Annotated in this window: 51 protein-coding genes (2 of these 51 cut by a window edge); 26 read left to right on the top strand and 25 right to left on the bottom strand. The window is 65.5% G+C overall.

Annotated elements, in window-relative coordinates:
- The 5 genes from fliJ to AB7531_RS36520 all read left to right on the top strand — a co-directional run.
- A protein-coding gene (gene fliJ, locus AB7531_RS36540) for a flagellar export protein FliJ (RefSeq protein ID WP_008138882.1) crosses the window boundary here: on the top strand, positions 1–151 show its 3' end. 269 nt of this gene lie to the left of the window's left edge; 151 of the gene's 420 nt are visible here — the last part of the coding sequence; the start codon falls outside the window, past its left edge; it ends in the stop codon at positions 149–151.
- A 180-nt stretch (positions 152–331) separates the two neighbouring features.
- On the top strand, positions 332–877 hold the full coding sequence (locus tag AB7531_RS36535; RefSeq protein WP_063985397.1) for a sigma-70 family RNA polymerase sigma factor: 546 nt from the start codon (positions 332–334) through the stop codon (positions 875–877).
- A gap of 37 nt (positions 878–914) precedes the next feature.
- On the top strand, positions 915–1,976 hold the full coding sequence (locus AB7531_RS36530; RefSeq protein WP_063985396.1) for an anti-sigma factor: 1,062 nt from the start codon (positions 915–917) through the stop codon (positions 1,974–1,976).
- A 195-nt stretch (positions 1,977–2,171) separates the two neighbouring features.
- Positions 2,172–3,131 carry a helix-turn-helix transcriptional regulator gene (locus tag AB7531_RS36525; protein WP_063985395.1) on the top strand — a complete coding sequence of 320 codons (960 nt, stop codon included), beginning with the start codon at positions 2,172–2,174 and terminating at the stop codon, positions 3,129–3,131.
- Positions 3,132–3,246: 115 nt separating this feature from the next.
- On the top strand, positions 3,247–4,467 hold the full coding sequence (locus AB7531_RS36520; protein ID WP_231144259.1) for an NAD(P)/FAD-dependent oxidoreductase: 1,221 nt from the start codon (positions 3,247–3,249) through the stop codon (positions 4,465–4,467).
- 270 nt (positions 4,468–4,737) lie between these two features.
- Here the strand turns inward: AB7531_RS36520 and AB7531_RS36515 are convergent, their stop codons facing one another.
- The 8 genes from AB7531_RS36515 to AB7531_RS36480 all read right to left on the bottom strand — a co-directional run bounded on the left by AB7531_RS36515 (position 4,738) and on the right by AB7531_RS36480 (position 12,122).
- Entirely contained in the window at positions 4,738–4,941 is a 204-nt protein-coding gene (locus tag AB7531_RS36515) for a hypothetical protein (protein ID WP_014497685.1), read from the bottom strand.
- A gap of 295 nt (positions 4,942–5,236) precedes the next feature.
- Entirely contained in the window at positions 5,237–7,378 is a 2,142-nt protein-coding gene (gene flhA, locus AB7531_RS36510) for a flagellar biosynthesis protein FlhA (RefSeq protein WP_063985393.1), read from the bottom strand.
- Positions 7,379–7,736: 358 nt separating this feature from the next.
- Entirely contained in the window at positions 7,737–8,039 is a 303-nt protein-coding gene (locus AB7531_RS36505) for a copper-binding protein (protein WP_028158911.1), read from the bottom strand.
- Positions 8,040–8,053: 14 nt separating this feature from the next.
- Entirely contained in the window at positions 8,054–8,509 is a 456-nt protein-coding gene (locus AB7531_RS36500; RefSeq protein WP_063986677.1) for a cupredoxin domain-containing protein, read from the bottom strand.
- Positions 8,510–8,541: 32 nt separating this feature from the next.
- Positions 8,542–9,873, bottom strand: coding sequence for a copper oxidase (locus AB7531_RS36495; RefSeq protein ID WP_231144260.1), 1,332 nt, complete (start codon positions 9,871–9,873; stop codon positions 8,542–8,544).
- 13 nt (positions 9,874–9,886) lie between these two features.
- Positions 9,887–11,311: a TolC family protein gene (locus AB7531_RS36490; RefSeq protein WP_063985392.1), complete on the bottom strand. Its 1,425-nt coding sequence runs from the start codon at positions 11,309–11,311 to the stop codon at positions 9,887–9,889.
- Between the two features lie 9 nt (positions 11,312–11,320).
- Positions 11,321–11,605, bottom strand: a complete 285-nt coding sequence (locus AB7531_RS36485; protein WP_063985391.1) for a hypothetical protein — start codon at positions 11,603–11,605, stop codon at positions 11,321–11,323.
- Between the two features lie 79 nt (positions 11,606–11,684).
- Positions 11,685–12,122: a hypothetical protein gene (locus AB7531_RS36480; RefSeq protein ID WP_063985390.1), complete on the bottom strand. Its 438-nt coding sequence runs from the start codon at positions 12,120–12,122 to the stop codon at positions 11,685–11,687.
- Between the two features lie 150 nt (positions 12,123–12,272).
- On the opposite strand from AB7531_RS36480, the gene AB7531_RS36475 reads away from it, so the two are divergent.
- The gene (locus AB7531_RS36475) at positions 12,273–13,538 is read left to right on the top strand and encodes an MFS transporter (protein ID WP_063985389.1); all 1,266 of its coding nucleotides are present in this window, start codon (positions 12,273–12,275) and stop codon (positions 13,536–13,538) included.
- On the opposite strand, the gene AB7531_RS36470 is transcribed toward AB7531_RS36475, so the two are convergent.
- Together AB7531_RS36470 and AB7531_RS36465 are read right to left on the bottom strand one after the other, a co-directional pair.
- Entirely contained in the window at positions 13,535–13,942 is a 408-nt protein-coding gene (locus tag AB7531_RS36470; protein WP_063985388.1) for a DUF4864 domain-containing protein, read from the bottom strand. The genes AB7531_RS36475 and AB7531_RS36470 overlap by 4 nt on opposite strands.
- A gap of 65 nt (positions 13,943–14,007) precedes the next feature.
- The gene (locus tag AB7531_RS36465; protein WP_187388096.1) at positions 14,008–14,658 is read right to left on the bottom strand and encodes a TetR/AcrR family transcriptional regulator; all 651 of its coding nucleotides are present in this window, start codon (positions 14,656–14,658) and stop codon (positions 14,008–14,010) included.
- A gap of 239 nt (positions 14,659–14,897) precedes the next feature.
- Here AB7531_RS36465 and AB7531_RS36460 point away from each other — a divergent pair, with 239 nt between their 5' ends.
- From AB7531_RS36460 to AB7531_RS36450, 3 genes are read left to right on the top strand one after another with little or no spacing between them, the layout of a single operon-like run.
- Positions 14,898–15,395 (top strand): (2Fe-2S)-binding protein, encoded by a 498-nt coding sequence (locus tag AB7531_RS36460; protein ID WP_008140891.1) that lies wholly within the window; start codon positions 14,898–14,900, stop codon positions 15,393–15,395.
- Positions 15,392–16,447 (top strand): FAD binding domain-containing protein, encoded by a 1,056-nt coding sequence (locus AB7531_RS36455; RefSeq protein ID WP_063985386.1) that lies wholly within the window; start codon positions 15,392–15,394, stop codon positions 16,445–16,447. Before AB7531_RS36460 ends, AB7531_RS36455 begins: the two co-directional genes overlap by 4 nt.
- Positions 16,440–18,701, top strand: coding sequence for a xanthine dehydrogenase family protein molybdopterin-binding subunit (locus tag AB7531_RS36450; protein WP_063985385.1), 2,262 nt, complete (start codon positions 16,440–16,442; stop codon positions 18,699–18,701). The genes AB7531_RS36455 and AB7531_RS36450 overlap by 8 nt, the downstream gene beginning before the upstream one ends.
- Positions 18,702–18,744: 43 nt before the next feature.
- Here AB7531_RS36450 and AB7531_RS36445 read toward each other — a convergent pair whose 3' ends face one another.
- Together AB7531_RS36445 and AB7531_RS36440 are read right to left on the bottom strand one after the other, a co-directional pair.
- On the bottom strand, positions 18,745–18,897 hold the full coding sequence (locus AB7531_RS36445; protein ID WP_166082130.1) for a hypothetical protein: 153 nt from the start codon (positions 18,895–18,897) through the stop codon (positions 18,745–18,747).
- A gap of 146 nt (positions 18,898–19,043) precedes the next feature.
- Positions 19,044–19,592, bottom strand: a complete 549-nt coding sequence (locus AB7531_RS36440) for a cupin domain-containing protein (RefSeq protein ID WP_063985384.1) — start codon at positions 19,590–19,592, stop codon at positions 19,044–19,046.
- A gap of 149 nt (positions 19,593–19,741) precedes the next feature.
- On the opposite strand from AB7531_RS36440, the gene AB7531_RS36435 reads away from it, so the two are divergent.
- Both AB7531_RS36435 and AB7531_RS36430 read left to right on the top strand, forming a co-directional pair.
- Entirely contained in the window at positions 19,742–21,070 is a 1,329-nt protein-coding gene (locus AB7531_RS36435; RefSeq protein ID WP_063986675.1) for an aspartate aminotransferase family protein, read from the top strand.
- Positions 21,071–21,140: 70 nt separating this feature from the next.
- Positions 21,141–22,406 (top strand): D-amino acid dehydrogenase, encoded by a 1,266-nt coding sequence (locus AB7531_RS36430; protein WP_063985383.1) that lies wholly within the window; start codon positions 21,141–21,143, stop codon positions 22,404–22,406.
- Between the two features lie 159 nt (positions 22,407–22,565).
- Here AB7531_RS36430 and AB7531_RS36425 read toward each other — a convergent pair whose 3' ends face one another.
- The gene (locus AB7531_RS36425) at positions 22,566–23,207 is read right to left on the bottom strand and encodes a helix-turn-helix domain-containing protein (protein ID WP_063985382.1); all 642 of its coding nucleotides are present in this window, start codon (positions 23,205–23,207) and stop codon (positions 22,566–22,568) included.
- 179 nt (positions 23,208–23,386) lie between these two features.
- On the opposite strand from AB7531_RS36425, the gene AB7531_RS36420 reads away from it, so the two are divergent.
- The 4 genes from AB7531_RS36420 to AB7531_RS36405 are packed head-to-tail and all read left to right on the top strand — an operon-like array spanning position 23,387 to position 26,852.
- On the top strand, positions 23,387–24,145 hold the full coding sequence (locus AB7531_RS36420) for an ABC transporter substrate-binding protein (RefSeq protein ID WP_063985381.1): 759 nt from the start codon (positions 23,387–23,389) through the stop codon (positions 24,143–24,145).
- A gap of 26 nt (positions 24,146–24,171) precedes the next feature.
- Positions 24,172–24,825 carry an amino acid ABC transporter permease gene (locus AB7531_RS36415; RefSeq protein WP_014497665.1) on the top strand — a complete coding sequence of 218 codons (654 nt, stop codon included), beginning with the start codon at positions 24,172–24,174 and terminating at the stop codon, positions 24,823–24,825.
- On the top strand, positions 24,822–25,553 hold the full coding sequence (locus AB7531_RS36410; RefSeq protein ID WP_063985380.1) for an amino acid ABC transporter ATP-binding protein: 732 nt from the start codon (positions 24,822–24,824) through the stop codon (positions 25,551–25,553). Before AB7531_RS36415 ends, AB7531_RS36410 begins: the two co-directional genes overlap by 4 nt.
- A 12-nt stretch (positions 25,554–25,565) precedes the next feature.
- Positions 25,566–26,852: an NAD(P)/FAD-dependent oxidoreductase gene (locus AB7531_RS36405; protein WP_063985379.1), complete on the top strand. Its 1,287-nt coding sequence runs from the start codon at positions 25,566–25,568 to the stop codon at positions 26,850–26,852.
- A gap of 56 nt (positions 26,853–26,908) precedes the next feature.
- On the opposite strand, the gene AB7531_RS36400 is transcribed toward AB7531_RS36405, so the two are convergent.
- Entirely contained in the window at positions 26,909–27,145 is a 237-nt protein-coding gene (locus AB7531_RS36400; protein ID WP_063985378.1) for a hypothetical protein, read from the bottom strand.
- 91 nt (positions 27,146–27,236) lie between these two features.
- A complete protein-coding gene (locus AB7531_RS36395; RefSeq protein WP_283018468.1) occupies positions 27,237–28,826 on the bottom strand; it encodes a gamma-glutamyltransferase family protein in 1,590 nt (529 codons plus the stop codon).
- 119 nt (positions 28,827–28,945) lie between these two features.
- Here AB7531_RS36395 and AB7531_RS36390 point away from each other — a divergent pair, with 119 nt between their 5' ends.
- Complete coding sequence (locus AB7531_RS36390) at positions 28,946–29,719, top strand: enoyl-CoA hydratase-related protein (RefSeq protein ID WP_063985377.1); 774 nt, start codon at positions 28,946–28,948, stop codon at positions 29,717–29,719.
- 21 nt (positions 29,720–29,740) lie between these two features.
- On the opposite strand, the gene AB7531_RS36385 is transcribed toward AB7531_RS36390, so the two are convergent.
- Both AB7531_RS36385 and AB7531_RS36380 read right to left on the bottom strand, forming a co-directional pair.
- Complete coding sequence (locus AB7531_RS36385; protein WP_187387812.1) at positions 29,741–29,917, bottom strand: hypothetical protein; 177 nt, start codon at positions 29,915–29,917, stop codon at positions 29,741–29,743.
- Between the two features lie 9 nt (positions 29,918–29,926).
- A complete protein-coding gene (locus AB7531_RS36380; RefSeq protein ID WP_014497658.1) occupies positions 29,927–30,160 on the bottom strand; it encodes a DUF6894 family protein in 234 nt (77 codons plus the stop codon).
- Between the two features lie 207 nt (positions 30,161–30,367).
- Here AB7531_RS36380 and AB7531_RS36375 point away from each other — a divergent pair, with 207 nt between their 5' ends.
- The 3 genes from AB7531_RS36375 (at position 30,368) to AB7531_RS36365 (ending at position 34,486) form a co-directional block, all read left to right on the top strand.
- On the top strand, positions 30,368–32,434 hold the full coding sequence (locus AB7531_RS36375; RefSeq protein ID WP_063986673.1) for a PQQ-dependent sugar dehydrogenase: 2,067 nt from the start codon (positions 30,368–30,370) through the stop codon (positions 32,432–32,434).
- Positions 32,391–33,332, top strand: a complete 942-nt coding sequence (locus AB7531_RS36370) for an SMP-30/gluconolactonase/LRE family protein (protein ID WP_063985376.1) — start codon at positions 32,391–32,393, stop codon at positions 33,330–33,332. The genes AB7531_RS36375 and AB7531_RS36370 overlap by 44 nt, the downstream gene beginning before the upstream one ends.
- 128 nt (positions 33,333–33,460) lie before the next feature.
- Positions 33,461–34,486, top strand: coding sequence for a histone deacetylase family protein (locus AB7531_RS36365; protein WP_063985375.1), 1,026 nt, complete (start codon positions 33,461–33,463; stop codon positions 34,484–34,486).
- A gap of 116 nt (positions 34,487–34,602) precedes the next feature.
- Here AB7531_RS36365 and AB7531_RS36360 read toward each other — a convergent pair whose 3' ends face one another.
- Both AB7531_RS36360 and AB7531_RS36355 read right to left on the bottom strand, forming a co-directional pair.
- On the bottom strand, positions 34,603–35,442 hold the full coding sequence (locus AB7531_RS36360) for a Crp/Fnr family transcriptional regulator (RefSeq protein ID WP_371496430.1): 840 nt from the start codon (positions 35,440–35,442) through the stop codon (positions 34,603–34,605).
- A gap of 87 nt (positions 35,443–35,529) precedes the next feature.
- Positions 35,530–35,784, bottom strand: coding sequence for a hypothetical protein (locus tag AB7531_RS36355; protein WP_187387811.1), 255 nt, complete (start codon positions 35,782–35,784; stop codon positions 35,530–35,532).
- A gap of 19 nt (positions 35,785–35,803) precedes the next feature.
- On the opposite strand from AB7531_RS36355, the gene AB7531_RS36350 reads away from it, so the two are divergent.
- The 3 genes from AB7531_RS36350 to AB7531_RS36340 are packed head-to-tail and all read left to right on the top strand — an operon-like array spanning position 35,804 to position 38,809.
- Positions 35,804–37,168 carry an ABC transporter substrate-binding protein gene (locus AB7531_RS36350; protein WP_187388095.1) on the top strand — a complete coding sequence of 455 codons (1,365 nt, stop codon included), beginning with the start codon at positions 35,804–35,806 and terminating at the stop codon, positions 37,166–37,168.
- Positions 37,169–37,172: 4 nt separating this feature from the next.
- A complete protein-coding gene (locus AB7531_RS36345) occupies positions 37,173–37,973 on the top strand; it encodes an ABC transporter permease (RefSeq protein WP_063985374.1) in 801 nt (266 codons plus the stop codon).
- The gene (locus AB7531_RS36340) at positions 37,970–38,809 is read left to right on the top strand and encodes an ABC transporter ATP-binding protein (protein ID WP_063985373.1); all 840 of its coding nucleotides are present in this window, start codon (positions 37,970–37,972) and stop codon (positions 38,807–38,809) included. The genes AB7531_RS36345 and AB7531_RS36340 overlap by 4 nt, the downstream gene beginning before the upstream one ends.
- Here the strand turns inward: AB7531_RS36340 and AB7531_RS36335 are convergent.
- The 4 genes from AB7531_RS36335 to AB7531_RS36320 form a co-directional block, all read right to left on the bottom strand.
- Positions 38,806–39,786 carry an LLM class flavin-dependent oxidoreductase gene (locus tag AB7531_RS36335; RefSeq protein ID WP_063985372.1) on the bottom strand — a complete coding sequence of 327 codons (981 nt, stop codon included), beginning with the start codon at positions 39,784–39,786 and terminating at the stop codon, positions 38,806–38,808. The genes AB7531_RS36340 and AB7531_RS36335 overlap by 4 nt on opposite strands.
- On the bottom strand, positions 39,783–40,514 hold the full coding sequence (locus AB7531_RS36330) for a 4'-phosphopantetheinyl transferase family protein (RefSeq protein ID WP_014497649.1): 732 nt from the start codon (positions 40,512–40,514) through the stop codon (positions 39,783–39,785). The genes AB7531_RS36335 and AB7531_RS36330 overlap by 4 nt, the downstream gene beginning before the upstream one ends.
- A 233-nt stretch (positions 40,515–40,747) precedes the next feature.
- Positions 40,748–40,918 carry a hypothetical protein gene (locus AB7531_RS36325; protein ID WP_014497648.1) on the bottom strand — a complete coding sequence of 57 codons (171 nt, stop codon included), beginning with the start codon at positions 40,916–40,918 and terminating at the stop codon, positions 40,748–40,750.
- 142 nt (positions 40,919–41,060) lie between these two features.
- Positions 41,061–47,504, bottom strand: a complete 6,444-nt coding sequence (locus tag AB7531_RS36320; RefSeq protein ID WP_063985371.1) for a non-ribosomal peptide synthetase — start codon at positions 47,502–47,504, stop codon at positions 41,061–41,063.
- Positions 47,505–47,639: 135 nt separating this feature from the next.
- Between AB7531_RS36320 and AB7531_RS36315 the strand changes: the two genes are divergently transcribed.
- The 3 genes from AB7531_RS36315 (at position 47,640) to AB7531_RS36305 (ending at position 52,950) form a co-directional block, all read left to right on the top strand.
- Positions 47,640–51,110, top strand: a complete 3,471-nt coding sequence (locus AB7531_RS36315; RefSeq protein ID WP_063985370.1) for an ATP-binding protein — start codon at positions 47,640–47,642, stop codon at positions 51,108–51,110.
- Positions 51,107–51,901, top strand: coding sequence for a protein-L-isoaspartate O-methyltransferase family protein (locus AB7531_RS36310; protein ID WP_063985369.1), 795 nt, complete (start codon positions 51,107–51,109; stop codon positions 51,899–51,901). The genes AB7531_RS36315 and AB7531_RS36310 overlap by 4 nt, the downstream gene beginning before the upstream one ends.
- Before the next feature lie 95 nt (positions 51,902–51,996).
- Positions 51,997–52,950: a DUF6492 family protein gene (locus tag AB7531_RS36305; RefSeq protein WP_063986670.1), complete on the top strand. Its 954-nt coding sequence runs from the start codon at positions 51,997–51,999 to the stop codon at positions 52,948–52,950.
- Positions 52,951–52,959: 9 nt separating this feature from the next.
- Here AB7531_RS36305 and AB7531_RS36300 read toward each other — a convergent pair whose 3' ends face one another.
- Positions 52,960–54,027 carry an endo-1,4-beta-xylanase gene (locus AB7531_RS36300; RefSeq protein WP_063985368.1) on the bottom strand — a complete coding sequence of 356 codons (1,068 nt, stop codon included), beginning with the start codon at positions 54,025–54,027 and terminating at the stop codon, positions 52,960–52,962.
- A gap of 353 nt (positions 54,028–54,380) precedes the next feature.
- On the opposite strand from AB7531_RS36300, the gene AB7531_RS36295 reads away from it, so the two are divergent.
- On the top strand, positions 54,381–55,817 hold the full coding sequence (locus AB7531_RS36295) for a lipopolysaccharide biosynthesis protein (protein WP_063985367.1): 1,437 nt from the start codon (positions 54,381–54,383) through the stop codon (positions 55,815–55,817).
- An 8-nt stretch (positions 55,818–55,825) separates the two neighbouring features.
- Here the strand turns inward: AB7531_RS36295 and AB7531_RS36290 are convergent, their stop codons facing one another.
- Positions 55,826–56,229, bottom strand: partial view of an SDR family NAD(P)-dependent oxidoreductase gene (locus AB7531_RS36290; protein WP_063985366.1) — the 3' portion only. It continues 331 nt past the right edge of the window; only the last 404 of its 735 coding nucleotides appear in the window; its start codon lies off the right edge, out of view — the gene reads right to left on this strand; the stop codon is at positions 55,826–55,828.

Below are 56,229 nucleotides of genomic sequence, written 5' to 3'. Positions count from 1 at the left end.
CGCGCTGGCCGAAGCCTTCGAGGAACTGAAGAAGGTCGAGCTCCTCGACGAGCGTGACCAGGCCCGCGAGCGCGCCGAAGAAAACGCCCGCGAGCAGGCCGACCTCGACAGCATCGGCCTGATGCGCGCCCGCATCGGCGCCGTCGCCTGACGACGCAGCCAGCGGTCCAACAGCCGAGAATTCGTCGAACCCGGACCCGCAAGGTCCGGGTTTCGCGTTTGCTATCCACAGTGTGGCGCGCCGCCCCTTGGTGATGGGCTTTGCCGCGCGCTATGGTAGCGGAGTGCCAGGGCCTGCGCCGAACGCGACAGGCCGTGTGTGGGGGGCTGAATGCTGACGCCAGCAGAGCTGGTCGGGCTGATTGAGGCGGTCGCCAGGGGCGATCAGGCCGCGTTCGAGCGCCTCTACGTCGCCACGCGCGCGAAACTCTACGGCGTTGTGCTCCGTATCTTGCGCCGACAGGATCTCGCAGAGGAGGTCATTCAGGAGACCTACGTCAAGATCTGGAACGGCGCCGGCCAGTTCAATCCGGCCTTGTCGTCACCGATCACATGGATGGCATCGATCGCGCGCAACCGCGCCATCGACATCGTGCGCAAGAAGACGGAAGTCTCTATCGAGGAAGAGCCGCAGGCAATGGAAGTCGCTGCCGACAGCCCCGATCCGCTGGCGCGGAGGGAGATGACCGAGGAGTTGAAGCGGCTCCTGGAATGCATCGGCCGGCTCGAGCCGGATCGTCAGAGGCTCGTGCTTCTCGCCTATTACAACGGCTGGAGCCGCGAGCAATTGGCGGAAAAATTCGCCGCGCCCGTCAACACGGTGAAGACGTGGCTCCGGCGCAGCATGTTGGATATCCGCGAGTGCCTCGGACTATGAGGGCTCGCATTGTGAGGGTGGTTCTGGACTGGAAGTGATGGCCTACACGGAGGACCATATCGCGCTCGCCGCGGAATATGCGCTCGGTACGCTCGACGCCGATGAGCGCGCGCAGGTCGAGACCATGATGGCCGTGGACAAGGCGTTCGCCGATGTCGTGCAGGCCTGGGCTTACCGGCTCGGCGTCCTCAACCAGATGGTCGGCTCGGTCGAGCCGCGTCCGATCGTGTGGGAGAACATCCGGTCCGAGCTTGCGCGGACGGACTTTGCGCAGGAGACGCCTGCGCCGGAAGCTTCGCCGCCGCCGCCACCTGTGCCCGAGTCCTCCTCGATCGAAGCTGCACCGCCTGAGCTGGCGCCGGACGCCGTGCCGCAATCGGAGCTGCAGCCTTCCGAAGCAGAGCAGCCCGGGACGGCGCGGCCGGCACCCGATGCGCTTCCCGACATCGCGCCGATATTCATGCCGCAGGTCCATGCACCCGATCCTGACGTCGCGCGCGCGCCGCCGGCGCCGGTCGCCGACAACAGCAATGTCATCCGGCTCGAGGGCCGCGTGAAACGCTGGCGCACGATCGCCTCCGCGGTGGGCGCGCTTGCGGCTGCACTGCTGGTGACGCTGTCGCTTCAGATCTTCCAGCCCGATGCGCTGCCGGGCGGCTTGCGCCCGGCGCCGCGCATCCAGACGGTGGAAGTGAAGACGCCGGCGGCGCCGCTCACGGCTGCTGCGCAATATGTCGCGCTGTTGCAGGGCCAGGGCGGCGGTCCCGCCTTCATCCTCACCGTCGACGGCGCGACGCGGAATTTCACCGTGCGCAAGGTGGGCGCGACTCCGGAGGCCGGCAAGAGCTTCGAGCTCTGGCTGATCTCCGACAAGCTGCCGCGTCCGCGCTCGCTCGGCGTGATCGGCGCGGGCGATTTCACCGCGCGCCCGGTGCTCGGCTCCTTCGATCCCGAGGTCGTCAACGGTGCGACCTACGCCGTCACCGTCGAGCAGGCCGGCGGCTCGCCCAACGGCCAGCCGACCTCGGCTCCGGTGTTTTCCGGCAAGCTGATCGAGACCGTGCCGCCGTCTCAGCCGCAGGCGCCCGCGAAGAAGTAGGTGTCGTGGCGCCGTAGCCCGGATGGAGCGCACACGGCGCTCGACCGTCGCCAAGGTCCGTCCAGCCGTCGCACCCCGACAAGTCCCGCCGAATCCACTCCCGCGTTGAACCTCCCCGCAATCCACGGCGTCAAATGCCCGGAATTTGCAGTCGGCGCCGCACATCATGGCGCCGGAAAAGGGGCTAGAAGTCAGATGGATGCAGCTAAGACGCCGGGCATCTTCGTCCACCAATATGCGGGCCTTCCGCATGGTCCGGCCTTCGAACATTGGCGCGAGCGGGCCTTCGGTCCCTGCGGTCTCGACGTCGGGCCGAGCCATGGCGACAGCATCGATTGCCGGCTCCAGGTCAGCGTGGTCGACAATATCGCGTTGGCAATTCCCGAAGGTGCCTCCGCGCAATATTCGCGCACGCAGAGCCATCTTGCCGACGGCAGCGACGATCTGGTCCTGATCGCCGCGCATGCGGGTCTTGTCCGCGTCGGGCAGAACGGCCACACCGTCGAGCTTGCGCCCGCGCAGATGGTGCTCATCGACATGGGCGTCACCGGCACCGTCGGCCACACCCAGGAAGATCGCTTCACCAGCATCCGCATGCCGCGCCGCGCGCTGCTCGACATCAATCCGCGTGCCGAGGACAAGCTGTCGCAAGTGCTCTCGGATGGCGCGGTGGCCGAGACGATCTTCCGCTACCACGCACTCGCCGCCAATCACGCGCCGCATCTCGACGCCGTCGGCCAGCGCCTGACCGCGCAGCACGTGATCGATCTCGTCGGTCTGCTGCTCGGCACCGATGCGGAGCATGCAAGCCTCGCGCGCGGTCGCGGACATGCGGCGGCCCGTCTCGATCTCATGCGTGCCGACGTGATGGCCGCGCTCGGCCGCAACGATCTCTGCCTGTCCGAGATCGCGACGCGCTCAGGGCTCAGCCCGCGCCAGGCGCAACGCTTGTTCGAGCAGGCCGGCACGACCTTCACCGAATTCGTGCTGGAGCAGCGCCTGGTGCTGGCGCGCAAGCTGCTCGGCGATCCCCGCGCGAGGGCGCGCAAGATCAGTGACATCGCGCATTCCTCGGGTTTCTCCGACCTGTCCTATTTCAACCGCGCCTTCCGCAAGCGTTTCGGCGCGACGCCATCGGAGCTGCGCGAGACCTGAGCCGCGATTTTATGCAGCGGAGCGGCGCCGCCGCAGTTGGTCGATCCGGTCGAATGAGCTATATCTGCCTGCGCGGGCAGGCCGCCGGAATTCTTGGACAAAGCAGTAAACGGACATGGCGCGTATCGTCGTGCTCGGCGCGGGGTTTGCGGGTCTATGGGCGGCCATCGGCGCCGCGCGCAAGCGCGACGAGATCGGCGCGGCCGGCCGTGACGTCGAGATCCGTGTCGTCGATCGCAATCCCTATCACAACATCCGGGTGCGCAATTACGAGGCCGACCTTAGCGAGGTCGCACTGCCGTTGCCGCAACTGCTCGATCCGATCGGCGTCACTCATGGCATTGGCGAGGTCGAAGCCATCGACCCGGCACGGCGCGAGATTTCTCTCGTCACGAGCGGGGGCGAGGAGACGCTGAGCTACGACCGCCTGGTGCTGGCGCTCGGCAGCGAAGTGATGCGTCCCGCCATCCCCGGCCTTGCCGAGCATGCTTTCGATGTCGATACCTATGCCGCCGCGCTCATCCTCGAAAATCATCTCGTCTCGCTCGGACACAGCGCGCCCTCGCCGGGGCGCTCGACTGTCGTGGTGGTCGGCGCCGGATTCACCGGCATCGAGGTGGCGGCCGAGATGCCGGACAGGCTGGCGCGCGTCGGCATCACCGGCAGCCGCCGCATCGTCCTGGTCGATCCCAACCCTGCGGTCGGCGCCACCATCGGCGCGCATGCGCGTCCCGTCATCGAGACGGCATTGGCCTCGCTCGACGTCGAGACGCGGCTTGGCGTGCGCGTCGTGTCCGTCGAGGCCGCCGGCATGCACCTGAGCTCGGGCGAGTTCATCCCGGCGCAAACCGTGATCTGGTGCGCCGGGATGCGCGCGAGCCGGCTGGCCGAGAGCTTCGCGGGCGCGCGCGATCGCCTCGGCCGCCTGCTGGTCGATCCTTTCATGCGGGTGGCCGATGTGCCGGGCGTGTTCGCCGCCGGCGACGTCGCCTCGAGCGTGGTCGATGGACTGCACCCGACGGTGATGTCCTGCCAGTTCGCCCGTCCCATGGGCCGCTTCGCCGGTCACAACGTCGTAGCCGATCTGGCGGGCCTGCCGATGCTGCCGCTGCGCATCGATTGTTACGTGACCGTGCTCGACCTCGGCGGCTGGGGCGCGCTCTATACCGAAGGGTGGGATCGCGAGGTTCGCACCACTGGCGCGGCCGCAAAGGCGACCAAGCAGACCATCAACTGCAAGCGCATCTACCCGCCGCTCACCGGTAGCAAGGCCGAGCTCTTCGCTGCGGCAGCACCGACGGTCCAGGCGCCGCCGCCGACTTATGGGGCGCGGTAGATTTTGATCGGGGCTGGTTGGAGGATCGCGGCTGTGCCAATTGCTCCGTCATTGCGAGCGTAGCGAAGCAATCCAGAATCTTTCCGCGGCGACAGTCTGGATTGCTTCGCTACGCTCGCAATGACGAGGTACCCCAGACATGAGAAAGCGCCCGTGGGGGGCGGGCGCTTTCCGTAGTCGACTTGGGGTTGGGGTCGTCTACATATCCACGTGGCGACTTTGGGGGGCTGGTAAAGAGCCGCGTGAATTCACAAAACTCGTCAAATCTCCTTATCGAACGAGGGATGCGTTCGAGCTGGTGATAACAACCGGCTTGCCGGCCTTGATGACGCGGGCGGTCTGGGTCAGACCTTCGTCCGAACCCGTGCGCGCCGCCGTGATGCCGAAGCCTGCCACCGCGATGCCGGCGACGAGGGCTACGACCACGATTTTCAAGTGGGTCGAGCGATCGGCGCTGTAAATCGAGTGGTTCATGGAAGGCTCCTGCCGCCATCTACCCGAAGTAGTCGCTACCCTGTTGGGGGAGGTTCATGCTTCCGGTCCCCAACAACCTAGTATTGGGGGGATTCGTTCCCAAGGGGCGATCACAAGAGCGTGACAGGACGTGAAAGATCGCGATCGAAAGCGACCCCGCAATCGTGCGATTATATAATTATTTCAAAGGTGTAATGTGCTTGCGAGGCGCCTTGTTTGCATTTGGTCGACAAGGCGCCAGGAACTCAAAAACCATTTGCCTGTGGCCCAAAAACATACGGCTTCTTAAGGCAAATCAGATGCTTCCGACCGTTTTCAATCTCGCCCTGGGGTGGATTTCAGCCTGCGACAGCACCGTCGTCTGGGCCCGGAACCGCTCGACGAGGGAGCGTACGAAGGGACGAATTGCCGCAGACGTGACCAGCACCGGCGCCTCGCCTTCGCGCGCGGCGCGCTCGAAGGCCTCGCGCACGCCGGTCATGAATTCCGACAGCTTCGAGGGCTGCATCGCGAGGCTGCGTTCCTCGCCCTGGCCGATGATGGATTCGGCGAAGGCCTGTTCCCACCGCGCCGACAGCGCGATCAGCGGCAGATAGCCGCTGTAGGAGGTGTTCTGCGCGCAGATCTGCCGCGCGAGGCGGGCGCGGACATGCTCGACCATGGTCGCGGGATTGCGCGAGAAGGCGAGCGAGTCGGCGATGCCTTCCAGGATGGTCGAGAGGTCGCGGATCGAGATGCGCTCGGCGAGCAGCAGCTGCAGCACGCGCTGGATGCCGGAGACCGTGACCTGGCCCGGCACGATGTCCTTGACCAGTTCGCCCTGCTCCTTCGGCAGCTCCTTGAGCAGCTTCTGCACCTCGCCATAGGAGAGCAGGTCCGACATGTTGGCCTTGAGCAGCTCGGTGAGGTGGGTCGAGAGCACGGTCGCGGCGTCGACGACGGTGTAGCCCTTGAGCGAGGCTTCTTCCTTGAGGCTGGCATCGACCCAGGTTGCGGGCAGGCCGAAGGTCGGCTCGGTGGTGTGGATGCCGGGCACCTGCACCTGGCTGCCGCCGGGGTCCATGACCATGAACTGGTTCGGCCAGATCTTGCCGGTGCCGGCGTCGACCTCCTTGATCTTGATGATGTAGGTGTTGGCTTCGAGCTGGACGTTGTCGAGGATACGCACCGCGGGCATCACAAAGCCCATCTCGATGGCGAGCGAACGGCGCAGCGCCTTGATCTGCTCAGTGAGGCGGTCGGTGCCATCAGGCCCGTTGACGAGCGGCAGTAGCGCATAGCCGAGCTCGATCTTGAGATCGTCGATCTTGAGCGCGGCGGAGATCGGCTCTTCGGCCGCAGCGGCGCCAGGTGAACCCGGCGTTCCCGGAGCGGATGCGGTCTTTGCAACTTCGTCAGCCCTGGCAGTCGCCCGGTTGCGGTTGCGGGCGTGCCAGGCGAGCGCACCGGCGCCGCCGCCGAGCGCCAGGAAGGGGATGGTCGGGATACCCGGCAGCGCCGCCAGCACCAGCATGACCGCCGCGGACATCGCCAGCGCCTGCGGATAGCCGGAGAACTGTTTCATCAGCGCCTTGTCGGCGGCGCCGGACACGCCGGCCTTGGAGACGAGCAGGCCGGCCGCGGTCGAAACGATCAGCGCCGGCACCTGGGTGACGAGGCCGTCACCAACGGTCAGCAGCGTGTAGCTGCGCCCGGCATCGGCGAAGGAGAGGCCCTGCTGCGCGACACCGATGATCATGCCGCCGACGATGTTGATGAAGACGATCAAAAGGCCCGCGATGGCATCGCCGCGGACGAATTTGGAGGCACCGTCCATGGCGCCGAAGAAGCCGCTCTCGTCCTCGAGGTCCTTGCGCCGCTGCTTGGCGACCTTCTCGTCGATCAGGCCGGCGGAGAGATCGGCGTCGATCGCCATCTGCTTGCCGGGCATGGCGTCGAGGTGGAAGCGGGCGGCGACTTCGGCGATACGGCCCGAACCCTTGGTGATGACGACGAAGTTGACGATGATCAGGATGGCGAAGACGATGATACCGATGACGAAATTGCCGCCCATCACGAAGCTGCCGAAGGCTTCGATGACGTGACCGGCGGCATCCGTGCCCTCGTGCCCGTGCGACAGGATCAGGCGGGTCGAGGCCATGTTCAGCGACAGGCGCAGCATGGTCGAGATCAGGAGGACGGTCGGGAAGGCGGAGAATTCCAGCGGCGCCTGGATGAACAGCGACGTCATCAGGATCAGGATCGAGAGCGTGATCGAGATCGCTAGGAACAGGTCGAGCACGATCGCGGGCAGCGGCAGGATCAGCACCACCAGGATGGTGAGGACGCCGAGTGCCAGCGCGATATCGCCGCGCTTGAGGATGTTGCCGATCTCGGTGAGGGTCGGGAAGCCGGCGTTCGTGCTGCCTACGCCCTGTCCCGCGGTGACGTCGACCATGGTAGCTGCTCCCCCGCGCGACTGCCGTCCGCGCGCCCCAAATGTCTGCGCGGCGGCCGAAGGGCCGCCGTTTCGAAAGTGAGGCACCGCACTGGCGTCCACGGGGGACCTCCCGTTCTACGCGGCTGACGACACTCGACTTCACCCGGCAATTCTTGCCGGGTGTATGGTTAGCAAAGGGTTAACGCAGGGTGCGGCAGGAGGTCAGACCGGGGTGTTTCGGGCACCTGGCAGGGACGAAGTCGTCATGCCCGGGCTTGTCCCGCCTGCGCGGCCGAAGCCGTGGTTGGCCGGGACGAGCCCGGCCATGACGCTGTGGAAGCGTTTGGCGCCGAAATCAGCTGCGGAGGACGTAGCCCTACTTCGCCTTCTGCATCGTCGTCACGGTATACCCCGAAGCCGCCTCCTCGGCCTCGAAGGTCACCTTGTCGCCGACCTTCACCTGCTTGAGCAAAGCGGGGTCCTTGACGCGATAGACCATGGTCATGGGCTCATCCATGCCGAGGCTTTTCGCCGGTCCGTGCTTGAGCGTGATCTTGCCGGCGCCCTCGTCGATCTTCTTGACCTCGCCGCTGATCGCGGCGCCCTGGGCCGCGAAGGCTTCGGCGGCAAGGCCGACGGTCAGCGCCAGCGCTGCGGCGATACGGATGGTGCGGTTCATGGGAGTCTTCCTTGTTACTTCACGGTGACGTGGCCGACCATGCCGTAGTCGCGGTGGTCGGGAATCAGGCAGGAGAATTCGAACGTGCCGGCCTTGCTGAACTTCCAGAGGATCTCGGCCGTCTTGTTCGGTGCGAGCCGGACACCGTTGGGATCGTCGTGCTCCATGTGCGGATGCTTCTTCATCTCCACGGCATGCGCGAGATTCTCCTTCGTCGTGGCGAGCAGGAATTCATGGTCCTCCTTGCCGACGTTGCGCAGCACGAAACGAATCTGCTCGCCGCGTTTGACCTCGATCCTGGCGGGCGCGTAGTCCATCTCGTTCAGCAGGACCTCGATCGTGCGCGCGGGCTTCCTGGGATCGCCGGGCTCGCCGGCCGAAAAGGTCCCGTGCCCGTGCTGGTCGTGGGCAAACGCCGGTGCGATCGAAAGTGCAGCCAGCGCAAGTCCGAGTTTGATCGTCTTCTTCATCTTGTTCTCCAGTTGGTGGTTCATCGAAACGCTCACATCTTCATGTTCTTCATCGGCGCGCCTTGCTGCCGCGCCGGCTCTGCGGCCGGCGGCGTGACCTCGTAGGCGACGGTGCCTTGCGGGAATTTGTAGGGGCCGGGATCGCGATAATCGTCGCGCGCGAGGTCCTCGCGGATCTTCATCACGGTGAACATGCCGCCCATCTCGATCGGCCCGAACTGACCGGTGCCGGTCATCATCGGCAGCGTGTTGTCGGGCGCGGGCATCTCCATGTTGCCCATGGCCATGCCGGTCGAGCCCATCGCCATGGCATCGGGCGCGAGCTTGCCGACCGCCCTGGCGAGATCCTTGCGCGACACGCCGATCAGGTTACGCACCTCGTGCCCCATTGCGTTCATGGTGTGATGTGACTTGTGGCAGTGGAACGCCCAGTCGCCGGGATTGTCGGCGAGCACGTCGAACACCCGTACCGCGCCCACGGGTACATCGGTGGTCGTCTCCGGATATTGCGCGCTCTCCGGAATCCAGCCGCCATCGGTGCAGGTCACCGCAAAGCTGTGGCCGTGCAGGTGGATCGGATGGTTGGTCATGCTGAGATTGCCGATGCGCACGCGCACCTTGTCGCCGAGCCTGACCGGCAAGGGATCGATGCCGGGAAACACCCGCGAATTCCAGGTCCACATGTTGAAGTCGGTCATCTCGTTGACCTGCGGCAGGTATGTGCCGGGATCGACGCGATAGGTGCTCATCACGAAGACGAAGTCGCGGTCGACCGGCCGGAAGCTTTGATCGCGCGGATGCACGACGACCATGCCCATCATGCCCATCGCCATCTGCACCATCTCGTCGGAATGCGGGTGGTACATGAAGGTCCCGCTCTTCTTCATCTCGAACTCGTAGACGAAGGTTTTTCCCGGCTGGATGTGCGGCTGCGTCAGTCCGCCGACACCGTCCATGCCGCTGGGAATGATCATGCCGTGCCAGTGCACGGTGGTGTATTCGGGCAGTCTGTTGGTGACGAAGACGCGGACCTTGTCGCCTTCGACCGTCTCGATGGTCGGACCCGGCGACTGGCCGTTATAGCCCCACAAATTCACTTTCATGCCTTCGGCGAACTCGCGCACCACGGGTTCGGCGACGAGGTGGAATTCCTTCCAGTCGCCGTTCATGCGGAACGGCAGCGACCAGCCGTTCAGCGTGACCACGGGGCGATAGTCCGGGCCGCTGATCGGATGCAGCGGCGGCTGCATCACCACCTTGTCTATGTGAGGCGCTTCCGGAATGGACGCGGCCTGCACACGGCCGCTGACGGCTGACGCGCTGGCAAGCGCGGCGGTGCCCAAAAATCCTCGGCGGGAATACATGTTGGCCTCCATCTCAGTGACCGCCATCGGCAGGCGCTGCCGCGGCGATGGTGGTTGAAGTGTCGCCGCCCGACGCAGGCGCGCCGCCGCCGTTGACGGCGGTCTGGAGGTCGGACTGGGCGAGGAAGAATTTTTGCTTGGCATCGATCGCGCCGCGCAGCGACGCCAGGCGCTGCCGCGCTTCGGTGAGCAGCGCGAAAATATCGACCTGCATGCTGGAGAAGCGCAGCTGCATCTCCTCCGTGATGATTTTTCGCAAGGGGAGGATTTCGCGCTGATAGTGGCTGGCGATGTCGTAGGTCGAGCGATAGACGCGATAAGCATCGCGCGCCTCGGAGCGGACGTTGACGGCGCGCTCGGTCAGGCGGTTGAAGGCGAGATTGTAGGTCTCCGCCGCTTGCCGCACCCGCACCTCGCCGCCGTCGAAGATCGGGATCTGGAACTGCACGTCAAAACCGCGTTCGCGGAACGGCGGGCCCTCGGGATCCTGGGTGCGGCGGGAGATGCCGGCGAGGTCGAGCAGCGTGACGAAGCGCGTCGCCTCGGTGAGGTTGAGTGACTTTGCCAGCGCCGTTAGCTCCAGCCGCGCGGTCTGAAGATCGATGCGATGGGCCACCGCATCGGCCTCGATCGAGGGCAGTGCCTGCGGCCGGCGCGGCAGCGGCGGCAGTTGATCGGGCAGACGGAAGTCGAGGCCGCCGTCCCACAGCCCCATCAGGCGCGCGAGCCTTTCGCGGACGCTCGTTGCCGCCTGCCGCGCGGTTGCGAGGTCGGCCGTGGTCTCGGCATAAAACACCTGCTCGCGGGCCTGGTCGAGCTTGTTGATCGAGCCGGTCTCGCCGAGTTTGACCGCGAGCTGCGCCGTCGATTCCGCCGTCGCCTTCGCGTCGGTGAGCAGCGCCACCATTTCGTTGCCGGCGACCGCACGGACATAGGCGCGCCGGACATCTGCGGCCAGCCGCAGCGTCGCCAACGCCGCGCGCAATTGCGCCTGACGGAAACGGTCGCGGGCGATGTCGGAGCGGAACGGCAGGGTGGCCAGCGCGAGGATGTCGCCAACTACCTGACGCTCTATCTCGCTCGCGCCATTGCCTGCGATGCGCGAGATCGAAAACACAGGATTGGGCGGCAGGCTCTGCTCGACCAACTCGGTCTCGGCCAGCGCCAGCTCGTTATAGGTCGCTTGCAGTCCCTTGTTGTTGAGCAGCGCGATCTGCACGGCCGTCTCGGTGGTCAGCGTGCGTGCCAGCAAGCGGCGGACGGCCGCGTTGACGGCCTCCGCGCCTTCGGCCGTTCGCACGAAGGCGACGTCCTTGTTGATGGTCTGGCTGGTGAGGTCCGAGACCGTCGTCATGCCTCCGTCCGGCGAGAATGCCATGCAGCCGGAGAGTCCCAGCGCAGTGAGCACGAGCAGGCCCCGCGCAAAATGATGCGTCATGGCGCGCCCCTACCGGTCTTGCTTCGGCTGCGGTGCGACAGCGTCGTTGCGGTCGCGCCATGGCCCCGGCGTCGCGGGCCGCAGGCTGGTGTAGGGCGCAATCGTCGAGCGATAGCCGACGCGTGCGACCTTTGCCGCAGGATCGGCAGGATCGGCGCCGGCAATTTGCGTCGTTGCTGGCATGCAGCCCGACAGCGCGAGTGCAAGCACGGCCAGCAGCGGCCATTTCAATGGAAAGTGTCGTCCACGCGCCGCGGATGCGGCGGCGAACTTCGCCCCGGAAAGCGTAAGCATGAGTCATCCTTGATCTGTCGTAGAGACCACAGGTTCGCGCGCGCGGATGCACGTGCGGCCCTGACGTCGTCGCGTCAGATCAGGCGATGGGAGGGCGGTAGTGCTGAGGCGGCGCCGCGCTGTGCAGGCTGACCACGATCTCGGGCGCGCAGGCGGAAATCGGCTGCAGCGGCTTGGCGACGCCGGGCAGGTCGGCCGGCAGCGCGCTCACGCACATCATCGCGCAGCACGGGCCAGCCTTGCCGTCATGGTGATGTTGGGCGGGCGCATCCTGTGCGGCAGTCTGGTGATGCGCGTGCATGCCTGCGTGGTCATGCGGCACACCGTCATGCACGTCGCCGGCCTGCATCTGGTGATGCACCGGCACGAGATCGGCGAGGAGCGCGTCGTCGAGGCACGGCGCCGGGCCGCTGCCCCAGGCGAGGGCTGCTGCCGGAGCGAGCACGCAGAACAAATAGGCGAGGGCGATGATCCGCCCCACCCTGATCCGCATCGATCGCGTTAATCGCAACAGCATTCCGCCGACAGGCTCCTCGCGCGGCAATCTTGCACACGCAGATTGCAAACTAATGGCAAAGCGCGGCTTCGCCAAGCATCTTCTTACCGCAGTGCACCGCGCATGCCCAATATCGCGGCACGATGCTTGACCGCGCGGCGATCAGCGAACATGGTCCGGCCCGTGCACGCGCCAAATCTTCCAGAACAGAGACCGGCCTCATTCACCCCTGATTCGCGTCAGGCTTGGGTGCGGCTGTTGCTTGCGCTGCTGATCGGTTCGATCGGTGGCGTCGGCATGTGGGCGGTCGTCGTGGTGATTCCCGTCGTGCAGACCGAGTTCGCCGCCACGCGAGCAGCTGTGTCGCTGGCCTTCACACTGATGATGTTCGGTTTCGGCCTTGGCGGCGTGATCGCCGGCAAGATCACCGACAAGTTCGGCATCGTGCCGGCGATGGCGATCAGCATCGCTTTCATCGGCGTTGCCAACGTGCTGGCGGGGCTCTCGACCCAGCTCTGGCAGTTCGTCGCGGCCTATTTCCTGATCGGGCTCGGCACCTCGGCGACCTTCGCGCCGCTGATGGCGGAGGCCTCGCACTGGTTCGAACGCTATCGCGGACTTGCCGTGACCATCGTCGCGAGCGGCAATTACGTCGCGGGCACGATGTGGCCGCCGCTCATCAGCGAGGGCATGCAGACGATCGGCTGGCGCACCACGCATATCGGCATCGCCCTCGTTTGCGTGGTCCTGATGACGATCCTGGTGCTGGTCCTGCGCGCACAGATCGGCGACGACAAGGTCCGCAATCACGCCAATGCGCGGCCGCCGCAAGTCGATCTCAAGCTTTCGACCAATACGCTGACCGTGCTGCTTTCGATCGCCAGCATCTCCTGCTGCGTCGCCATGGCGATGCCGCAGGTGCACATCGTCGCCTATTGCGGCGATCTCGGTTACGGCGTGGCGCGTGGCGCCGAGATGCTGTCGCTGATGATGGCCTGCGGCATCGTCAGCCGCATCGGCTCGGGCTACCTTGCCGACAAGATCGGCGGCATCCGCACGCTGCTGGTCGGATCGCTGGCGCAGGGCTTTGCACTGGTGTTCTATCTGTTCTTCGACAGCCTGACTTCGCTCTATCTGATCTCCGCGATGTTCGGCCTGTTTCAGGGCGGCATCGTGCCGAGCTACGCCATCATCGTGCGCGAGGCGATGCCGGCGAGCGAGGCGGCAACCCGCGTCGGCATCGTGATCTTCGCCTCGGTGTTCGGCATGTCCTTCGGTGGCTGGGTGTCGGGCGTCATCTTCGACGCGACGGGCTCCTACGCTGCGGCGTTCGCGAACGGCGTGGCGTGGAATGCCCTCAATGTCGGTATCGTCTTGACGCTGCTGATCCGGTCGCGAATGAACGCGGTCAAGACGGGACCGGGTTTTGCGACCTAGACTTCTCGTCCCACCTTCAGCAGCGAGCAACCGGTGATCTTGTAGCTGCCGTCCGCCTGCTGCTCGAGCGTGTACAGCGCCTCCCAGGCTTCGCCATTGGCATCGATGATGTGGACGTGCTGGGAGATCCAGTTGCCTTCGCTCCTGCTCTCGCCAAATTCAAAACTCTTGTGCCGGTAGACCGGCGCGTAGCCGTTTTGCACCATGGACATGAAGATATCAGGGGCGGGGAATATCTCTTTGATCGCCGGTGCGGCGTAGGAATAGGCCGCCGCAGCATCGTCGCGCGCGAGAGCCTGTTCCTGGGCGCTGATCACGCCTTGCGCCGCCGAGACGTCGCCGGCGCGTGCTGAGACGGAGCTGAAGATAACGCTGATAGCGACGAGCAAGGCGGCGATGCGCATGACAGGCTCTGCGTTGAAATCCCGGCGATGCCAATCCTAGCACGACCTCAGCGAAATACGGCGTGCTATCGCTTCCGTTTCACCGCGGGCTTTGCGGGCTTGGCGGCGCGCGCCTTGGTCTTGGTGCCGGACTTGCCGGCCGGCTGCACCCGCAGCCCGTCCACGAACACGTCGAGCATGCGCAGTACCGAGGATTGCCAGCCGGGCTGGTCGTGCATGTAACACATGCCGACGAGTGCCCTGAGCAGATCCTCCGGGCTGACATCGCCGCGCATCTGGCCGGCCGCGACCGCGCGGTCGAGCAGCGAGCCGATCGCCTTGGTCAGCCGGTCCATCGAGAACGCCGCGAGTTCCGACGAGCTCTGGAACGTCAGCGCCAGCGCGGCCGACATGCCCTTTTTTGTGGCAACGAATTCGACATTGGAGCGCAGCCAGCGCCGCAGCGCGTCGACCGGGTCCTTGGCATTCTTCAATTGCTCAGCGAGCTCGCTGAGCTGCTCGACCTCGCGCCGGTACACCGCCTCGAACAAATCCTCGCGAGTCGGAAAATGCCGATAGAGCGTGCCGATGCCGACGCCGGCGCGTTTGGCGACGGCTTCCAGGCTCGCCTCGGGACCGCCCGCGTTGAACACGATTTTCGCCGCCTCGAGCACGCGCTCGCGATTGCGCACGGCGTCGGCGCGGGGCTTCCGAATCTGGTCGGTCTGGTCGTCCATGGCGGTAATGTAGATCACGAATTGGTTAGATTGAACCCTAGCAAGGCTGCATCGCGTTGTATGCGCACGGGCTTTCGACGAATTCCAAATATTTTCGGGCAGCCCTTGTTAACCGGAGGGTGCCTCCGTATCTTCCTTGAGATGTTGGCCGGGTTCCGCCTGGCCAACGCATATCGACGGCGGCCACGGAGGTGGCGCGCTGGCTGATGACTCATGTCCATATCTGATCGGAGCCTTGTATGAACCACTCCATCAGCCTCACCGTGAACGGTGCGCGGCGCGATTTCGTCCTCGACGATCCGCGCGTCACGCTGCTCGATCTCCTGCGTGAGCGCCTCCATCTGACCGGAACCAAGAAGGGATGCGATCGCGGCCAGTGCGGCGCCTGCACCATTCTCGTCGACGGCAAGCGCATCAACTCCTGTCTTGCTCTCGCCATCAGCCATGATGGCGCCGACATCCTCACCATCGAAGGCGTGGCGCGCGGCGACCAGCTTCATCCCGTGCAGGCGGCCTTCATCGCCCATGACGGCTTTCAGTGCGGCTTCTGCACGCCCGGCCAGATCATGAGCGCGATCGGCATGATGCAAGAGGCGCAAGCCGGCAACGATCCCGAGCGCATCCGCGAGTGCATGAGCGGCAATCTCTGCCGCTGCGGCGCCTATGCCGGCATCGTCGATGCCGTGCTGGAAGCCCAGGCCGGCATGGATGAATCCAATCAGAGGCGCTCCGCATGAAACCGTTCGATTATATCAGGCCGGCCACAGTGGCCGAGGCCGTCGCGGCGGCCGCTCAGCCGGGTACTGCCTATCTCGCCGCCGGCACCAATCTGCTCGATCTGATGAAGGGCGGCGTCAGCCGGCCGGATCGTCTGGTCGATGTCACGCATCTCGATGGGCTCGATCAGATCGAGACTCTCGCTGACGGATCGTTGCGCATCGGCGCGCTGGTGGGCAACGCCGATCTCGCGCATGACGCAAACTTCGCGAAATCCTACCCGGCCGTCGCTGAAGCGCTGCTGTCCGGTGCGTCCGCGCAACTGCGCAATGCCGCGACCGTCGGCGGCAATCTGCTGCAACGGACGCGCTGCGCGTATTTCTACGACACCGCCAGCCACTGCAACAAGCGCGAGGCCGGCTCGGGCTGCGACGCCCGTGAGGGCGAGAACCGCACCCATGCCGTGCTCGGCTGGAGCGAGAGCTGTATCGCCACGCACCCGTCGGACTTCTGCGTACCCCTGCTTGCGCTCGATGCCGTCGTCGAGATCGAGGGCAGGAACGGCCGCCGCGAGATCGCGCTCGACGCGCTGCATCGTCTGCCGGGCAACACGCCCGAGCGTGAATCGGGGCTCGAACCCGGCGACCTCATCGTCGCGGTGCGCCTGCCGCCCGCGGCGCGCGGCTTCGCCACGCATGCGCGCTACCTCAAGGTTCGCGAGCGCACGTCTTACGCGTTCGCCGTGGTCTCGGCCGCGGCGGCGTTGCGGATCGAGAACGGCAAGATCGCGGAGGCGCGGCTGGCGCTCGGCGGCGTCGCCGCAAAGCCCTGGCGTGCCCGTGCCGCGGAAGACGTGCTCAAGGGCGTCGCGCCGACGAGCGACGCTTTTCAGGAAGCCGCCTGGCGCGCGCTTACCGACGCAAAGCCGTCCGGCGACAACGCCTTCAAGATCGAGCTCGCACGCCGCATCGTCGTGCGCGCGCTGACCCTTGCCGCTGCCGGTACGCCCGCGCGTATTCCCGCGCTGCCGGCCTCTCCCTTTGCCTCGACGTCCGGAGCCATCCATGCCTGAGCTTAATCTATCCAGCTCTCCCGCCCATCTGCGCCACGGCTCGAACATCGGTCAGCCGCTGACCCGCCGTGACGGCGTCCTCAAGGTCAAGGGGCAGGCGACCTATGCCGCCGACAACCATCCGCCCGGCATGCTGTTTGCCGTGATGGCTGTCGCCAGCATCGCGCGTGGCCGCGTCACCTCGCTCGATGTCGCCGCCGCAAAACGCCATCCCGGTGTCGTTGACGTCATGACACCAGACCACAAGCCGCAGCTCGCAATCGATCCGGAAATCAAGACCAATCCGTTCGTGTTTCGGATGGAGGTGTTGCAAAGCGACGAGGTCCGCTACGCCAACCAGCCCATCGCCGTCGTGATCGCCGAGACGCTGGAGGCAGCGACGGAAGGCGCGGTGCTGCTGGCGCCGCGCTACGAGACGCTGCCCGCGCTGGTCGGCCTCGATGCCGGCGAGAGTTACGTGCCGCCGGTCGTGGGCGTCGGCAACCCCACCGAAAATCACCTCGGCGATGTCGAGGCGGGTCTTGCCGCGGCCGAGAAGCAGATCGACGCGATTTACGAAACGCCGCCGCAATATCACAACGCGATGGAGCCGCATGCGATTGTGGCCGCATGGAATGGCGACAGTCTGCAGATCGACATGCCGACCCAGGGTCTGATGCTGTCGCTTGCGCGCGTTGCCGAATTGTTCGGCATCGCGCATGACAAGATCCACATCCGCAGCCCGTTCCTCGGCGGTGGCTTTGGCTCGAAGGGGCTGATGGCTGGTCCGCCGGTCCTCGGCATCATGGCCGCAAAGCTGGTCGGCAAGCCGGTCAAGCTCGTACTGCGCCGTGAGCAGATGTACGGCCCGGTCGGTCACCGTGCACCGACGCGTCAGCGGCTGCGCATTGGCACGGATGGCGAAGGGCGCCTGACTGCGCTCGATCATCACGCCCGGACCGTGTCGAGCACGTTCGACGATTTCTACGAGCCCGCGGCGGACGCCTCGCATACACTCTATGCCAGCCCATCAATCCGCACCTCGCATGACGCCGTGCGCGTCAACACCGGTACACCGCTGTTCATGCGTGCGCCCGGCGAGGCCACCGGCTCGATCGCGCTCGAAAGCGCGATCGACGAAATGGCTTGGGCCTGCGGCATCGATCCGCTGGCTTTCCGCCTGAAGAACTACGCCGAGGTCGAGCCGATCACTGGCAAGCCGTTTTCGTCCAAGGCGCTGCGTGCTTGCTACGAGCAGGGCGCGGCGCGCTTCGGCTGGTCGAAGCGTTCGCTCCAGCCGCGGCAGATGCGCGACGATGCTGGCCTTCTCGTCGGCTGGGGCATGGGCACCGCGACCTTCCCGGCGCTGATGTTCCAGGCCGAAGCGCGCGCGGTGCTCCGCCGCGACGGTAGTGGCGCGATGGAGATCGGCGCGCATGACATGGGGCAGGGCGCCTGGACGGCACTCGCGCAGATCGCGGCCGACGAACTCGGGCTCGACATCGACCGTGTCGAGTTCAAGGCTGGTTCATCCGACCTGCCCGACGCGGGCATCGCCGGCGGCTCGGCGCACACCGCGACCGCGGGTGCTGCGATCCACAGTGCCGGTGCGGCCGTCGTCGCAAAACTCGCCGATCTCGCCACCAACGACGAGCGCTCGCCGTTGTTTGGTGCCGGCAATGCCGGCGTGATCGCGCGCGATGGCCGGTTGATCCGGCGCGACGACGAGACCCGTGGCGAGAGCTACGTCGAGATCCTCGCGCGCGCGGGCGTTGCCGAACTCGAAGCCCGCGGCACCGGAGCGCCGAACCCTGCGGCGATGGAAGAGTATGCGATGCACGCGCATGGTGCGGTGTTTGCGGAGGTGAAGGTCGATCCCGAGCTCGGCCAGGTCCGCGTCACCCGCATGGTCGGTGCGTTCGCGGCGGGGCGCATCGTCAATCCGCATCTGGTGAAGAGCCAGCTGTTCGGCGGCATGATCTGGGGCATGTCCTTCGCGCTGCATGAGGAAGCCATCACCGACCGCCGCAGCGGCCGGATCATGAATGCCAATCTCGGCGAGTACCATATCCCCGTGAATGCCGACGTGCCGCCGCTCGACGTGATCATGGTCGAGGAGCACGATCCGCATGTGAATGCGCTCGGCATCAAGGGCGTCGGGGAGATCGGTATCACCGGCAGCGCCGGCGCGGTCGCCAACGCGGTGTGGCATGCGACCGGCGTGCGTGTCCGCCGCTTTCCGATCAAGATCGAGGAGTTGTTGACGCAGCGCTGAGGCAAAAAGGCGGGACGAGATCTTCTCGTTCCGCCGCGTCCTGCTAATGCAGTTTCTTGCGGAGCGCCTTCAGCGCTTCTCGCTGCGTCTCGATGTAGTCGGCAATAGCCTTACGCAGCTCCTGCGAATGGAGCTTGTCGGTGTCGCGCTGCACTTCATCGAGCGCGGCCTCTGCATTGGCGAGCGTGATCTTCATCTTCGAGCCCAGTTATGAAGCGGCGCCGGAATGTCTCTCGGCTTGGGTTCGCAACATATAGAGGGTCGACGCGCGGAGATTGAGATGCCTCAAGATCCGTAAGATACCGGGGCACTCCGTAAGATTCCGGATAATGTCGATGCGCCTCAAAACGTCGGCGGCGTGCAGGCCGAGATCACTTCGCACGGCTTGCCGCCGACGCAGCGGAAGCGATGCGGGCGACGGCTCTCGAAGTAGTAGGCATCGCCGGGATTGAGGATGCGGCGCTCGTCCTCGACGGTGACTTCGAGCTTGCCCGAGATTACGATGCCGCCTTCCTCGCCGTCATGGACGAGGTAAACGCGTCCGGTGTCGCTGCCGGGCTCGTATCGCTCTTTCAAGATCTGCAAGCTGCGGCCGAACAGATTGTCGCCGATCTGGCGATACGAGATCGGCTTCTTGCCGACCTCGGTCAGCTCCTCGGCGCGGTAGAAAATCTTGCGCCGTGACTCCGGCTCCAGCGCGAAAAACTCGGCGAGCCCCATCGGGATGCCGTCGAGGATGCGCTTGAGCGCGCCGACCGACGGGTTCATCTGGTTGGATTCGATCAGCGAGATCGTCGAATTGGTGACGCCGGCGCGCTTGGCGAGCTCGCGCTGCGACAGCTTGTGGTGCGCCCGGATGAATCGCAGCCGTCTACCGATGTCGACGCTCATGCCCCTGGTCCCTGTTGCAGGTGTTGCGGATCGCGCAAATATGGACCGGCAGCCCCAGTGAAATCAATGGCTTGCAGGTGACCAGAAAAGGACTTGTTGCGCTTCCGAAGCCGTGCCTCTGCTATCCCGTCAGCAAAGGAGCGTGGCCCGTGACCCTTCATCAGATTCCGAACACTATCAAGACCGACTCGTTCTGGATGCCGTTCACGGCCAACCGTCAGTTCAAGAAGGCGCCGCGCCTGTTCTCCTCGGCCGAGGGCATGCACTACACCACCGTCGACGGCCGCAAGGTGATCGACGGCTCCGCCGGCCTCTGGTGCGTCAATGCCGGTCACGGCCGCAAGCAGATCGCCGCAGCGGTCGAGCGCCAGCTGATGACGCTGGACTTCGCGCCGTCGTTCCAGATGGGCCATCCGCTGGCATTCGACTTCGCCGAGCGTCTCGCCGAGATCGCGCCGAAGGGCCTCGACCGCATCTTCTTCACTAACTCCGGCTCCGAGTCGGTCGACACCGCGCTGAAGATCGCGCTCGCCTATCACCGCGCCAACGGCCAGGCGAGCCGCACCCGTTTGATCGGCCGCGAGCGCGGCTATCACGGCGTCGGCTTCGGCGGCATGTCGGTCGGCGGCATGGTCGCCAATCGCCGCGCCTTCGCCACCCATCTTCCGGGCGTCGACCACATCCGCCACACCCACGATCTCACCCGCAACGCCTTCGCCAAGGACCAGCCTGAGCATGGCGCCGAGCTCGCCGACGATCTCGAGCGTCTGGTCGGCCTGCACGGCGCCGAGACGATCGCGGCCGTTATCGTCGAGCCGGTGCCGGGCTCGACCGCGGTGCTGCCGCCGCCGAAGGGCTATCTCAAGCGCCTGCGCGAGATCTGCGACAAGCACGGCATCCTCCTCATCTTCGACGAGGTCATCACCGGCTTCGGCCGCCTCGGCACGCCATTCGCCGCCGACTTCTTCGGCGTCACGCCGGACCTGATGACGACGGCCAAGGGCATCACCAACGGCACCATTCCCTGCGGCGCGGTGTTCGCGAGCCGCAAGGTTCACGACGGCCTGATGGTCGGCCCGGAGAACCAGATGGAGCTGTTCCACGGCTACACCTATTCGGCGCATCCGACGGCCTGCGCCGCCGGCATCGCGACGCTCGACATCTACAAGGACGAGGGCCTGCTGACGCGCGGTGCGTCGATTGCCGAATACTGGGGCGATGCGCTGCATTCGCTGAAGGGTCTGCCGAACGTCGTCGACATCCGCAATTGCGGCCTGATGGGCGCGGTAGAGCTGTCGTCGCGTGACGGTGCGGTCGGCGCGCGTGGTTACGACGTCATGGTCGATTGCTTCAATCGCGGTCTGTACTTCCGCATGAGCGGCGATAGCTTCGCGCTGTCGCCCCCGCTCATCGTCGAGAAGAGCCATATCGACGATATGGTCTCGATCCTCGGCGACGCCATCAAGCGGGTGGCCTGATAATTGCTCTCGCCGTTGCGGAGTTTGTTCTTGCAGCGGCGAGCGTGATGCCGCGGGAGTTTGACGAAGCGTGAAAGTTCTGATCCTCGGCAGCGGCGTCATCGGTGTCACCTCTGCCTACTACCTTGCGCGTGCCGGTCATGAGGTGACGGTCGTCGACCGTCAGCCCGAGCCGGCGCTGGAGACCTCTTTCGCCAACGCGGGCGAGGTGTCGCCCGGCTATTCGTCGCCCTGGGCCGGTCCCGGCGTGCCGGTGAAGGCGATCAAATGGCTGCTGATGAAGCACGGCCCGCTGGTGATCCGGCCGAAGCTCGATCCTGTCATGTGGGTCTGGCTCTCCAAGATGCTGCGCAACTGCACCAGCGCGCGTTACGCGGTCAACAAGAGCCGGATGATCCCGATCGCGGAATACAGCCGCGATTGCCTGCGCGACCTGCGCCGCGACATCGGCATCCAGTATGACGAGCGCTCGCAGGGCACGCTGCAGCTTTTCCGCCACCAGGCGCAGCTCGATGGCACCGGTGAGGACATCGCCGTGCTCAAGCAGTATGGCGTTCCTTTCGAGGTGTTGAGCCGGGAGGGCTGCATCGCGGTCGAGCCGGCGCTCGCCGCCGTGAAGGAGAAGTTCGCCGGCGGGCTTCGCTTGCCGCAGGACGAGACCGGCGACTGCCACATGTTCACGCAGGCGCTGGCCAAGCATGCCGAAGCGCTCGGTGTGCGCTTCATGTTCAACACCGGCATCGATCGCATCGTCACGGATGGCGCGCGCGTCAGTGGTGTCGTGACCAGTGCGGGCTCGTTGCAGGCCGATGCCTACGTTCTCGCGCTCGGAAGCTGGTCGTCGCGGCTCGTTGCACCGCTTGGCATCTCATTGCCGGTCTATCCGGTGAAGGGCTATTCGATCACGGTGCCGATCAAGGACGCCTCCGGCGCGCCGGAATCGACCGTGATGGACGAGAGCTACAAGGTCGCGATCACCCGCCTCGGCAATCGCATCCGCGTCGGCGGCACTGCCGAGATATCCGGCTATTCGAGCCAGCTCTACGACGCCCGCCGCGCCACGCTCGATCACTCGCTGACCGATCTGTTCCCGCGCGGCGGCGATCTCTCCAAGGCGACGTTCTGGAGCGGCCTGCGTCCGATGACGCCGGACGGCCCGCCGGTGATCGGCCCGACGCAATACGGCAACCTCCACCTCAACACCGGCCATGGCACGCTCGGCTGGACCATGTCCTGCGGCTCCGGCCGCGTGCTCGCGGACATGCTGTCGGGCAGGAAGCCGGAGGTCGATGTGAGTGCGCTGACGGTGGACCGGTACAAGTATCGGTTCGGCTAAGACTCCATCCGCCCGTCATTGCGAGGAGCGAAGCGACGAAGCAATCCAGAGTGCCTCCGCGGAGAAAGTCTGGATTGCTTCGCTTCGCTCGCAATGACGATGTGGAGACGTCGCGGCTTTTCTTACTTTCGCCGTGCGCGGTGGAAGGTGAGCACGGGCTTACCCCGCGCCCGTCACGCAATTCACCCACAGCACCACAGCCTTCGCATCATTGGCCGGATTGGAAAACCGGTGCGGCCTTCGGCTAGCGAACCGAAAACTGTCGCCCGTCTTCAGCGACCACGTCTCGCTGTCCACCGTCAGCATCATCTCGCCTTCGAGCACGAGGCCGGCTTCCTCGCCGTCATGGGTATAGAGTTCGTCGCCCGCGGAGCCGCCGGGATCGATATGCACCAGGAACAGGTTGAGCCGGTTGTCGCTGCCCGCAGCGCTCAGCAGTTGCTTCGAAATTCCGCTGCGCCAGAGTTTCAGTTCCGGCCGCTGAAGCCCGCGCGTCACCACCTGGTCGGAGGCACCGTCGGGACTTGGGCTCGCACCGAACAAAGCGGCCATGCCGACGCCGAGCACGTCGGAGAGCGTTGCCAGCACGCGCAGCGATGGCGACGACAGGCCGCGCTCGATCTGGCTGAGGAAGCCGATCGACAGGTCGGTGCGCGCCGCGACGGTCTCGAGCGAGAATTGTCTGACACGCCTGAGATCGCGGATACGGCGGCCGACCGCGACATCCATCGCGGGCTCGGCCGGCTTGGTGGTAGCCTTGGCTTTCACCTTCGCCGGCTTTGCGGCGGCCGGTTTGCGCATTCTTTTGCCACCGCTCACGTCAAACCGCTTCCTTCATGTGCATGAAAACCGCTTGCATCGCCCGCGAAAGTGTGACCAAATTTTCATATTGGTGAAAATAGGCCGAAACGGCTTGGCCCGCAACGTCTGATCACGACATGCGCGAGCGCCGACATCGGCCAAGCCCAAAGGGGGATGCGATGAAGCGTTTTGGTCTGGCCGCGGTCGCGGCGCTCGCGATTGCAGCGGCGATGCCGGCTTCGGCGCAGCAGGCGTTGAAGGTCGGCTCGACGCCGACAGGCATTCCCTTCACCTTCCTCGACACCAAGACCAACACCATCCAGGGCATCATGGTCGACATCGTCACCGAGATCGGCAAGGACGCCGGCCTCAGCGTGCAGATCGAGCCGATGGCGTTCTCGGCGCTGATCCCGTCGCTCACATCGGGCAAGATCGACATGATTGCGGCGGCGATGTTCATCACCGCGCCGCGCAAGGAGGTCGTCGACTTCTCCGATCCGATCTACACCTACGGCGAAGGCCTGGTGGTCCCGAAGAGCGACACCAAGGCCTATGCCACGCAGGATGATCTGAAGGGCGAGACGGTCGGCGCCCAGGTCGGCACCGCCTTCGTCGATGCGCTGAAGAAGTCCGGCCTGTTCGCCGACGTCAAGGCCTACGACACCATCCCTGACATCCTGCGCGACGTGAACACCGGTCGCCTCAAGGCCGGCTACGCCGACTATCCGATCCTCGCCTACAATCTGAAGCAGGGTGGTTTCCCTGAGGTACGTCTCGTCGACGGCTACAAGCCCGTCACCGTCGGCTCGGTCGGCATCGGCGTCCGCAAGGGCGAGGCCGCGCTGCTCGGCAAGATCAACGCCTCGTTGGCGAAGCTGAAGGCCAACGGCACCATCGACAAGATCCTCGAGAAGTGGGGTCAGAAGGCGCAGGGTTGATCGACAGAGGCTGGTAAGGCTGACCGATGAAAGGCTTCTGGCACGACGCCGTCGAATTCTTCCCGATCCTGATGAGCGGTGTCGCGCTGACGATCGTCGTCACCATCGGCTCGCTGCTGCTCTCGACGGTGCTGGGTCTGATCTGGGCGATGATGCGGGTCTCCGGCATCAAGGTGCTGTCGATGCTCAGCGCCAGCCTGATCAACGTGATCCGCGGCATCCCGATCATCGTGCTGTTGTTCTACCTCTATTTCGTGATGCCGGATCTCGGCGTCACGCTGTCGGCCTTGCAGGCCGCGATCCTCGGGCTCGGCATCGCCTATTCGGCCTACCAGGCCGAGAATTTCCGTGCGGGCATCGAGGCGATCGACAAGGGCCAGATCGAGGCGGCGCAGTCGATCGGCATGGGCTGGTGGCTCACCATGCGCCGCGTGGTGTTGCCCCAGGCGGTGCGCATCGTGCTGCCGCCTTATGGCAACGTCATGATCATGATGCTGAAGGATTCGTCGCAAGCCTCCACCATCACGGTCGCCGAGCTCGCGTTGCAAGGCAAGCTGATCGCATCCTCGACCTTCAAGAACACCAATGTGTTCACGCTGGTGGCGCTGATGTATCTCACCATGAGCATCCCGCTGATCCTGCTGGTCCGTCACTTCGAGAAGCGGGCGGGCAAGAAATGATCGAGCTCACCGACGTCCACAAGAGCTTTGGCCAGAACGAGGTGCTCAAGGGCATCACGGCCTCCGTCCAGAAGGGTGAGGTGGTCTGCATCATTGGCCCCTCGGGCTCCGGCAAGTCGACGATCCTGCGCTGTATCAATGGGCTGGAAAGCTACGACCGCGGCGAGATCAACGTCGAGGGACTGAAGGTCGACCGCGATGCGTCCTCCATCGTGAAGGTCCGCACCCAGGTCTCGATGGTGTTCCAGCGCTTCAACCTGTTCCCGCATCGCACCGTGCTGGAAAACGTCGTCGAAGGCCCGCTCTTTGTAAAGAAGGAGCCGCGTGCGCAGGTGCTCGAGCGCGGCCGCGCGCTGCTCGGTCAGGTGGGCCTCGCCGAAAAGGCCGACGCGCATCCGCCGCAGCTCTCCGGCGGCCAGCAGCAGCGCGTCGCCATCGCGCGCGCGCTCGCGATGCAGCCAAAGGCGATCCTGTTCGACGAGCCGACCTCGGCGCTCGATCCCGAACTGGTCGGTGACGTGCTCGGCGTGATGCGCAAGCTCGCCGATGACGGCATGACCATGGTCGTCGTCACCCACGAGATGGGCTTTGCCCGCGACGTCGCCGACCGCGTGCTGTTCATCGACGGCGGCGTCATCGTCGAGCAGGGCGCGGCGAAGGCCGTCCTCAATCAACCCCAGCACCCGCGCACGCAGGACTTTTTGCGCCGCGTGCTGCATCCGCTCTGATCGGTCCTCGTCATGACTACGCGCCTGCCTCTGCCGCCCTCGCTCTATGCCGACACCGCCGTCGCGCCGGTTGCCACGCCGCCGCTCGACGCGGACAAGACCGTCCCCGTCGCGATCGTCGGCGGCGGCTACACCGGTCTGTCCACGGCCTTGCATCTGGCGGAGCGAGGTGTCGAGGCGCTGGTGCTGGAGGCGCAGGAACCTGGTTGGGGCGCATCGGGCAATAATGGTGGTCACACCAATCCCGGCTTGAAGCATGACCCCGATCAGATCGAGGCCGATTTCGGCGCCGAGCTCGGCCGCCGCATGATCGACTTCTCCTACGGCACGACCAATTTCACGCACGACCTGATCCGCCGTTACCAGATCCCCTGCGAAGCGCGGCAGAATGGCACGCTGCGCGCGGCCTACAACGAGGCCAGCGCCGCCGCGATCGAGAAGACGGCGCAGCAATGCATGCGCCGCGGCATGCCGGTGCAATATCTGAACCGCGAGCAGTTGCGCGAGATGACCGGCACGGACCGCTACATCGGCGCCATGCTGGACTCGCGCGGCGGCGATCTGCATCCGCTCAGCTACGCCCGTGGCCTCGCGCGCGCCGCGATTTCCGCGGGCGCGAAGGTCCATGGCGAAACGCCGGCGCTGTCGCTCCGTCGCGACGGCGCGCGCTGGCGCATCGAGACGCCGCGCGCGGTGGTGCATGCCGACAAGGTCCTGCTCGCCACCAACGGCTTCACCGACGATCTCTGGCCGGCGCTCCGCCGTACCATCGTGCCGGTATTCTCTTCGATTGCCGCCACCGCGCCGCTCTCCGACGCGGTCGCCCGCTCGATCATGCCGACACGGCCGGTGCTCTACGAGAGCGGTCATATCACCGTCTATTATCGGATCGATCAAAACAACCGCCTGCTGATGGGCGGCCGCGGCCCGATGCGCTGGATCAAGTCGCCCAACGACGTCGCCTATCTCATGCGTTATGCCGAGCGGCTATGGCCGCAGCTCAAGGGCGCCGCCTGGACGCATGGCTGGAACAGCCGGCTCGCCATCACCAAGGATCATTATCCGCATGTGCACGAGCCGGCGGAGAGCGTCCTGATCTCGCTCGGCTGCAATGGCCGCGGCGTCGCGCTCTCGACCGCGATGGGCGCGCAGCTCGCGCGCCGGCTGATCGGCGGTGCCAAGGCTGAGATCGACATGCCCGTCACGGGTATCAAGCCGATTCCGATGCACGCATTTTGGCCCTTGGGGGTTGCGACTGCTGTGATCACGGGCCGGGTGCGGGATCGGCTGGGCGTTTGAAGAAGAAGGCGCCGCCCCGTCAGGAGCGACGCCTTGCATGACTTGCAGATAGGGCGTCAGCAGCGACCCTGTTTCCACAGGCCGGGCGGGCAGCCCCTGCCGCGCCAGCCGACCTTGCGCCCGTGGTGCCATCCGAGATGAGTGGCATGGCGATGTCCATGGTATCCGCCATGATGGCCGTGGCCGTGGCCATGGCCATGACCATGTCCGTGGCCGCCCCTGGCGAATGCGGCGTTTGGCATGGTGAAGCCGGCCGCGATGATCAGTGTTGCGGCGAGCGCAAGTTTCTTCATCCGAAATCTCTCCTGTTAGGCACGCATCTGTCCGTTCGACGAACGAACATCGATCGCGGTGTCGCGTGCAAATGCGGAGGAGTCGTGACGCTCAGGATTCGGCGACAGCGTCGGCCCAGGGCTGGAAGATCTCGACCGCGCCCGAATTCGTATCGTCCTCGCGCATCACCACGCTGGGGCAGGCGAACTTCTGCGGCAGGGCCTGCACTTGCGTCTCTTCATAATCGAAGCGTGCGGCAAGTGTCTTGCGCACGTCTGCCGGCAGTCTGATATCGCCGATCACGACCGCGCCTTCGCTTGCGTCGATCCGCGGCTGGTGGATGGCCGTGTCGAGGTCCATGCCGTAATCCATCGCAAAGGACACGAGCTGCATCACCGACGGCAGGATGCGGCGGCCGCCGGAGGCGCCGACCGCGAGACGCTTGCCGTCCTTCGTTTCGGCGATGACGGGCGTGTAGTTGCAGAGACAGCGCTTCCCGGGAGCGAGCGAGTTGGTGGTGCCCGGCGTCGGGTCGAACCACATGATGCCGTTGTTCATGGCAATGCCGGTGTGCGGCGTCACGTATTTCGAGCCGAAGGACGAGAGCAGCGTCTGCGTGACCGCTGCGATGTTGCCGTGGCGGTCGACCACGGAGAAATGCGTTGTGCAGGCGGGCGCCAGATATTCGGCGCCGAGCGATCGCTTGCCGTCGGCATCGCCCATGTCCTTGAGCCGCTCGCGGAAGGCTGCTTGCAGCGCCACCGCATATTCGCTGTAGGTGGTCGCGTCGGGTGCGCTTCCCGGCTTCAGACTCTGCTGCAACAGCCGCAGCGCATGCGCCATTGTCGGTCCGGCCGTGAGCTCCGGCGTCGCATACACCTTGCCGCCGCGATAGGGGATCGCCAGCGGCTCGCGCAGATGGGCGCGAAACGCGGCGAGATCCTCCACCGACAGCGAGCCGCCGTCGGCCTTGATGTCGGATGCGATGCTTTTGGCGAGATCGCCCTGGTAGAAATCGCGCGGACCGGCAGCGGCGAGGTGCGACAACGTCGCCTTCAACGTGGCCAACGGCAGCCGCGTCTCGGACTTGATGCCCCACGGCGCGCTCGGCGGCAGGCCATCCTTCAGGAAGGTGGCCGCGCTCGCGGGATAGCGCCTGAGATCGGCTGCCGATGCCGCGATCGTCAGCGTGGTCCACCAATCGACCAGCAGGCCTTCGCCGGCGAGCGCGGCGGCCGGCGCGACCAGATCCTTCCACGGCATCTTGGCGTAGCGGCGATGTGCCTCCTCCATGCCGGCGACGACGCCGGGCACGGCGACCGAGCCGGGGCCGTGAATGTTGCGATCGTCCTTCACCCGCGGCCAGGGAAACAGATCGGAGGCCGCGCCTTCGCCGCTGAGCGGGTAGTCGGTGGTGCGCAGGCTCTGTGGCGCGCACATGCCGTAGTCGATCACCTCGGTGCGATTTTCCTTGGCGCGGTAGAGCACCATGGCGCCGCCGCCGCCGATGCCGCTGTTCCAGGGCTCCAGCACGTTCAGCGCAAAGGTGGTCGCGACGATCGCGTCCACGCAGTCGCCGCCCGCCGCCAGCACCTGCGCGCCCACTTCGGCCGCCCGTCGCGATTGCGAGGCGACGATGCCGCCCTTGGATGTGACGGCGGGTTTGCGGACGGCTTGGGCGAGGCTGAACTGATGAGGCATGATGTCGTCTTGATCTCTGGATTCGGTTGTTCTGGCTTCACGCGGAAGCTGCAGCATTGGCGGGGCGTGCGAAGGATGGCACATTGCCGCCAACGAGAAAATCCAAAGGGAGACGAGACATGGCAGGTGTGAAACAGGCGCGGGATGGCGCGGTTGGGATCTTGACGCTCGACGAGCCGGCGAGTCTGAACGCGATGACGCCGGACCTGCTCGGCGCGCTCGCCGCCGCCGTCGCCGAGATGACTGGGGATGAGGGCATTCGCGCACTGATCCTCACCGGCGCGGGGCGCGGATTTTGCTCAGGACAGAATTTGAAGGCATCGGAAGCGCTGGGCGAGGACATCGCCGCCGGCGTGATGCGGTTCTACTGGCCCGCGTTCAAGGCGTTGCGCGAATGCCGCGTGCCTGTCGTGGTCGCCGTCAACGGCGTCGCGGCCGGCGGCGGCTTCAGCCTTGCGATGGCCGGCGACATGATTGTTGCGGCGCGGTCGGCGAGCTTCATCCAGGTGTTCAGCCGGATCGCCCTGGTGCCCGATCTCGGTTCGACCTGGCTGTTGCCGCGGCTGGTCGGTCGGCAGCGCGCGCTCGAGCTGATGTTGCTGAACGAGCCCCTGACGGCCGAACGTGCGCAGGAGATCGGCCTGGTGCGGCAGGTCGTCGACGACGCGAAGCTGATGGACGAGGCGCTGGTCCTGGCGCGCCGTTTGGCGGACGGCCCGACGCGCGCTTTGGTCGCAACGCGTGCGCTTGTCGAGGAGAGCGAGCATGCGGCTTACGAGGCGCAGTTCCGCCGCGAGATCGAGGTTCAGGCCACGATCCGCAAGAGCGCCGACGCCATCGAAGGCCGCACCGCCTTCGTCGAGAAGCGCAAGGCGAAGTTTACGGGGAAGTAGAGGAGCAGCCGCGGACTGCGCTCAGAGCCCGCGGTCCAGCCGGCTGGCCTGATATTTGGCGTGCCATTTCGGGCCAGGCCCGCGCATGTAGTGAAGTTCGGGGCGGTAGGGGTTGCCTGCGATCCGCACCAGCTTCTGCCACTTGGTGGCGACGAAGTTGAGGGGCTGGCAGAGCAGGGTTAATGAAGCGAACAGCACGGCATCACCTCAATGCGGCTTGCCGAGCATGGCGGTGAAGGGAAGGTCGAAGATCTCCTCGCCGTCGGAGCCGCTGACATGGATCACCCAGTCGCGCCAGTCTTCGGCACCCGGGGTGTAGATCATCGAGTGCATGATCTGGGCCGCACGGTCACGCGCCTCGGTCAGGCTGGCCACCGCGGTGCCGCTGCGATCGATCAGCGTGCCTTCGGTGTTGGAGCAGTGAAAATAGACCTGGACCATATGCGTCTCCTGTCGGGAGCGACTGGGATGGCAAACCGATACCACCCGAGGCCTTCGCGAAACATTCGGGGCGAGCCCGGTAAGGGAATCTACGGAGATTGGTCGCTGCGAAGGCCCGAGCGGGTTTGATCACAGGGGGGTGATGATCAACTGGACGGCGTTCCCATGGCATGGAACAACTTTGGACCGAAAGTCCGGGGGATCGCCGTGAACCAGCTCACATTCTGGCATGAACGCCGAAGCTTGTTTGCGGCGATCGTCGCCGGAGCGCTGTTCGGTCTTGCCCCGGGAGCCTCCTCCGAGCCGGTGAGGAAAAGCGGCTACGCGATCGGCACGGAAACCTGTGGCAGCGGCGATCTCGCCTTTCCCAGAATCCAGATCGACATGAAGGCGGGATTCTGCGCCGGTCTCGTCGCCAGCGAAGAGGATCGCCTGAAATTTCCGCGCTCGATCATCCAGGTGCCAGGCCGTGACCTGTTCGTGGTCGCCGACATGGGGGGCTGGGGCCACACCGATGGACGGCTGCTGCTGCTCGATCCGCATGCGCCGCAGGGGCAGCGGTTCAAGGAGCTGCTGACCGCAATCGAATATCCGTTCGGTCTCGTGATTGGCCCGGACAAGAAGCTGTACGCCTCGACCGCGGAGACGATCTTCCGGTTCGATCCGCTCGCCGACAATCCCCGCAGCACGGTCGAGACCATCATCCGGCACATGCCCGGCCGCCGGATCACATTGCCTGACGGCACCAGGCTCGACGAGAGTGCCCATCCGCTCAAGCAGTTCGCCTTTGACGGGAACGGGCGGCTGTTCGTCAATGTCGGCTCGCACAGCGACGACTGCATCACGTCGGCGCCGATCACAAAACCATGCGCGGCGGCCGAGGGCGCGTCCGCGATGGCCTCGATCTGGCTGTTCACACCGCCCGCAGGCGGCATCTTCCCGGCGCTGAAGCCGGCCGATCCCGACCCGCCGCACACCGTCTATGCGCGCGGCCTGCGCAACTCGATGGCGCTGGCGCTGCATCCGAATTTTCCCGATCCTGGTTACGCCTTCCTGCAGGGCGAGAACGGCCGCGATCTGCCCGACATCTTCAAGCCGAACGAGGAGATCAACGCGATCGAGCAGGGCAGGCATTATGGCTGGCCTTATTGCTACGACCTGTCGACGCCGAGCCCCGAATTCAAGCCCGTGCTGCAATCCGGGGTCTACAGGTCGCTCTGCACGGCCAATGCGCTCTACAAGGCACCGTTCTCTCTGATGCCGCCGCACGGCGCGCCGCTGGCGATGCTCTATTATCACGGCGCGAAATTCCCGGAGCTGGAAGGCAAGCTGCTAGTCGGCCTGCACGGCTATCGTCCGACCGGCAGCCGCGTCCTCTTCTATGACGTCGACGACCATGGCTTCCCGAAGCCCGCCCCGGCGCCGGTGCGTTACCACGTCAGTTGCGCGGCAGATCCGACCCACAGCTTTCAGACCGACGCCGGAGAAGTCGCCGCCGCGCCATTCGACGAACTGATCGCAGGCTGGCACCGCGTCAACGGCGCGCGGCCGCAAGGAGCGCCCGTCGGCATGACGGTCGCAGAGGACGGCGCAATCTGGCTGGTCGAGGACAAGAACCAGACGGTAATCCGCATCGATCGCGCTGCTGGCGATCCGCCGCCGTTGCCTTGCGACATGCGCAGCCAGGCGATGATCGACCAGCTCGCGGCCTTCGTCGCCAAAGACGCGCAGAACAGTGTCCGGCTCACCACGCTGCGCAAGGGGCTCGTCGAAAAGCACTGCGTCGGCTGCCACTCGGATTTCGGCCTGAAGGCAGGGCAATCGGATGCGGAAAAGGACGCGACGGTGCTGCGCTTCATGCTGTCGCAGGACGGCTGGATCTATCCGGGCGATCCAGACTCCGGGAAGCTGCGCACGCGGCTGCGCGGTATCGGCGCCGAGAAGCTGATGCCGCCGGGCGGCGAAAGCCTGCCCAGGACCGAACCTGGCTACACGCGCCTGCTCGATACCGCGGACCTGCTGGTTGCGAAAATGGTTCCGGGCACGCGGATGCGGATCAAGTCCGGCCCGCCGCAGCGCAAGTTCTTTGGCAAGACCAACAAGGAATGCGGCGAAATACCGGCCGGCAAGGTCGTTGTCGTGACACAAAGGAGCGCTGTAGACAAACCCGGCTTCAGCCGATTCTTCCGGCCTGCCGATCCCTATCTGAATGGCGAGTGCAGCGACGACGATGGCTATTACATTCGGCAGGAATTTCTGGTGCCTGTGCAGTAGCCTCCTTCTCGTCATCGCGGCATCGCCGGCCCATGCTGAAACAAAGCTGTTCGAAAGCGTGCAGGTGACGCCGTCGGGCGAATACACCTTCGGCATCGAAGGGCCGGCGGCCGATCTCGACGGCAATCTCTTCGTGGTCAACTTTGGCAAGCCCGGCACCATCGGCAAGCTGCCGGTGGGCGGCGCGGCTTCGGAGCAGTTTACGGCACTGCCCGCGGGCAGCGTCGGCAACGCCATCCGCTTTGCGCGTGACGGCACCATGTTCATCGCCGACTACAAGAAGCACAACATCTTCGCGATCCCGAAGGGCGCGAGCGAGCCCGTCGTCTGGTTTCATTCCGACGAGATGAACCAGCCCAACGACATCACGGTCGCGCGCGACGGCACGATCTATGCGAGCGATCCGAACTGGAAAGGCAGGGAAGGCCACATCTGGCGCATCGCCAAATCTGCGGACGGCACGGTGCAGGGGCAGGTGATGCCCGCGCCGCGCGCGATGGGCACCACCAACGGCATCGACCTCAGCCCTGACGGCAAGACGCTCTATGTCGGGGAATCCAGCAGCGGCGAAATCTGGTCCTACACCGTCCGCGGTAACGAGCTCACCGGCGCAAAACTCGTCAAAGCCTTCCAGCCCGACACCGTCGACGGCCTGCGCACCGACGTCGCCGGCCGTCTCTATGTCGCGCGCATCCTCAAGGGCACCATCGCGCTGATGAAGCCCAATGGTGCGGTCGAGCGGGAGATCGCGCTGAAGGGCAAGGAGCCGACCAATCTCGCCTTCGGCGGCAGCGACGGCAAGACCGTCTTCGTCACCCAGCGTCAGGGCGGCTTCGTCGAGTCCTTCCGCACCGACCAGCAGGGCCGCGAGCACTGCCTCCAGCGCGGGCGCTGCTAGAGCATCACGGGCGGTCTGCCTCCGGCGCAGAGCAGCACCAAAGCGGCGGCATTCTTCTTGCTTGCATCTGGCCGCCGCAGGCATTTAGACATCTGTGGGCACCGTCAACGCGACCACGGAGTGTTTGAGTGAAAGCCGTCCATACCGAACTGCATCGCAGCCACGATCCGCAATTCTTCCTGGTTCGCGGTGTCGTCAAGCGCACCACGGAGCAGCCCGAGCGCGCCGATCGCCTGCTCAAGGGGTTGAAGGACGGCAAGCATCAGCTGGTCGAACCGACGACATTCGGGCAGGGGCCGCGTGCGCGGATTCACAGCCCGGAATATCTGTCGTTCCTCAGCGAAGCCTGGGACGCCTGGACCGCGCTCGGCGATTCCGGCCCGGAGATGATCGGCAACATCCATCCCGTGCGTCATGCCGCGACCTATCCCACTCATATCGTCGGCAAGCTCGGCTGGCACACCGCCGACACCGCGGCGCCGATCGGTCCCGGCACCTGGGCCGCGGCCTGCGCTGCCACCGATGTTGCGGTCACGGCAGCGCAGATGGTGATGGACGGCGAGGATGCGACCTATGCACTCTGCCGTCCGCCCGGCCATCACGCCTACCGCGACATGGCCGGCGGCTTCTGTTTCCTCAATAACAGCGCGATCGCAGCCGCGCATCTGCGGCTCAAGCATGAGCGCGTCGTGATCCTGGACGTCGACGTCCATCATGGCAACGGCACGCAAGGAATCTTCTACGCACGCCCTGACGTCTACACGGTGTCGATCCACGCTGACCCCATCGCGTACTATCCTTATGTGTGGGGCTACGCGCATGAGCGCGGCGAAGGACCCGGCCTCGGCGCCAATCTCAACATCCCCCTGGCCATCGGCACCGGTGACGACGGCTACATCCAGGCGATGGATGTCGCGCGCAAGGCGATCGAATCCTTTGCACCCGGCGCCCTCGTCATCGCGCTCGGCCTCGATGCCTCCGAGCACGATCCACTGAAGGGCCTCGCCGTCACCACGCCGGGCTTCCGCCGCATCGGCCAGGCGATCGCGAAGCTGGGCCTGCCGACCGTGTTCGTGCAGGAGGGCGGCTATCTCTCGGATATTCTGGGCGCGAACCTGACCTCGGTGCTGGCCGGGTTTGAAGAGGCGCGGTGAAGTTTACCTCTCCCCGCTTGCGGGGAGAGGTCGGAATTTGCGTAAGCAAATTCCGGGTGAGGGGGACTCTCCGCGAGTTCGACTGTCACCGTGCGCACGGAGACAACCCGCCGCGCCTAATCCTTGAACAAAATCTGCTCCAGCAGGTCGATCCGCCTGATCTGGATGGTGCTGCCGTCGATGGCGATGATGCGGCGGTTCTGGAAACGCTTCAGCATCATCGTCACCCATTGCCGGGTCGAGCCCACCATGGCCGCGATCTGGTCATGGGTGATCTTGCGGTTGATGACGATGGTGTCGCCGTCGGCCGTGCCATGCAATTCCGACAGCGTGAGCAGGAATTGCGCCAGCCGTTCGATCACCGATCGCGTACCGAGGATCTGCGCCATCGAGGAGTAGCATTTGCCCTTGGCGATGAGGCCGTCGATCAGCGCCAGCGCGAAGCTCGGCATGCTGGTCAACAGCTTCTCAAGCGCGGGGCCGGAGAGTGTCGTAATCTCGCAGGCCTCGATGGCGATGCCCGACCACATGTGAATGCCACCGCCGGATATCTCGGGGCCTCCAATGAAATGTCCCGGCGTCCAATAGGCGAGCGTGATCTCGCGGCCCGACGGCGCGGTGTAGTAGACCCGCACCTGTCCGCGGCGGATGATGAAGATGCCGTCGTGGCCATCGCCCTGGCTGAATACCATTTCGCCCTGCGGCACCGTGATGATGCGGCCGGCCGCGTGCACGCGCGCCTGCTCCGACGCGGACAAACGGTCGAGGAAATGCGCGCCGGCATTCAGCCCGTCGATCGTCTCGCTCATGAACAGCGCCGAGCTTGCGGGCCTCGCGCGTGTGCTGCGGACCCGCCGCGTCTTCTTGTGGTCGGTCCAGTCGAACGGAACGCCTGCATGAGGCCGGTCGGCGAAAGCGGCAGGCTCGGTCGCGGCAGCTTCCTTGAGTATGGTCATCGCAATCCGTCAGCTCTCCAGGGGCTTGCGAATAGGTAAGTGCGGCGGTGGTGCGATGTCCATCTCTTTGCGATCGTTCCAAATCACTTAGCAAAGCTTGATGTGTGCGGCGACCGGCAGCGAAACGATTCCTCTGTCCATGGCTCCGTCCTGAGAAAATCCTTTGCGTCGTTGCGCGACGGAATCATGACGCGAACGTCCTGCGACAGCGACGCAAGTAATTGCTTCAAGCGTTGCGCCGCGCCTTCGATAGTGCCGGCCAGCGTTGCCGCCGGCACGCGCCCGGCCTCCCGAGGACAGTTCGATGATCGAATTCAGCTCTTTGAGATTCAGTGTGGCCATTGTGGCCATCACTGTTGCGATGTTCGCGCCGACCCAGGCGGAGACGATCCGTGTGGCAGTCGGGACGCAGGACACGACGATCAATTGCGCGACCGGCGGACTGCTCATTCGCGAGCTCAAGCTGCTTGAGAAATTTCTGCCACATGACGGCAAGTACAAGGATGTCACCTACGACATCCAGTGGAAGAATTTTACGAGCGGCGCGCCGCTCACCAACGAGATGGTCGCAGGCAAGCTCGATTTCGGCGCGATGGCTGACTTTCCGGGCTCGCTGAACGGCGTGGCGTTCCAGAAGGCCGGACGCCGTAGCCTCTTCATCAGCGTGCTGTCCGGCAGCACCAAGGGCAGTGGCAACGGCATCGTGGTGCCGTCGAGCTCGCCGGTGCAATCGCTCGATGAGCTCAAGGGCAAGACCATCTCGGTTCCCTTCGCCTCGACCTCGCACGGCATGCTGCTCCGCGCGATCGAGGCCAAGGGCTGGAATCCCGAGACCGACGTCAACATCATCACGCAGGCGCCGGAGGTTGCGGGGCCGGCCTTGCAGGCCGGCAAGATCGAGGCGCATGCCGACTTCGTTCCGTTCGCCGAACTGTTCCCGTGGCGCGGCTTCGCGCGCAAGATCTTTGACGGCGCGCAGGCCAATGCCCCGACATTCCACGGCGGGCTGGTCGATGCCGATTATGCCGAGAAATATCCCGAGATCGTCGTCGCCTATCTGCGCGCAGCGCTGGAAGCGGATCGCCTGATCGCGGAAGAGCCGGAGAAGTACAGCGAACTGATCGCGAAGGTGACCGGCATCGAGGCGGAGGTCGACTACCTCTTTCACGGACCGCTCGGTCTCCAGACCCGCGATGTGACCTGGAAGCCGGAGTACCGCCAGGCGGTCGCAACCTCGATCAAGACGCTGAAGCTGCTCAAGCGCGCGGACAGTGATCTCGATATCAACCAGTTCGTGACCGACAAGTTCATCCGTATCGCGGCGGCGCAGGCGGGACGCGATTACGACTCCGAACTGAAGAACTACGCGCAGCTTCCGCTTCGTGCCAAGGACGCCGCAACGGGCGACCAGATCAGCGACTTCAGCCGCGTCGCGCAGATCTGGGTCAAGGACGAGGCTCATGTACGCCACTATGCCTCGCCCGAGAACGCGCTCAAGGCGCTCGCCGGCCTCGAGAAGGACGGCAAGACCATCCGCGTCGTCTACGCTCAGGATCGCGAGAGCGGCATCAAGCTGTTTGCAAACCAGGCCTGGTTCGTGCGGTCGTCCAAGGGCGAGCTGAGCGCGTTCCTGCTCAAGCAGGCGGCCGAGGGCTGGTCGAAGAAGAACGGTGGCGCGGTGCTCGACTTCGCGGCCGCGCGCGAGTCCCTCGTCGCGAGCCGGTGAGGCGATGGCCACCGCTATCCCGGCGCGACCTGCGGGCATCCGCTGGATGGTCCGCGGCCTTTCGATCCTGGCCTGCATCGCCCTTTGGCAGGTCGCTTCGACCACGCATCTCAATCTGGGGATCGTGACCTTCCGCAACGTGCCGCCGCCGGTCGAGGTCGCTCAATCCGCGCTCGCCCTGTTTCGTTCGCCGAAATTGACGGCACATATCACCAGTAGCCTCTGGCGGGTGTTCGCGGGCTACGGGGCGGCGGTCGTGATCGGCGTGATCCTTGGTTTTGCCATCGGCCGGTCACGCGCCGCGAGCGATCTTTTGCTGCCGCCGCTGGAATTGCTGCGGCCGATACCGGCGGTGGCATGGATACCGCTGTCGATCCTGATCTTTCCGTCGTCCGAACTCTCGATGATCTACATCACCTTCATCGGTGCCTTGTTTCCGATCGTGCTGAACACCGTCCACGGTGTCGCGAATGTCGACCGCCGGCTGGTTGCCTCCGCCCGCAGCCTCGGCGCGGGGGAGTTGGCGATCCTGAGGGAGGTCGTGCTGCCGGACGCCGCGCCCAGCATCGTCACCGGGCTTGCAATCGGCATGGGCACCTCGTGGTTCTGCCTCGTCACCGCGGAGATGATCTCAGGCCAGTTCGGCATCGGCTATTACACTTGGGAAGCCTACACGCTCCAGAACTACGCCGACATCATCGTCGGCATGCTGATCATCGGCCTGCTCGGCATGGGATCGAGCTGGCTGCTGACGACGGCCGGGCGGCTTCTGATGCCCTGGCGTAGCCCGAAGGTGGCGCGATGAACATCCGGGTCGCGGATATCGGCACGAACAGCGTCGGTCGGATCGACTTCGCCGATGTCTCGATTTCGCTCGGATCGGGCGGCGATGCATTCGAAGCGGTCAGCGGTCTCGATGTCGCGATTGCGCCGGGCGAGCTCGTCTGCATCCTCGGTCCCTCCGGCTGCGGAAAATCCACGCTGCTCGGCGCGCTGGCCGGGCATTTGCCGATCACGGCTGGCCGTCTCACGGTCGACGGCCAGCAGGTCCAGAGCCCGAGCCCGGACCGGGGCATGGTGTTTCAGCAGCACACGCTGTTTCCCTGGAAGGGGGTGCGTGACAATGTCGCCTTCGGCCCGAAGATGCGGGGTCTCGGGAGGAGGGAGCGCGACCGCGCCGCCGACGCGATCCTGAAGCTGGTCGGCCTTTCCGGCTTCGAGGCGTTCTATCCCGCGCAATTGTCGGGCGGTATGCAGCAGCGCGTGGAAATCGCGCGGGTCCTGATCAACCAGCCGCGGGTGCTGCTGATGGACGAGCCCTTCAGCGCGCTCGACGCGCAGACGCGCGGCATGATGCAGGAGGTCCTGCTCGACATCTGGAGCAAGATCCCGACCACCACGGTCTTCGTCACCCACGACATCGACGAGGCATTGTTTCTCGCCGATCGCATCGTCGTGATGAGCGCAAGACCCGGCCGGGTGATCGAGGACATCGTGCTGCCGTTTGCGCGGCCGCGGAGCCACGATCTCGTCACCGAACCCGAATTCGTGCGCCTGAAGCGGCATGTCATGCAGCTTTTGCGACGGCCGGAAGGCAGCGAGCCGCTGGCACGGCTCAGTCCGCTCGGCGTGACGTCCTAGAACATCCCGCTCGCCGCGAGCGCCTTGCGGACGTGCTGCATCTCGGCCTCGTCGGCGACCATGTCGAGCATGATCGTGGTCAGGCCCTTCGCCGCAAAATCCCTCAGCTTTGCGCCGATCTCGGTGTAGCTGCCGACGAGATAGGGGCAGTCGGCCTGGAAGGTGAGGTACGGCAGCAGCCAGTAGCCATTGTCGGCGAGCTCGCCGCTCTGGCCGTCATAGAGCCGCCGCTTCCACACGGAATCGCTGTTCTCCACGGTGAGCGCGAGCAGCTCGCGATCATCGGCATTGTCACGGAAACGCGCCGTTGCCGCCTGCCGTGCCTCGTCGCGTCCCTCGCGGGCGAAGATGCCAAAGTTCATTCCGGGCGCATCGAGGCCGCGATCGAGATCGGGCGGCAGCATCTGCATCTTGATGCAGCCGGTCTCCTTCGCCACGCGCTGCGCCGCCTCCGACTGGCCCGCGACCAGGAATTCCGGCATCAGCTCCGCCGGCAGGCGCGGGCGAAGTTGCAGATTGCTTGCGCGGTAGAACCGGCCGTCGAAATTCACCGGGCGAGGGCTTTCCAGCAATTGGCGCATCAGCGCGACGAATTCGCCGAGCCGGACGTAGCGGTCCGCATGCGACTGCTCGTCGCCCAGCCCCTGCAAATCGCTGACCGCGGTCCCCGTGATCATGTTGAGATAGACCTTGCGGCCGTGGAGCTGCGCAAAGGACGAGACGAATTTTGCCGCGGCGAACGGGTGCATGTAGACCGGATTGACCGCGATCAGCGGCGAGCTTCGCGTGGTCTCACCCATGATGTGCTGGGCCATCGCCCAGGGCTCGACGAACACGTCGTTGCCTTCGAACAGCAGGATGCCTTCGAAGCCGTTGCGGTCGGCGAACTGTGCCACCCGCATCAGCTCGCCGACATATTTCTTGGGATCGCGGTTGCGCGAGATCGCGGGAAAGACGCGCAGCCGCGGGGGCGTCATTCAGCCGCTTCCTGGAACGGCCAGGAATTGCGGGTGATGGGAAGGCCGCCGTGCGCGCGGGAGCCGTCGGCGATCGCGAGGCGATGCGAGGGCGACGGCGAGCACAGCGAGAAGCGCCATGCATGCGGATCGTCGGCGATATCGGGCTTGAAGCTGATCTCGATGGCCTCGCGGGACACCTGCATCGCGAAAGCGTCGAGCGGCAGATTGAGCCCAAAGCCCCTTGCCTTCAGATAGGCCTCCTTGAGCGTCCAATAGTCGAAAAAGCGCTCGATCGCGGCGGGCTCCGGCAGTCCGCGCAACGTTTCGACCTCCTCCGGCGCAAAGAAGCGAAGCGCGGTGGACAGTGGCGCGACACGCCGTGACACGGTTTCGACGTCGACGCCGACGGTCTCATGCCCGGAGACGACGCAGGCAACGCAGCCATCGGCATGGGACAGGCTGAAATGCAGCGCGGTCGAGGTCGCGGGCGCCGCGACAAACGGCCGCCCGTAGCGACCGGCCCCGAAGGACCAATCGGTGGGTGCGACGTTCGGCGCGGCCTGCGACAGCGCCAGGCGCAGCATCGCGTGCGCGAAGATATACTGCCGCCGGTGCCGCTCGAACATGAAGCGGTCGGCGCGGATCCGTTCGTCGACCGAGAGTAGGCGCCGGCACGCATCGACTGCGCCCGGAGCGTCAATGGTCTCGATCAGTCCGACAAACAGTTCAATTCTGTCGTCTGCCATCAATAAGGCCCATGGCGTCAGGCGGAGGCCAAGTCTCCGGCCCTGACGGAAGAATCAACTGAGCAAGAATCAACTGAGCGGACCGCTTCTAACGGTCCACCCGGGCAATTTCTTGTCGATTTGCAGGCCAGTTTACAGGCGCAAGCTTGTGCGAGACCCCAACTCGACAAGCGAGCGGCCCATATCCGGAAAGTGAAGCCTGAGGATTCGTGCGGCGTCCCGGCCGACGATCCTTACTTCTTCTTCTTCTTGGCTTTCTTCGCTCCGCCCAGCATCGAAAGGCTGGCATCGACATCCTTGAGCGCGGACTGGAGCTTCTTCTTCTCGGCGCCCAGCAGCTTTTGCAGGGCCTTGCGGTCCTTGTCGCTCAACGAGGTACCCTTGGTAAATTTGATGAAACCCATAACATACTCCCCCGGTTGAAAATAATCGTCCAAATCAAATCGAGGGAATAATCTTGCGCGCTGGCGCCAAATAATCAAGATGCAACTTGGTCATGCACAGCTTTGGCGAGTGAACCTGTGTTCTCCCGTCCCGTACAGCCGGTCATGCCGCCCTGCGAGCGAGTAATCGGCCGAGCGGTGTGTTGGGGTGGGCGACGGCCGCATCCAGCAGCGCGACGAGATGCGCCATCCACTCACCGATCCTGCGGCCATCGAGCAGCTCGCCCTTGTAATTGCATGAGCCGGTGATTCCGGTGGGGCGTTCCTTGAGCATCAGCGACAGCCAGGTCTGGTCGATCGGCAGCACCGGCTGGCCTTCGCGCGCGACGTTGCCGATCGATTCGATCGTGACGTCAGCCAGATCGAGCGGCTGGCGCAGCGGATTTTGCAGGGTGAAATAGACTTGGAGCAGCGAGGCCGGATCGATCCCCTCCTGCTCCAGATGGTCGGCCAGGATGTTGAACGGCAGCTCCTGGCGCGCATGCGCGTCGAGCACGCTCTGGCGCACCCGGGCCAGGGCTTGCGCGAATGACAGCTCCGGCGTGATTCGGGTACGGACGATCACCGTGTTCTCGAACGGACCGACGATCCGGTCGGTATCCGGCTGGGCACGATTGGCCATGGCGGTGGCGACCGAGATGTCGTTGCGGCCGCTCTGCGCCAGCAGCAGGGCTTTCAGGCCGGTGAGAAGGCACATGAACAGCGTGCTGTTATGCCGGCCGGCGAACGCCGTGAGCCGGCCGATCAGCTCGCGCTCGAGGCTGACGGGGTGATGCCCGGTGGACGCGCCGGGGCTTGCTTCACCGTCGAAGACGGGGGTCGCGCCGCGCAGATTCTCCGTCCAGTCGGCGGCCTGGCGGCGGGCGGCGTCCGTGCCGCGCCACCAGCGCTGCCAGCGGGCGACGTCCGAAAAGGCCAGCGGTAGTTTCGGCAGCGGCACGGACGGACGCCCGGCCAGCGCCGCATAGCGGTTGGACAGCTCCTCGAACAGCACGCCGATCGACCAGCCGTCGGCAATGGCATGATGCAGCGTCAGCAGCAGCACATGATCGTCGGCATGGAGCCGCAACAGCCGCGCCCGCAACAGCGGCGGCCGCGCAGTGTCGAACGGGGCGTAGGTCTCCTGCTCGATCAGGAGGTCGATCTTCCTGAGTTCGAGGGCTTTGCGCCGCTTGTTGTCGTGGGGACGTCCGTCGCCGATGACCTCGATCGTGAGGGCCGGTCCGAGCTCGCCGGGTGTGGCGATGCGACTGACGGGCTCTTCGCCGCTCCGGCCGAACCCGGTCTGCAGCGATTCGTGGCGGCGCACGATGTCGCCGAACGCCTGCGCGAGGGTGGTCGGATCGAGCGGGCCCTGGAGGCGGAAGGCAAAGGGCAGGTTGAACAGCGGCAGGCCCGGCAGGTTCTGCTCGATCCGCATCATCTGGTCCTGTGCGATCGAGAGCGTTGGGAGCCCGCTTTCAGCAGGCCGCAGCATGCCTGTTGCCGGCTTGCGCGGCTTTGCTGCCACGGCCTCGTCAACCCGCCGGGCGAGTTCTTCGATCGTCGGAGCCTCGAAGATGGTCTTGATCGGCAGCGACACGCCGAGCGCACGGGCGACGCGCGCCATCGCCTGGCCCGCCAGCAGCGAATGGCCGCCGAGATCGAAGAAATTATCGGTCACGCCGAGGCTCTCGACCTTCAGCAGGTCGACCCAGATGTCCGAGAGCACTTTTTCGGTGAAGTGCCGCGCCGGCACGGCGGCGTCCGGTCCGGAGACGTCCTGCTGCGCGGGCGCCAGCAGCGCCGACCGGTCGATCTTGCCATGGGCATTGAGCGGCATCTGGTCCAGGAACAGGAATGCGGACGGGATGGCATGGCCCGGCAACCGGCTCTTCAGGAAGTCGCGCAGCTCGCTGGCGCTGCTCTGGCTGCCGGCCCTTGCGACGATATGGGCAATCAACCTGACATCGCCGCTCGCCTCGCGGCGCGGCTCGACGATGCCGGCGCGCACCGCAGGATGGTCGGCAAGCGCGTTCTCGATCTCCTTGAGCTCGATACGGTAGCCCCGGACCTTGACCTGATGGTCGGCGCGGCCGAGGCATTCGATGGTGCCGTCGGCGCGGCGGCGTGCGAGGTCGCCGGTCCGGTACAGCCGCCCGCCGGCCTGGCGTGCGAACGGATCCGGCAGGAAGCGCTGCCGGCTCTGCGCGGGATCGTTGATGTAGCCGCGGCCGACACCGGCGCCGCCGACGCAGAGCTCGCCGGTCACGCCGACCGGCAGCGGCTGGAGGTTTTGATCGAGCACATGGAGCTGGGTGTTGGGCAGCGGCGCGCCGACCGGGACGTTGCTCGTCGTCGCCGCCGGCGCCTTGGTCAGGCGATGCAGCGAGACGTCGTCGGAACATTCCGACGCGCCATAGGCGTTGATCAGCGGCACCTTCGGGCAGCGGGCGAACCAGGCGCGGCAGAGATCGACCGGCAGCGGCTCGCCGGTCGAGATCAGGAGCCGCAATCCCGCAAAGGCGCGCTGGACCTGCGCGTCGTCCATGCGGTCGAGGATCACCCGCAGCAGCGACGGCACGATCTCGAGCACGCTGATGCCTTCACGCTCGATCTCCCGCGCGAGCAGGATCGGGTCCTGCACGATTGCGTGGGCACAGACATGGACGCGCGCGCCGACCATGGGACCGGCAAGGAACTGCCAGACCGAGATGACAAAGCTCTGCGGCGCAGTCTGGGCGATCACGTCGCTCGCCGTAAGGCCGAGCTCGGAAATGAGCGACGCCAGATGGTTCGACAGCCCGCGCTGCTCGATCATGACGCCCTTCGGCGCGCCGGAGGAGCCGGATGTGTAGATGAGATAGGCGAGGCTCGCGGCTGCGCGCCGCGCGGCGCGGGCAGGCCTGGTCGATCCGGGTGCGATCGCGTCCTCGAGCTCGGCGACATGGATGCGCTCGACCAGCGGTCCGAGCAGGGCCTCGACCATGGCCGACTGGGCGCGCCCGGTCAGCAGCATGCGGGCGCAGCTCGATCCGAGGATGGTCGCAAGCCGCGCCGGCGGCTGGTCGGGATCGAGATTGAGGAAGGCTGCGCCCACGCGCTGCGCGGCGATCATCGCGGCGAGCAGGTCGGGCCCGCGATCCGCAAGCAAGGCGACAACGCTCTCGGCGCCGACACCTTCGCGCGCGAGCCAGCGTGCGGCCGCTTGGCTGCGGCGGGCGAGCTCCCGATAGGTCAGGGAGGTGTGTCCGTCCGTTACCGCGATTGCGTTCGGTGTCTTCTTCGCCTGGCGCTCGAGGCGCTCGCAAAGATTGCCGCGCGCGGTGAAATTGGCCACCACGCCCTGGCCTTTCGCCAGCAACTGCCGGCGTTCGGCCTCCGTCAGGAGCGGCAGGCGCGAGATGCGCTGCTCCGGATTGGCGATCACGGCCTTGAGCAGGGTCTTGAACTGAGCGGCCATGCCTTCGATGGTCGCCGCGTCGAACAGATCGGTGGCGTATTCGAAGAAGCCGGTGAAGCGGCCGTCGGCCTCGACCAGTTCGAGCGTGATGTCGAAGCGCGCGACCTTCGGGTCGACCTCCAGCCGCCGCGTCGACAGGCCGGGGAAACGTGCCGCCTCGATCGAGGCGTTCTGGAGGATGAACATGATCCGGAACAGCGGATTGCCATCGCTCCGGCGCGCGATCTGCAGCGCGCGCAGCACTTCCTCGATCGGAAGGTCCTGGTTGCGGTAGGCATCCAGCGTGACCTGCCGTACCCGCCGCAACATCTCGCCAAAGCCCGGATCGCCGCCAAAATCGTTGCGCAGGATCAGGGTGTTGGCGAACAGCCCGATCAATCGCTCGCTCTCGATCTGGTTGCGGTTGGCGATCAGCGATCCCGTCGCGACATCCTCGTGTCCGGTGTGGCGGAACAGCAGGCACTGGAAAGCCGCGAGCAGCGTCATGAAAGGCGTGACGCCCTGGTCCTGGCTGAGCGCGCGCAGATCGGCCGACAGTGCCTTGGAGAATTCGAGATAGTGACGGGCGCCGTGACCGCTCCAGACCTCCGGTCGTGGCCGGTCGGTCCGCAGCGGCAGCGTGGTGACACCGTCGAGCTGGGTCCGCCAGTAATCGAGCTGCTCCTTCGCCGCCGGCGTCTGAGCCCAGCTCTGCTGCCATAGCGCAAAGTCGCGATACTGGAAGGCGGGCGAGGGTAACGTCACGGCGCTTGCCTTGCGTGCAGCGGAATAATGGGCGGCAAGCTCCTCCCAGAACAGCCGTTGCGACCAGCCGTCGGTGACGAGGTGATGGACGTTGACCACCAGCGCGTGGCTGGATTTGTCGAACGACAGCAGGGTGACCTTCAGCGGCGGCTCACGCGCCAGGTCGAACGGATATTGCGCGAGCTCAAGCGCCTCGCGCCGGATGATTGCGCCCTGCTTGTCCGCGGCGCAGGGCTTGAGCTTGATCCGCTCGAATCGCGGTGGTGATTGCAGCACCCGCTGCGCCGGCTCGCCCTCGCGTTCGATGAAGACCGAGCGCAGCGCCTCGTGGCGCGCGCAGATCGAGGCGAGGCTCGCAGAAAGCGCGGCGACGTCGAGCAGGCCCTTGAGAACCGCGACTTCGACGACGTTGTAATTGTAGCGGGTCGGATCGAGCCGCGAGAGCACATACATCCGCTGCTGCTGGAACGACAGCGGCGCGTCTGCTGCCGCCGCCTGGCGCCATGCGGGCACCATCGTCTCGCGATGGGTTGTGGCGGTCTCGATCCGGGCCGCAAGCGCCGAGACCGTGGCACAATCGAAGATGTCCTCGAAGGAGAAGTCGACATTGAAGCGTTCGCGCAAGCGCGAGCGCATCTGCGTCGCCGCGAGCGAGTCCGCGCCGAGCGCAAAGACATCCTGATCGATGCCGACCTGCGGCAGTTCCAACAGACCGGCCCAGATCCCCGCGAGCTGGGTCTCCAGCGCGTTGCGCGGCAATTGCGCTTCGACGCCATGCTCCGCGGTTGCGATCAGATCGGCCAGCGCGTTGCGCTTGACCTTGCCGCTCGCGCCTTTCGGCAGTGCGGCCACGCCGCGGATCAGGCTCGGTACCTTGTAGGCCGCAAGTCGTTTGCGCGCGAACTGCCGAAGCTGGTCCGGAGTTGCTTCGGAGTTCGGGCGCAGCACCACGACGGCGGCGACGTTTTCGCCGAGCTTCTGATGCGGGACGGCGAACACGCCGGCCTCCAGCACCGCCGGATGGCTCAGCAGGACCTCTTCGACCTCCAGGGGCGAGATCTTCTGCCCGCCGCGGTTGATGACGTCCTTGATGCGGCCGACGATGAAGAGGTAGCCGTCGGCGTCGAGATAGCCGAGGTCGCCGGTCCGGAACCAGCCGTTGCGGAAGGCGGCCCGTGTCGTCGCCTCGTCATTATAATAGCCGCGGCTCATGTTCGGCCCGCGCAGCATGATCTCGCCATGCTCGCCGCTCGCAAGCGTGCGGCCCGCCCCGTCCATGATCGCGATCTCGGGGCCCGCAGCGCGGCCGACCGATCCGACCTTGCGCAGCTCGAACGGATTGGCGGAGATCTGCGAGGCTGCTTCCGTCATGCCGTAGGTCTCGAGCACGGGAACGCCGAACATCGCCTCCAGCCCGTTCAGGATCGCAGGCGCGAGCGAGGATGAGGCCGAGCGGATCACGCGCAGCGACGACGACCGGGCGCGGTCCGGGTCGGCCTCGGCCGCCGTCAGCAGCGCGCGATGGATGGTCGGCACCGCCGTGTACCAGGTCGGTCGCAGCTCCCGCATCCAGCTGAAGAAGGACAACGCGTCGAAACCGTTGGTGCAGATCACGCTGGAGCCCGCGGCCAGCGCCGTCAGCAGGCCGGAGATCAGACCATGGGCGTGAAACAGCGGCAGGGCGTTGAGCAGGCGGTCGTGGGCTGCGAGCGACAGCACGCGGCCGGCATTGTATGCGGACAGGCACACATTGCGCTGCGTCAGCGGCACCATTTTCGGCCGCGCCGCCGTGCCTGACGTCAACAGGATGAAGGCGTCATCGTCGCCGCGCGAGGCGCCGCTCGTGCTGGCCGGCCCGACTGCCGGGCCGATGAACGCGCAGCCGCCGAGATTGTCGTTCGGCCCCGGCACGAAATCGATCACCGCGATATCGAGTGCCTTGGCAACGTCACGACTTGGTGAATTCATGTCGGCCCGGGTGACGAGCGCGGTCAGCTTCAATTCGCTGAAATAGCGCTGCAGCTCGTCGGCCGTCAGATCGGGATTGACGGGGACGCAGGCGCCGGCCGAGGCGACCGCGATCAGCGCCAGCGCGCTGTCGGCGCCGCGCGGCAGCGCAACGGCAATCCGGTCGGCAGGGGCAATGCCAAGCCCCCGCAGGGTGCGGACCAGTTGCTGGATCAACTCACCCAGCTTGCCGTAGGTGAGGGCCGGCCGGCCCGGCGCGAGGAGAGCTGGTGCCGACGGGGTCTTGCGCGCATAAAAGTCGAGAAGGCCGCCGATATCGGCAAACGTCCTGGTTTCGGCGCCTGCGCTGTCCGAATCCTCTCCCGCTACGGATGCAATGTGGGACAATGCCATTCCCTTTTGATCTGATTGAGCTATTCTTCCCAAGACTTAGGGAACGCGTCCAGTCTGAGGTGAAGTTCGGGCCCCAAAATCTGTGGTTGAGGGGCCTAAAGCCCTTCGACGGAGTGAAGGTCGGGCAGAATCACCATGCTGGAGAATGAACCTGTTACGGGGACGGAAGGCGGGTTGAAGCGCTGGCTCGAAGGCGTCGGTCTTGGACATTACACCGATCTCTTCGCGCAGCACCGCCTCGATCTCGATGTGATGGGGGACCTGACGGAATCCGACCTGGTCGAGCTCGGATTGCCGCTCGGCGATCGCAAGCGGCTTCAGCGCGCGATGTCGGCGCTATTCCACGCTGAGACCGCCGAGAAGCCCGATACGGCCGCGCGCCCGCAAGTCCGGGCGGAAGTCGGTGCCGAACGGCGTCAGCTCACCACCATGTTCTGCGACATGGTGGATTCGACCTCGCTGTCGGTGCAGTTCGATCCGGAAGACGTGCGCGACATGATCGCGAGCTTTCGCGAGACCTGCGTCCGCGTGGTGAAGCATTACGAAGGGTTTGCCGCGCGCTTCGTCGGCGACGGTATCCTTGTCTATTTCGGCTATCCGACCGCGCATGAGGACGATGCCGAGCGATCGGTGCGCGCCGGGCTCGAGATCGTGCGGGTGCTGTCGACCGCGCGCGCGATCGAGCCGCGCGGTGCGCTGAGCCACGCCCCCGCCGTCCGCATCGGGATCGCAACCGGTCTCGTCGTGGTCGGCGACCTCGTTGGCCAAGGCACCGAGGAGCGCGATTCCGCGGTCGGAGAAACCGTCAATCTCGCCGCACGCCTGCAAGGTCTGGCGCCGCCCAACGGCGTCGTGATCTCGGCCTCGACACAGTCGCTGCTGAAGGGCAAGTTCGACTACCGCAATCTCGGTGTCCATGCGCTGAAGGGCATCTCGGAGAAGACGCAGGCCTGGCACGTGGTGCGCGCCTCGCGGGCGGAGACCCGCTTCGCCGCTTCCATGGGCGGGCGGTTGACGCCGCTCGTCAACCGCGAGGAAGAGATCGCGCTGCTGATGGGGCGCTGGCAGCAGGTCAAGGACGGCGACGGCCAGGTCGTGGTCAAGTTCGGCGAGCCCGGCATCGGCAAGTCGCGCATCATCCAGGAGATATTCGACCGGATCGCGGGCGACCGCCATGGACACGTCTCGTTCCAGTGCTCGCCCTACTACACCTCCACGGCGTTCTATCCGTTCTCCGAGCAGCTCAAATTCTCGCTCGGCCTCGACCGCGAGGATCCATCCGCGACGTCGCTGGCGGGTCTGGAGACCGCGATCGCCGCCGCCCATGGCGACATCGAGCAGGTCACGCCGCTGTTTGCCGCGCTGCTGTCGATCCCGACCGGAGACCGCTATCCGCCGCTCGACCTGTCACCGCAGCAGCAGAAGGATGCGACCGTCGCCGCGCTGGTCAATCATTTCCTCGGCCTTGCGCGCGACATGCCGCTGGTGATCGCGCTTGAGGATCTGCACTGGATCGACCCGACCTCCCGCGAGGTGATCGACCTCCTCGTCGCCCGGGTGCAGAACCAGCCGGTCCTTGTCATCATCACCGCGCGCTCCGAATTCCAGCCGAGCTGGAACGCGCATTCGCACATCACCACGCTGGTGCTGAACCGCCTGAGCCGGCAGCTGCGCACGACGCTGGTCGAGCGCGTCGCGGGCCGCGAGCTTCCCAAGGAGGTGGTCGAGGAGATCATCGTCAAGACCGACGGCGTGCCGCTGTTCCTGGAAGAGCTGACCAAGACCGTTCTCGAATCCAACCTCCTGACCGAGCGGCACGGGCGCTACGTGCTGTCGGGCCCATGGCGGCAGCTCGCGATCCCGGCGACCCTCACCGACTCGCTGATGGCGCGGCTGGACCGGATGGGACCGTTCAAGCGCATCGCGCAGATCGGCGCCACCATCGGTCGCGAGTTCTCCTACGCGACGCTGCACGCGGTCGCCAATACGCCGGCGGAGCAGATCGAGGCCGCGCTCAATCATCTGGAGGAGGCCGGGTTGATCATGCGCCGCGGCCATCCGCCCGGCGCGCTCTACTCCTTCAAGCACGTGATGATCCAGAACGCCGCGCACGACAGCCTGCTGCACAGTGAGCGGCGCAAGCTGCATTCGCGGATCGCGCAGGTGCTCGCCGAGATGTATCCGGAGAAGACCGAGCGCGAACCGGAGCTGCTGGCCCATCACCTCACCGAATCCGGCCAGAGCGAGGGCGCCGCCAGCTTCTGGCTCAAGGCCGGCAAGCAGGCGGCCAAGAGCGGCGCCAATCTGGAGGCGATCGGGCATTTGCGCCGGGGCTTGAGCGTCGTGCAGGCCAATGCGCGCATGCAGGGCGCCGACGAGATGGAGCTGGAGCTGCGCATCGCGCTCGGCAACGCTTTGATTGCCGCCAAGGGCTACGCCGTGCAGGAGGTCGAGGAAAACTACATCCGCGCGCTCGAGCTCGGTCAGCAGCTCGACGACGACGAGAAGGCCTTCGCCGCCACGCGTGGGCTCTGGGTCTGCCATTTCATCCGTGCCGATCTCAGCCGCGCGCACGATCTCAGTGTCGAGCTGTTGAAGTTCGCCAAGCGCGAGCGGCTGAACGAGCGCACGCAGCCGGCGCAGCAGACCGGCTATCTGATCGAGGCGCACCGCTCGATCGCGATGACGATGCTCTATCGCGGCCGTTTTGCCGCCTCCCAGCACCATCTGCACCGCTGCATCAACCTCTACAGTCCCGATCTGCACTCCGATCTGATGGAGCGGCACGGTACCGATCCCGGCGTCGTTTCGCTGTCCTATCTCGGCTATCTCCTCTGGTTCCTCGGCCGGCCGGACGCGGCGCGCCAGCACAGCGAGCAGGCGATCGCGAATGCCGAGAAGATCCGCCATCCCTTCACGCTCGCCTTCGCGCTCGTGTTCGGCGCCTATCTGTGCCAGCATTTGCGCGACGTCGAGGGTACGCGCGACCACGCCAACCGCGCCATGATCATCGCCACTGAGCACAATTTCCTGCACTGGAAGCAGCAGGCGGCGATCCTGCGCGGCTGGGCGCTGGCCCAGCTCGGCGAGGCCGACGAAGGTCTCAGCCAGATGCGCCTCGGCCTCGACGAATACGAGGCGATGGATTCCTGGCTCGCCGGCTGCTGGTTCCGCTGCCTGCTTGCGGAAGCCTATGCCAAGGTCGGGATGCGCGATGCCGCCTTGCGCGCGCTGGACGGCGCGCTCGCGACCGCGAGACGGACCGGCGATCACTCCTATCTCGCCGAGGTCTATCGGCTGCAGGGCGAGATCACGATGTCGGACGGTGATCCGGCATCGGTGCAGGAGGCCGAGGACCTGTTCGCCCTGTCGCTGGAGACCGCGCGCAAGCAGGGCGCGCTGTCATGGGAGCTTCGGACCGCCGTCAGCCTTGCGCGGCTGTCGCACCAAGCCGGCAAGCGCGAGCACGCAAGTCTTCTGCTTTTGCCGATCGTCGGCAAGTTCAGCGAGGGCTTTTATACTCCGGACCTGAAGCAGGCGATGCAGCTCCTCAGCGAGCTCGGCGGAGACGTGCCCGTCCTTGAACAGGCCGATGCGATGAAATGAGCGATCTTGCCGCCGCGCGTGCGCGCTACGTCGAGTTGATTGCGAAGCGAGAGCGGATCTCCTCACCACGCCTGCTCGAAGCGCTCGCCGCCATCCCGCGCGAGGATTTTCTGGCGAAGGGACCCTGGCGTATCAAGAGCGAGGCGGCGCGCGGCTACCGGCTGACGCCGGATGCCGATCCCGTTCATCTCTACGACAATGTGCTGGTCGCGATCGATGCGCGCCGCAAGCTCGACACCGGGCTGCCGAGCCTGTGGGCGCACTTCATCGATCTGCTCGACGTCGGGGAGAAGGACCGCGTGGTCCAGATCGGCTGCGGTCTCGGCTATTTTTCCGCGGTGTTGTCGAAGATCGTGGGGCCCAAGGGCACGGTGCATGCAATCGAATGCGACGGGCGGCTTGCGGCGCGTGCCGCGAATTACCTTCGCCCCTATCGCAATGTCGAGGTCGTGCATGGCGATGGATGCGAGGAGATCGGCGAGCCCGCCGACGTGATCATCGTGCATGCCGGCTTCCCGCACCCGCATCCGCTCTGGCTTCAGTCGCTCCGCCCGCACGGCCGCCTCCTGGCGCCGCTGACGCAGCGCGACCGCGAGGGCGCCGCCCTCAAGATCACGCGCAAGGGCAGGGGGTTCGAGGCCGAGGCGGTGCAGCAGATCCGGATCTTCCCCGGCCAGGGTCGCGGTGTGACCGCACTGGACGACCGCGTCGCCGACTGGTGGCAGCGCGCCTCCGCGCTGGCGCCACTGCGTTTTCGCGCCATCGAGCAGGGGCTGCCGTCGGATGGCTAATGCTTGGTTTCGTTTTACCTTGATTCCGTTTGTGAGTTTCCAGCATCTCGCGGTGCGGCTATGAGTGCGGCTTGATGGCCATTCGAGCGCGCTCCATGCATTCCGTTGCCCTGCTGACCGCCAGCTACGCCAAGGATATCGAACGCTTTTCGCTGCTCAGCGAGAGCATCGACACCTGGCTCTCGGGATACACGCGGCATTATGTTCTCGTTAACGATGAGGACGTGCCGCTGTTCGCGCGGTTCGCGTCCGACAAGCGCGTCATCGTTCCGGCCTCGAATTATCTGCCGAAATGGCTGTGGGCGCTGCCGCCGGCGCTTCAGTTCCTCAGCAAGCGCCGGGTCTGGCTGTCGCTGCTGTCGTCGCCGGTGCATGGTTGGCACATCCAGCAGATCCTGAAGATCGCCGGCGTGCTCAACGCATCCGAGCAGCGCGTCTGCATCCTGGACTCGGACAATCTGTTCTTCCGCGAATTCGACGTCGGCCAATATGCCGGCGCCGAGAAGACGCCGCTGTTCGTCACCCCGAAGGACATCGGCGCCGACCATCCGTTGCACGGCCTGTGGCTGCGCACTGTCGATCAGCTTCTCGGTATCAAGGAGCGCTCGTTCCCCGCCGACGACTATGTCGGCAACGCGCTGGTCTGGGACCGGGACACCGCGCGCGCGATGACCGACGCCATCAAGGCGGCGACGGGCTTGAACTGGGTTCTGGCGCTGTGCCGGAAGAAGAAGTTCTCGGAGTATCTGATGTACGGACACTTCGTCGCGAACTCGCCCGCGCATCTGGCCACCCATCGGGTCACCGAAGACAGCATTGCGGTCTCGCATTGGGACGACACGCCCCTCGACCGTCCCGCCATCGAAGCGATGATGGGCGCGGCCTCGCCCGAACAGGTCGCGCTCTGCATCCAGTCCTATTCGTCGACCTCGATCGACGACATCCGCGACGTGTTCCGCCTTAGCTCGCGGGATCGACGCAGCCCGAGCCTGTCTCCTGAAGATATGGGTGATGCGGCCGAATTCGAAGTGCCGGCGAAGACGCGCTAAGGCCGCGTCTCAGGCGTCTCTCGTGAACTTGCTGATGACGTCCATGAACGGCTTCGGCTTGAACTCGCCGTCGAGCGGCAAGGGGCGGTTCGGCTGCTTGTCCGCGCGGGCGAAGGTGCCGTTGATCCAGCTATAGCGATCCGAGAGGCCCCAGGTCAGGATCGAGCGCACCGGGCCGCTGGTCGAGATCGCGGTCAGGAGGTCGTCGACGCGCTTGGCGACGATGGCGTCGCGCTCCGCCGGATTGCCTGTCAGCTTCTGGTCGTCGACATCGAGCTCGGTGACGAGCACATCGAGGCCCCAGGAGCGCAACTCGGTGACGAATTCGGCGAGCCCATGCGTGTCGATCTCGAGCTCGGCATGCAGATGCGATTGCAGGCCTACGGCGTGCAGTGGCACGCCCTGGTCGAGCAGGTCCATGATCAGGTTGCGGTACGCCGCGCGCTTGGCAATGAACGAGTCCTTCGCCGACTCGATGTCATATTCGTTGATCGCGAGCTTGACGAAGGGATCGGCCGCGGCCGCCGTGCGGAAGGCCAGCGGAATCCAGCGGTTGCCCAGATGCTGCGTCCAGAACGTGTCGCGCCGGTCGGTGATCTTCTTCGGATTGTCCGGGATCGGCTCGTTGACGACGTCCCACGACGTCAGCTTGTCCTTGTAATAGGACACGACGGTGCCGATGTGGTCGACATAGGCGCGCTCGACGTCCTTGGTGTCCTTGATCTGCTTGGTCCAGTCCGGAATGTCGTGATACCAGGCGAGCGCGTGGCCGCGCATCGTCAGATCGTTCTCCCTGGCGAAATCCAGAATCGCGTCGGCGCGCTCGAAGTTGAACGTGTGCGCGTTCGGCCGCAGCATCGGCCATTTCAGCTCGAGCACCGGCACCACCTGGGTGCAATAGGTGCTGATGGCTTCGCCGAGCCTGGGATCGGCTTGCAGGTCCCAGAGCGTCGCCGCAGCGCCAAAGCCCGGACGGCGCTGCGCGAGTTTTGATGCCGGTGCGGCGGACGCCGATGCCCCCGCCGCGAGTGCTGCGGCGCTGCCGAGGAGAAATTCGCGTCTGTCGAGCCTGGTCACGGTGGGACGTTCCTTTGGGAACCAACGCGCCATCGTACCAAGCGGCGCCTTGCGACGCCGGGGTTTCCTGTCGTTGGGTTAACCTTTGCGGATGTCCGGTGCGCAACGCGCGTGGCGCTGCATCGCTGTTCCAGTCTGGATCAGGGTTTCGTGTCGTGATCGCTCGAACCGCCCCAGGGAAAGGGCAAATTTAACGCTAACGCGCGAAAGCGGCCTTCCAGCCTCATTCGCCGCCCGATCTGCAGACTTATGTGACACTCTTGAGAGATGCTGCGGCGCAGTTTGTTCGCCCCGCCAAGGTCATTGATTAACGGCCGTCACCATCGCAACACCGTTGCCGGTCCTGTGCTCGCATGCTGAACCGCCATTTCTCGATTTATCTCGTCGCCTACATCCTGCCCGCAGCGGTGGGTTTCTTTGCGGTCACGGCCTACACGCGGCTGCTGACGCCGGCCGAGTACGGCGTTTATGTCGTCGGCATCAGCCTTGCCGGCATATTGGGCGCGATCTTCTTCGCCTGGATCAAGCTGTCGGTGTCCCGCTATCAGGCGATGTCGGCGGAGGTTGATTTTCGCGGCACGGCGATGGTCGCCTTCGGGCTGACGGCCGCGGTCCTCTGCGCCACCACGCCGCTGGTCATTCTGTTCCGCAGCGACCTCAGCGTCGAGCTGCTGCTCGCCAGCATGTTCGTGGCGATCATGGCCAATGCCGTCGATGTCGGCCAGGAATTCGAACGCGCCAAATTGCGCCCCTATAGGTTCGCGGCGATCTCGATCGTCCGCAGCGTGTCGAGCGTCGGCTTTGGCCTGCTCGGCATCTGGCTCGGCTGGGGTGGGTTGGGACTGCTCGCCGCGTTCGGTCTGGGCTCGCTCACCGGCATCATTCTCAATCTCGTCGGCGACCGCACGAAGATCGCGCGCTTCCAGCGCAGCCAGTTCATGCAGCTGGCGCGCTACGGCCTGCCGCTGACGCTGGCCGGATTGTCCGTTGCGGTCTATTCGGCCTGCGACCGGCTCATCGTAGCCTATTTGCTCGGCAAGGACGCCGCCGGCATTTTCGGCGTCGCCGCCGATTTGCCGCGCCAGTTCATGGTGATGATCGCCTCCAGCGTCGCCGCGGCAACCGTGCCGCTGGTGTTCCGCTCACTATCCGAGAAGAACAGCGAGACGACGCGAGAGCGGCTGAGCGAGAGCCTCGAGTTGCTGCTCGTCGTCGTCGCACCCGTCGCCGTCTGGCTCGCGCTCGCGGCCGACCAGGTCGCGGGCACGCTCGTCGGCGTCGATTTCCGCGCCGGCGTGTCGGCGCTGCTGCCGACGCTGGTGCTCGCGCGCTTCTTCGGCATCGCCAATCAATTCTATGTGCAGATCAGCTTCCAGCTCGCCGAGCGGCCGTTCATGCTGGCGGCGCAGTCGTTCCTCACGCTCGTTTTGAGCGTGGCACTGATGTTTGCGCTGGTCGCCGGCTACGGCCTTTACGGCGCAGCGCTCGCCACCCTCGCCACCGAAGCGCTCGGCTTCGTCGTCGCCGTCGCCCTGATGCACCGCGCCCATCCCGTGCCGTTCGACGTCAACCGCCTCGCCGGCGTTGCGGCTTCGGCTGCGGCGATGGCGGGCGCCATCCTCATTGCGCGGACACAGGTCGGCGGTACCGGTATCGTGGCGTTGATGGTCGTCAGCTCCGCGGGCGGGGTTGCTTACGCCGCTGCGGCCTGGCTGCTCAACGTCGCGAATGTGCGGACGTTGTCGCTGCGCTTCCTGCGGACGTTCAATCGCAAGGCGCTGGGCGTATAGAACCCGCGCTACCCCGCCAGAAAGCCGCCATCCACGGCAATGACGGTGCCGGTCGCATATTGCGAAGCCGGCATGCAGAGGAAGGCAACGGCGCCGGCAATGTCCTCCGGATGTCCCCAGCGCTTGAAGGCAGTGCGGTCGGCGATGCGCCGATAATGCGCAAGGTCGCTGCGGCCGGCGGCGTTGATCGCGGTTTCGATATAGCCGGGCGCGACCGCGTTGACGCGGATGCCTTCTTCGGCCCACTTCAAAGCCAGCGCCTTGGTCAGCATCACGACGCCGCCCTTGCTGGCGCAATAGGCGGGAATCCGCGGCAGCGCCAGCGTCGCGTTCATCGAAGCTATGTTGACGATCGATCCCGTCTGCTCCGCGAGCAGGGGATGAAAGGCCATGCAGGTCCGGAACGTGCCGG

Source organism: Bradyrhizobium sp. 63_E2_N1_3, from assembly GCF_052076005.1.
Classification (GTDB): Bacteria; Pseudomonadota; Alphaproteobacteria; order Rhizobiales; family Xanthobacteraceae; genus Bradyrhizobium; species Bradyrhizobium barranii.
The sequence above is the reverse complement of the archived record's forward strand: the minus strand, read 5'-3'. Positions and strand labels throughout refer to the sequence as shown.

Bases quoted from the DNA above. Each gene is read 5' to 3' on its own strand.
- AB7531_RS36535 (WP_063985397.1), top strand. From the start codon at position 332: ATGCTGACGCCAGCAGAGCTGGTCGGGCTGATTGAGGCGGTCGCCAGG.
- AB7531_RS36530 (WP_063985396.1), top strand. From the start codon at position 915: ATGGCCTACACGGAGGACCATATCGCGCTCGCCGCGGAATATGCGCTC.
- AB7531_RS36525 (WP_063985395.1), top strand. From the start codon at position 2,172: ATGGATGCAGCTAAGACGCCGGGCATCTTCGTCCACCAATATGCGGGC.
- AB7531_RS36520 (WP_231144259.1), top strand. From the start codon at position 3,247: ATGGCGCGTATCGTCGTGCTCGGCGCGGGGTTTGCGGGTCTATGGGCG.
- AB7531_RS36515 (WP_014497685.1), bottom strand. From the start codon at position 4,941: ATGAACCACTCGATTTACAGCGCCGATCGCTCGACCCACTTGAAAATC.
- flhA (WP_063985393.1), bottom strand. From the start codon at position 7,378: ATGGTCGACGTCACCGCGGGACAGGGCGTAGGCAGCACGAACGCCGGC.
- AB7531_RS36505 (WP_028158911.1), bottom strand. From the start codon at position 8,039: ATGAACCGCACCATCCGTATCGCCGCAGCGCTGGCGCTGACCGTCGGC.
- AB7531_RS36500 (WP_063986677.1), bottom strand. From the start codon at position 8,509: ATGAAGAAGACGATCAAACTCGGACTTGCGCTGGCTGCACTTTCGATC.
- AB7531_RS36495 (WP_231144260.1), bottom strand. From the start codon at position 9,873: ATGTATTCCCGCCGAGGATTTTTGGGCACCGCCGCGCTTGCCAGCGCG.
- AB7531_RS36490 (WP_063985392.1), bottom strand. From the start codon at position 11,311: ATGACGCATCATTTTGCGCGGGGCCTGCTCGTGCTCACTGCGCTGGGA.
- AB7531_RS36485 (WP_063985391.1), bottom strand. From the start codon at position 11,605: ATGCTTACGCTTTCCGGGGCGAAGTTCGCCGCCGCATCCGCGGCGCGT.
- AB7531_RS36480 (WP_063985390.1), bottom strand. From the start codon at position 12,122: ATGCTGTTGCGATTAACGCGATCGATGCGGATCAGGGTGGGGCGGATC.
- AB7531_RS36475 (WP_063985389.1), top strand. From the start codon at position 12,273: ATGGTCCGGCCCGTGCACGCGCCAAATCTTCCAGAACAGAGACCGGCC.
- AB7531_RS36470 (WP_063985388.1), bottom strand. From the start codon at position 13,942: ATGCGCATCGCCGCCTTGCTCGTCGCTATCAGCGTTATCTTCAGCTCC.
- AB7531_RS36465 (WP_187388096.1), bottom strand. From the start codon at position 14,658: ATGGACGACCAGACCGACCAGATTCGGAAGCCCCGCGCCGACGCCGTG.
- AB7531_RS36460 (WP_008140891.1), top strand. From the start codon at position 14,898: ATGAACCACTCCATCAGCCTCACCGTGAACGGTGCGCGGCGCGATTTC.
- AB7531_RS36455 (WP_063985386.1), top strand. From the start codon at position 15,392: ATGAAACCGTTCGATTATATCAGGCCGGCCACAGTGGCCGAGGCCGTC.
- AB7531_RS36450 (WP_063985385.1), top strand. From the start codon at position 16,440: ATGCCTGAGCTTAATCTATCCAGCTCTCCCGCCCATCTGCGCCACGGC.
- AB7531_RS36445 (WP_166082130.1), bottom strand. From the start codon at position 18,897: ATGAAGATCACGCTCGCCAATGCAGAGGCCGCGCTCGATGAAGTGCAG.
- AB7531_RS36440 (WP_063985384.1), bottom strand. From the start codon at position 19,592: ATGAGCGTCGACATCGGTAGACGGCTGCGATTCATCCGGGCGCACCAC.
- AB7531_RS36425 (WP_063985382.1), bottom strand. From the start codon at position 23,207: ATGCGCAAACCGGCCGCCGCAAAGCCGGCGAAGGTGAAAGCCAAGGCT.
- AB7531_RS36420 (WP_063985381.1), top strand. From the start codon at position 23,387: ATGAAGCGTTTTGGTCTGGCCGCGGTCGCGGCGCTCGCGATTGCAGCG.
- AB7531_RS36415 (WP_014497665.1), top strand. From the start codon at position 24,172: ATGAAAGGCTTCTGGCACGACGCCGTCGAATTCTTCCCGATCCTGATG.
- AB7531_RS36410 (WP_063985380.1), top strand. From the start codon at position 24,822: ATGATCGAGCTCACCGACGTCCACAAGAGCTTTGGCCAGAACGAGGTG.
- AB7531_RS36405 (WP_063985379.1), top strand. From the start codon at position 25,566: ATGACTACGCGCCTGCCTCTGCCGCCCTCGCTCTATGCCGACACCGCC.
- AB7531_RS36400 (WP_063985378.1), bottom strand. From the start codon at position 27,145: ATGAAGAAACTTGCGCTCGCCGCAACACTGATCATCGCGGCCGGCTTC.
- AB7531_RS36395 (WP_283018468.1), bottom strand. From the start codon at position 28,826: ATGCCTCATCAGTTCAGCCTCGCCCAAGCCGTCCGCAAACCCGCCGTC.
- AB7531_RS36390 (WP_063985377.1), top strand. From the start codon at position 28,946: ATGGCAGGTGTGAAACAGGCGCGGGATGGCGCGGTTGGGATCTTGACG.
- AB7531_RS36380 (WP_014497658.1), bottom strand. From the start codon at position 30,160: ATGGTCCAGGTCTATTTTCACTGCTCCAACACCGAAGGCACGCTGATC.
- AB7531_RS36370 (WP_063985376.1), top strand. From the start codon at position 32,391: ATGGCTATTACATTCGGCAGGAATTTCTGGTGCCTGTGCAGTAGCCTC.
- AB7531_RS36360 (WP_371496430.1), bottom strand. From the start codon at position 35,442: ATGACCATACTCAAGGAAGCTGCCGCGACCGAGCCTGCCGCTTTCGCC.
- AB7531_RS36355 (WP_187387811.1), bottom strand. From the start codon at position 35,784: ATGGCCACACTGAATCTCAAAGAGCTGAATTCGATCATCGAACTGTCC.
- AB7531_RS36350 (WP_187388095.1), top strand. From the start codon at position 35,804: ATGTTCGCGCCGACCCAGGCGGAGACGATCCGTGTGGCAGTCGGGACG.
- AB7531_RS36345 (WP_063985374.1), top strand. From the start codon at position 37,173: ATGGCCACCGCTATCCCGGCGCGACCTGCGGGCATCCGCTGGATGGTC.
- AB7531_RS36340 (WP_063985373.1), top strand. From the start codon at position 37,970: ATGAACATCCGGGTCGCGGATATCGGCACGAACAGCGTCGGTCGGATC.
- AB7531_RS36335 (WP_063985372.1), bottom strand. From the start codon at position 39,786: ATGACGCCCCCGCGGCTGCGCGTCTTTCCCGCGATCTCGCGCAACCGC.
- AB7531_RS36330 (WP_014497649.1), bottom strand. From the start codon at position 40,514: ATGGCAGACGACAGAATTGAACTGTTTGTCGGACTGATCGAGACCATT.
- AB7531_RS36325 (WP_014497648.1), bottom strand. From the start codon at position 40,918: ATGGGTTTCATCAAATTTACCAAGGGTACCTCGTTGAGCGACAAGGAC.
- AB7531_RS36320 (WP_063985371.1), bottom strand. From the start codon at position 47,504: ATGGCATTGTCCCACATTGCATCCGTAGCGGGAGAGGATTCGGACAGC.
- AB7531_RS36315 (WP_063985370.1), top strand. From the start codon at position 47,640: ATGCTGGAGAATGAACCTGTTACGGGGACGGAAGGCGGGTTGAAGCGC.
- AB7531_RS36310 (WP_063985369.1), top strand. From the start codon at position 51,107: ATGAGCGATCTTGCCGCCGCGCGTGCGCGCTACGTCGAGTTGATTGCG.
- AB7531_RS36305 (WP_063986670.1), top strand. From the start codon at position 51,997: ATGCATTCCGTTGCCCTGCTGACCGCCAGCTACGCCAAGGATATCGAA.
- AB7531_RS36295 (WP_063985367.1), top strand. From the start codon at position 54,381: ATGCTGAACCGCCATTTCTCGATTTATCTCGTCGCCTACATCCTGCCC.